Source organism: Amycolatopsis sp. NPDC049252 (assembly GCF_043197175.1).
Classification (GTDB): Bacteria; Actinomycetota; Actinomycetes; order Mycobacteriales; family Pseudonocardiaceae; genus Amycolatopsis.
In genome coordinates this window covers 56495-97087 of the sequence record NZ_JBICSQ010000006.1, presented here as the reverse complement: position 1 = coordinate 97087, position 40593 = coordinate 56495, and the positions used below count along the sequence as shown (strand labels likewise).

At 71.3% G+C, this 40593-nt stretch carries 34 protein-coding genes (1 of these 34 running past the window's edge); 9 read left to right on the top strand and 25 right to left on the bottom strand.

Features of this window, described 5'->3' with window-relative positions; genetic code table 11:
- The first annotated feature begins 135 nt into the window (after nucleotides 1-135).
- From ACGFMK_RS11500 to ACGFMK_RS11490, 3 genes are all read left to right on the top strand, one after another.
- Entirely contained in the window at nucleotides 136-717 is a 582-nt protein-coding gene (locus tag ACGFMK_RS11500) for a hypothetical protein (protein ID WP_392760760.1), read from the top strand.
- A 105-nt stretch (nucleotides 718-822) separates the two neighbouring features.
- A complete protein-coding gene (locus ACGFMK_RS11495; RefSeq protein ID WP_392760757.1) occupies nucleotides 823-2079 on the top strand; it encodes a glycosyltransferase in 1257 nt (418 codons plus the stop codon).
- On the top strand, nucleotides 2079-3920 hold the full coding sequence (locus ACGFMK_RS11490; protein WP_392760754.1) for an ArnT family glycosyltransferase: 1842 nt from the start codon (nucleotides 2079-2081) through the stop codon (nucleotides 3918-3920). Before ACGFMK_RS11495 ends, ACGFMK_RS11490 begins: the two co-directional genes overlap by 1 nt.
- Nucleotides 3921-3972: 52 nt before the next feature.
- Here the strand turns inward: ACGFMK_RS11490 and ACGFMK_RS11485 are convergent, their stop codons facing one another.
- On the bottom strand, nucleotides 3973-4407 hold the full coding sequence (locus ACGFMK_RS11485) for a nuclear transport factor 2 family protein (RefSeq protein ID WP_392760750.1): 435 nt from the start codon (nucleotides 4405-4407) through the stop codon (nucleotides 3973-3975).
- A gap of 238 nt (nucleotides 4408-4645) precedes the next feature.
- Between ACGFMK_RS11485 and ACGFMK_RS11480 the strand changes: the two genes are divergently transcribed.
- Nucleotides 4646-5353, top strand: a complete 708-nt coding sequence (locus ACGFMK_RS11480) for a PP2C family protein-serine/threonine phosphatase (RefSeq protein ID WP_392760748.1) — start codon at nucleotides 4646-4648, stop codon at nucleotides 5351-5353.
- Between the two features lie 37 nt (nucleotides 5354-5390).
- Here ACGFMK_RS11480 and ACGFMK_RS11475 read toward each other — a convergent pair whose 3' ends face one another.
- The 8 genes from ACGFMK_RS11475 to ACGFMK_RS11440 form a co-directional block, all read right to left on the bottom strand.
- A complete protein-coding gene (locus ACGFMK_RS11475; protein WP_392760745.1) occupies nucleotides 5391-5876 on the bottom strand; it encodes a DUF2127 domain-containing protein in 486 nt (161 codons plus the stop codon).
- Between the two features lie 9 nt (nucleotides 5877-5885).
- On the bottom strand, nucleotides 5886-6476 hold the full coding sequence (locus tag ACGFMK_RS11470; RefSeq protein ID WP_392760743.1) for a TetR/AcrR family transcriptional regulator: 591 nt from the start codon (nucleotides 6474-6476) through the stop codon (nucleotides 5886-5888).
- Between the two features lie 30 nt (nucleotides 6477-6506).
- Entirely contained in the window at nucleotides 6507-8843 is a 2337-nt protein-coding gene (locus ACGFMK_RS11465; protein ID WP_392760741.1) for a GH92 family glycosyl hydrolase, read from the bottom strand.
- A gap of 105 nt (nucleotides 8844-8948) precedes the next feature.
- A complete protein-coding gene (locus ACGFMK_RS11460; RefSeq protein ID WP_392760739.1) occupies nucleotides 8949-9413 on the bottom strand; it encodes a hypothetical protein in 465 nt (154 codons plus the stop codon).
- A 43-nt stretch (nucleotides 9414-9456) separates the two neighbouring features.
- Nucleotides 9457-10953, bottom strand: a complete 1497-nt coding sequence (locus ACGFMK_RS11455) for an amidohydrolase (protein ID WP_392760737.1) — start codon at nucleotides 10951-10953, stop codon at nucleotides 9457-9459.
- A gap of 233 nt (nucleotides 10954-11186) precedes the next feature.
- Entirely contained in the window at nucleotides 11187-12761 is a 1575-nt protein-coding gene (locus ACGFMK_RS11450) for an ABC transporter permease (RefSeq protein WP_392760734.1), read from the bottom strand.
- Nucleotides 12758-13672, bottom strand: a complete 915-nt coding sequence (locus tag ACGFMK_RS11445; RefSeq protein ID WP_392760731.1) for an ATP-binding cassette domain-containing protein — start codon at nucleotides 13670-13672, stop codon at nucleotides 12758-12760. Before ACGFMK_RS11445 ends, ACGFMK_RS11450 begins: the two co-directional genes overlap by 4 nt.
- Complete coding sequence (locus tag ACGFMK_RS11440; protein WP_392760728.1) at nucleotides 13669-14295, bottom strand: TetR family transcriptional regulator; 627 nt, start codon at nucleotides 14293-14295, stop codon at nucleotides 13669-13671. The genes ACGFMK_RS11445 and ACGFMK_RS11440 overlap by 4 nt, the downstream gene beginning before the upstream one ends.
- A gap of 412 nt (nucleotides 14296-14707) precedes the next feature.
- On the opposite strand from ACGFMK_RS11440, the gene ACGFMK_RS11435 reads away from it, so the two are divergent.
- Together ACGFMK_RS11435 and ACGFMK_RS11430 are read left to right on the top strand one after the other, a co-directional pair.
- On the top strand, nucleotides 14708-17944 hold the full coding sequence (locus ACGFMK_RS11435) for a S8 family serine peptidase (RefSeq protein ID WP_392760725.1): 3237 nt from the start codon (nucleotides 14708-14710) through the stop codon (nucleotides 17942-17944).
- A gap of 172 nt (nucleotides 17945-18116) precedes the next feature.
- On the top strand, nucleotides 18117-19514 hold the full coding sequence (locus tag ACGFMK_RS11430) for a discoidin domain-containing protein (RefSeq protein ID WP_392760723.1): 1398 nt from the start codon (nucleotides 18117-18119) through the stop codon (nucleotides 19512-19514).
- On the opposite strand, the gene ACGFMK_RS11425 is transcribed toward ACGFMK_RS11430, so the two are convergent.
- Nucleotides 19502-20665, bottom strand: coding sequence for an ROK family protein (locus ACGFMK_RS11425; protein WP_392760720.1), 1164 nt, complete (start codon nucleotides 20663-20665; stop codon nucleotides 19502-19504). The two genes, ACGFMK_RS11430 and ACGFMK_RS11425, sit on opposite strands and share 13 nt — an antisense overlap.
- A 98-nt stretch (nucleotides 20666-20763) precedes the next feature.
- Here ACGFMK_RS11425 and xylA point away from each other — a divergent pair, with 98 nt between their 5' ends.
- On the top strand, nucleotides 20764-21912 hold the full coding sequence (gene xylA, locus ACGFMK_RS11420) for a xylose isomerase (RefSeq protein WP_392760717.1): 1149 nt from the start codon (nucleotides 20764-20766) through the stop codon (nucleotides 21910-21912).
- Nucleotides 21913-21970: 58 nt separating this feature from the next.
- On the opposite strand, the gene ACGFMK_RS11415 is transcribed toward xylA, so the two are convergent.
- The 11 genes from ACGFMK_RS11415 to ACGFMK_RS11365 form a co-directional block, all read right to left on the bottom strand.
- Complete coding sequence (locus ACGFMK_RS11415) at nucleotides 21971-25852, bottom strand: carbohydrate-binding protein (RefSeq protein WP_392760714.1); 3882 nt, start codon at nucleotides 25850-25852, stop codon at nucleotides 21971-21973.
- A gap of 106 nt (nucleotides 25853-25958) precedes the next feature.
- On the bottom strand, nucleotides 25959-26963 hold the full coding sequence (locus ACGFMK_RS11410; protein WP_392760711.1) for a sugar phosphate isomerase/epimerase family protein: 1005 nt from the start codon (nucleotides 26961-26963) through the stop codon (nucleotides 25959-25961).
- Between the two features lie 21 nt (nucleotides 26964-26984).
- Complete coding sequence (locus ACGFMK_RS11405; protein ID WP_392760708.1) at nucleotides 26985-28355, bottom strand: alkaline phosphatase family protein; 1371 nt, start codon at nucleotides 28353-28355, stop codon at nucleotides 26985-26987.
- A complete protein-coding gene (eboE, locus tag ACGFMK_RS11400; RefSeq protein ID WP_392760705.1) occupies nucleotides 28352-29479 on the bottom strand; it encodes a metabolite traffic protein EboE in 1128 nt (375 codons plus the stop codon). The genes ACGFMK_RS11405 and eboE overlap by 4 nt, the downstream gene beginning before the upstream one ends.
- Nucleotides 29476-30327 carry a TatD family hydrolase gene (locus ACGFMK_RS11395; protein WP_392760699.1) on the bottom strand — a complete coding sequence of 284 codons (852 nt, stop codon included), beginning with the start codon at nucleotides 30325-30327 and terminating at the stop codon, nucleotides 29476-29478. Before ACGFMK_RS11395 ends, eboE begins: the two co-directional genes overlap by 4 nt.
- Complete coding sequence (locus tag ACGFMK_RS11390) at nucleotides 30327-30872, bottom strand: EboA domain-containing protein (protein WP_392760697.1); 546 nt, start codon at nucleotides 30870-30872, stop codon at nucleotides 30327-30329. Before ACGFMK_RS11390 ends, ACGFMK_RS11395 begins: the two co-directional genes overlap by 1 nt.
- Complete coding sequence (locus ACGFMK_RS11385) at nucleotides 30869-31690, bottom strand: sugar phosphate isomerase/epimerase family protein (protein ID WP_392760694.1); 822 nt, start codon at nucleotides 31688-31690, stop codon at nucleotides 30869-30871. Before ACGFMK_RS11385 ends, ACGFMK_RS11390 begins: the two co-directional genes overlap by 4 nt.
- On the bottom strand, nucleotides 31687-32514 hold the full coding sequence (locus tag ACGFMK_RS11380) for an SCO3242 family prenyltransferase (RefSeq protein ID WP_392761071.1): 828 nt from the start codon (nucleotides 32512-32514) through the stop codon (nucleotides 31687-31689). The genes ACGFMK_RS11385 and ACGFMK_RS11380 overlap by 4 nt, the downstream gene beginning before the upstream one ends.
- Nucleotides 32511-33620: an inositol-3-phosphate synthase gene (locus ACGFMK_RS11375; RefSeq protein ID WP_392760691.1), complete on the bottom strand. Its 1110-nt coding sequence runs from the start codon at nucleotides 33618-33620 to the stop codon at nucleotides 32511-32513. The genes ACGFMK_RS11380 and ACGFMK_RS11375 overlap by 4 nt, the downstream gene beginning before the upstream one ends.
- Nucleotides 33621-33682: 62 nt before the next feature.
- On the bottom strand, nucleotides 33683-34954 hold the full coding sequence (locus ACGFMK_RS11370) for an ROK family protein (RefSeq protein ID WP_392760689.1): 1272 nt from the start codon (nucleotides 34952-34954) through the stop codon (nucleotides 33683-33685).
- A gap of 339 nt (nucleotides 34955-35293) precedes the next feature.
- Nucleotides 35294-35755, bottom strand: coding sequence for a MarR family winged helix-turn-helix transcriptional regulator (locus ACGFMK_RS11365; protein WP_392760686.1), 462 nt, complete (start codon nucleotides 35753-35755; stop codon nucleotides 35294-35296).
- 136 nt (nucleotides 35756-35891) lie between these two features.
- Between ACGFMK_RS11365 and ACGFMK_RS11360 the strand changes: the two genes are divergently transcribed.
- Nucleotides 35892-37076, top strand: a complete 1185-nt coding sequence (locus ACGFMK_RS11360; RefSeq protein ID WP_392760683.1) for an MFS transporter — start codon at nucleotides 35892-35894, stop codon at nucleotides 37074-37076.
- Between the two features lie 23 nt (nucleotides 37077-37099).
- A complete protein-coding gene (locus tag ACGFMK_RS11355; RefSeq protein WP_392760681.1) occupies nucleotides 37100-37933 on the top strand; it encodes an aldo/keto reductase in 834 nt (277 codons plus the stop codon).
- A 49-nt stretch (nucleotides 37934-37982) separates the two neighbouring features.
- Here the strand turns inward: ACGFMK_RS11355 and ACGFMK_RS11350 are convergent, their stop codons facing one another.
- From ACGFMK_RS11350 to ACGFMK_RS11335, 4 genes are all read right to left on the bottom strand, one after another.
- Nucleotides 37983-38822 carry an SAM-dependent methyltransferase gene (locus ACGFMK_RS11350; RefSeq protein ID WP_392760678.1) on the bottom strand — a complete coding sequence of 280 codons (840 nt, stop codon included), beginning with the start codon at nucleotides 38820-38822 and terminating at the stop codon, nucleotides 37983-37985.
- 137 nt (nucleotides 38823-38959) lie between these two features.
- A complete protein-coding gene (locus tag ACGFMK_RS11345; protein ID WP_392761069.1) occupies nucleotides 38960-40072 on the bottom strand; it encodes a hypothetical protein in 1113 nt (370 codons plus the stop codon).
- 57 nt (nucleotides 40073-40129) lie between these two features.
- Nucleotides 40130-40492: a DUF4180 domain-containing protein gene (locus ACGFMK_RS11340; RefSeq protein ID WP_392760675.1), complete on the bottom strand. Its 363-nt coding sequence runs from the start codon at nucleotides 40490-40492 to the stop codon at nucleotides 40130-40132.
- A 14-nt stretch (nucleotides 40493-40506) separates the two neighbouring features.
- Nucleotides 40507-40593, bottom strand: the end of a protein-coding gene (locus ACGFMK_RS11335) for a helix-turn-helix domain-containing protein (protein WP_392760672.1). The gene runs 333 nt beyond the window's last position; 87 of the gene's 420 nt are visible here — the last part of the coding sequence; its start codon lies off the right edge, out of view; it ends in the stop codon at nucleotides 40507-40509.

Genomic DNA, 40593 nt, shown 5'->3' with positions numbered 1-40593 from the left:
CTGTTTTGTGTTCGTGTGGTGTGTTTTTGTTTTTGTTTTTTTTTTTGTTTTTTTTTGTGTTTGTTGTTCGGTGGGGGGGGGGGGGGGCGGGGGGCGGGGGGCCGCCCCCCCCCACGGCTGGAGAGGAGCACGGACATGACCCGCAAGCACACTCCCGAGCACGTCACCGAGCTGGCCCGGCAGCTCACCCCGGTGAAGCGCGCCAACCCGATCCTGTGGGCGTACCACTGGCGCTACGAGATCGCGGCGGTCACCCTGCTGCCGTACGCGCTCGTGGTGCTCTTCCAGTGGCTCGGCCCGCTCTGGTCCACGGTGGCGCTGGCCGGCGCGTTCAACTGGATCTTCTACTGGCGCGCCGGCCGCCGCTACCTGCGCGGCCGGCTGCGCGCGATCGTGGTGCAGCACCGCCTGCGGGCCACGTTCACCAGGGCCCGCGTCTGCACCCTGGACGGCCGCCGCCCGGCGATCCTCTGGACTCGCGAGCGGGACGGCGAAATCCTCGTCACCGTGTTCTGCCCGGCCGGCCTGGAGTTCCGGCAGATCCACCAGGCTCGCAAGCTGATCGCTTCGGCGTGCTTCGCCACGGAGGTCTTCGTCGAGCGCCATCCGCGGTTCGCGAGCCTGGCGACGGTGGCGGTGTGCACCGCACCGCCGCGGTGGGTACCGGCGCAACGGAGCAACCCGCAGGAGATCGTCCCACTGCGGGTGCACAGCTGATCCGGCCGTGTCCGGCGCCCACCTGGTGGGCGCCGGACACGGCGCACAGCAACCGCACAGGGCGATCACACGGTCACCAAAGCGGAACAGGCGACCGTGGTCGTCATGACAGCCACCGCCTCCGCTTCGCGGCCCGGGACCGTCCCGGTCGATCTGGCCGGCCCGCAGCCGGTTCTCGACGTCGTCATCCCGGTCTACAACGAAGAGACCGACCTCGAACCGTGCATCCGCCGGCTGCACGCGCACCTGGCCGAACACGTCTCCTACCCGTACCGGATCACCGTCGCCGACAACGCGAGCACCGACACGACCCTGCAGGTCGCGGAGCGGCTGGCCCGGGAGTTCCCCGAGGTCGAGGTCTGCCACCTCGACGAGAAGGGCCGCGGCCGCGCGCTCAACACCGTCTGGCGGGCCTCCGACGCCGCCGTCCTCGCCTACATGGACGTCGATCTCTCCACCGACCTGGCCGCGCTGGCGCCGCTCGTCGCGCCGCTGCTGTCCGGGCACTCCGACCTCGCCATCGGCAGCAGGCTCGCCCGGGGAGCGCGCGTGGTGCGGGGGCCGAAGCGCGAGTTCATTTCCCGCTGTTACAACCTGATCCTCCGCTCGACGCTCGCGGCGAAGTTCAGCGACGCCCAGTGCGGTTTCAAGGCCATCCGCGCGGACGTCGCCCGCGAGCTGCTCCCCCACGTCGAGGACACCGGCTGGTTCTTCGACACCGAGCTGCTCGTCCTCGCGCAACGCGCCGGGCTGCGGATCCACGAGGTGCCCGTCGACTGGGTCGACGATCCCGACTCGTCCGTCAACATCGTGAAGACGGCCACCGCGGACCTGAAGGGCATCGCCCGCGTCACCAAGGCGACGTTCACCGGCGAGATCCCGATCAGCCGGCTGCGCGAGCAGCTCGGCCGGCAGCCGATCGGCGTCGAGGCGCCCGGGGTGCCGCCGCGGCTGGTCACCCAGCTCGTGCGGTTCGCCGCGATCGGCGTCAGCAGCACACTCGCGTACCTGGTGCTGTTCCTGCTGCTGCGCACGGCCGTCGGCGCGCAGCCCGCGAACTTCACCGCACTGCTGGTGACGGCGATCGCGAACACCGCGCTCAACCGCCGTCTCACGTTCGGCATCCGGGGCCGCTCCGGCGCCGGGCGTCACCAGTTCGAAGGGCTGATCGTCTTCGGTCTCGGCCTGGCGCTGACCAGCGGCGCGCTCGCCCTGCTCAACGGATCCACCACCCCCGGCCTGGTCCTGGAGATCAGCGTGCTCGTGCTGGCGAACCTCGCCGCCACGGTCCTCCGGTTCCTGCTCCTGCGCGGCTGGGTGTTCAACCCGCGCCGCCAGGCCGCCACCCAGAAGGAGTACTGATGACCGCCGTCCTGTCCGGCCCCGTGACGCAGGAACCGCGCCACCGCAAGGATTCCGCGGCGCACGCGCCCCCGCGCTGGGTCCGCCCGTCGGTGTTCGGGCTGCTGGCCGCGACCGCCGTGCTGTACTTCTGGAACCTGACCGCGTCCGGCTTCGGCAACTCGTTCTACGCCGCCGCCGTGCAGTCCGGCACGCAGAGCTGGAAGGCCTGGCTGTTCGGCTCGCTCGACTCCGGCAACGTCCTGACCGTCGACAAGCCGCCCGCGGCCCTGTGGGTCGGGACGGCGTTCGCGCGGATCTTCGGTTTCTCCAGCTTCACCGTGCTGGCGCCGCAGGCCTTGATGGGCGTCGCGTCCGTCGGCATCCTTTACCTGGCGGTGAAACGGACGTCCGGGCCGGTCGCCGGGCTCATGGCGGGTGCGCTGCTCGCGGTGACGCCGGTGGCGGCGCTGATGTTCCGCTTCAACAACCCGGACGCGCTGCTCGTGCTGCTGATGGTCGCCGGGGCCTACTTCGTCGTGCGGGCCACGGAAAAGGCGAGCCCCGGCTGGCTCGCGCTGGCCGGTGTGGCGATCGGGTTCGGCTTCCTGACGAAGATGATGCAGGCGTTCCTGGTACTGCCCGCGTTCGGCCTGGTGTACCTGATCGCGGCGCCGACGTCGCTGGGCAAGCGGCTGCTGCACCTCGGCGGCGCGGTCGTCGCGCTGGTCGTCTCGGCGGGCTGGTTCATCGCGCTGGTCGACCTGTGGCCGGCGGCGTCCCGGCCGTACATCGGCGGGTCCGAAGGGGACAGTCTGCTCGAACTCGCCTTGGGCTACAACGGTTTGTCGCGCATCTTCGGCGGCGGCGAAGGCGGCGGTCCGGGCGGTGGCGGCGGCATGGGCGGCAACACCGGCTTCGGTGGGACGTCCGGGCTGTTCCGGATGTTCGGCTCGAGCTTCGGCGTGGAGATCTCGTGGCTGCTGCCGGCGGCGTTGATCGGTTTGGTCGCGGGGCTGTGGTTCACCCGGCGGGCGCCGCGCACCGACCGGACGCGCCTGGCGCTGGTGCTGTGGGGCGGCTGGATGGTCGTGACGGCGCTGGTGTTCAGCTACATGAGCGGCATCGTCCACCCGTACTACTCGGTCGCGCTCGCCCCGGCGATCGCCGCGATGGTCGCGATCTCGGGCCGCGCGCTGTGGCAGGGCCGCGCGAACCTGGCGCCGCGGGCGGTGCTGGCCGGGATGGTCGTGGCGACGGCGGTGTGGTCGTTCATCCTGCTCGACCGCACGCCGGACTGGTTCCCGGCGCTGCGCTGGATCATCGCGGTGCTCGGCGTGCTGGTGGGCACGGTGCTGGTGATGGGTGTGCCGCCGGTCCGCCGCGCGGTGGCGGTGCTCGCCGCCGCGGTGGTGCTGACGCTGGGCGTTTCTTCGGCCGCTTACGGCGTCGAGACGGCATCGGTGGCCCACAGCGGTTCGATCCCGACGTCAGGCCCGACGTCGAGCGCGATGGGCGGCTTCGGTGGCGGCGACGAGTCCGCTTCCAGCGCCGTCGGTCAGTTGCTCGCTTCTACCACCACCAAGTGGGCGGCAGCGACAACGGGTTCGCAGAGCGCGGCCTCGCTGGAGCTGGCGAGCGGCAAGGCGGTGATCGGCATCGGCGGCTGGAGCGGCTCGGACCCGGCCCCGACCCTGGACGAGTTCAAGGCGTACGTTGCGGCGGGCGAGGTGAAGTACTTCATCGACGGCGGCCGCGGCGGTGGCCCCGGCGGCGGATCGAGCGAGATCACCGACTGGGTGACGGCGAACTTCACCGCCACGACGGTGGACGGATCCACGGTTTACGACCTGCAGAAGTGAGTGCGGCCTGAGGGTCGTGAGCGGGAAACAGGGTTAGCACACTGTTTCCCACTCACGACCCTTTTGCGCGCAGGTGGTGGCTGATGTCGCCGACCAGGTCGACCGTCACCGCGCGTTCCGTGAAGTGCCACTCGCCCGAGGTGCGGGTGAAGCTGTCCCGGTACCGGCCCGCCGCGATTGTCTGCAGGGGGAAGTCGGGGACCGCCTGCAGCACCGTGAAGTACGCCTGTGAGACCGCCGTCTCCCCCGTTAGCGAGATCGACACGTTCGTTGTCACGTGCTTCGTCCGGGGCGTGCCGTCCGAGTACAGGATCACCGTCGACTGCAGCATGCGCGTGACGCCGGAAGAGCCGCGGGCCACGCCGCCGCTGCCGACGAACGAACCCGAGGCGAACAGCGAGCCGACAGCGGCGAAGTCTCCCGCGTCCACCAGTGACGCATAGGTGTAGATCAAGTTCTCGATGGCACGCCCGTCATCCACCAGCATGATCGTACAGAAAAAGGAGCCTGCTCAAGATCATCGCCGGGTCCGTACTGCCCAGCGGGACAGTCTGCACCACTCGGCCTCGAGCCGGCGGCAACGCCGCCGGCGGCCCCAGGATCCGGAACTCCATTCCCCACCCCGTTCCCATGGCACCGGGACTGACACCGCGGGCACAGGAAAGTCTCAGACGGGCCACAGGATCGGCGCGGACCATGGAGGGCACAGGGATGAGGAGGCCGCGATGATCACCACCCGTCCGGGCTATCCGCGCTGGCACACCGCGAGTGCGCAGGGCCCCCGTTCGCACAACGCCGACGCCGTCGGCGCCTACGCCGCGGCCGGCGGGCCGGGCGTCGTCTTCGCCCTCGCCGACGGCGTCGGCGACGATTCCGCCGCCGCGCAGGCCGCCCGGGTCGCCGCCGCGGCCGCCGCCCGCACGCCTGTCCACAAAGGACCCGTCGAGGCCGTGCTCGCCGCGCAGCGGGCCGTCCGCGAACGCAGCTACGGCGACGCCGTGCTCGTGGTCGCCATGCCGTTCGACGGCGGCTACCGCATCGCCTGGGTCGGCGACGCCCGCGCGTACGCCTGGGACGGCGCCACGCTGCGCCGCCTGACCACCGACCACACCCTCGCCGAATACTTCCGCGCCCACCACCAGCCGGTGACGCCGCGGATGGAACACGTCGTCACCACGAGCGTCCGCACCACGAAACCGCACGAGATCGGCACGGCCGAAATGCCGTCCGGCGGACTGCTGCTGACCAGTGACGGCGTGCACAAGCCGCTGAGCGCGAACACGATCCGCGCGATACTCACCAATCCCGGCCAAGGCCCCGCTGACCTGGTCGAAGCCGCGATCGCCCGTGGCGGATCGGACAACGCGACCGCCCTTTACGCCGAAGCCGTGGAGGCGGACAGCAAGACGGTGCGATTTCCCGTCGCCGCGTGAAGCCGGCCCGGATTGACGGTCGGTGGCGAAATGCGCGTCATGAGGCTCGTTCGCGCTTCAGCTGCCGGTATTCGCGCAGCACGAGGACGATGATGATCACGTCGAGGGCGGCGAAGAACGGTAGCGCGATCGAGTGGGTGTGGATCGCGCGCCAGACCTCGTAGACGACGAACGCGGCGAGGATCACCGCGGCGATCGGGTAGGCGCGGACGATCTTGCGTGCCAGCGCCCACACCAGCCCCAGCTTGATCAGGCCGTGGGCCAGCAGGTAGGCGACGGCGAACGTCTTCGTGTCGCCGTGCAGGAAGTTCTCGGTCGCCGATTCGAGGTGCCGCGCGAGCGTGCCCGACGGGTCGCCCAGCAGGTCACGGGTGATCACGGCGTGGGTGAACCCGCTGACGGTCGAGGCCGGGATGAACGCGAGGATCAGCGCCCCGACGACCTGCAGGGCCCCGTCGAGCCCCTTGATCGCGATCGCGATCCGGAAGAACCGCTCGGTCGCCGTCGGTTTCGTGTCGGGCATACCCCCACCTCAGCACGAACGGCGGATCAGCGCACGTGCAGGGGGCCGCGCGGACCGGAGAACGTCTTCGGCGAACGCGACCGCCGTCCGGGCGCCTGCCTCACCGAAGGCCGGGCCGTTCGCGTACAGGCCGTCGAGGATCAGCAGGAGACGGTCGGCCAGCTCGTCCGGGTCCGCCGCACCGGTCGCCGCCGCCAATCCACGCACCTGCGTACGAACCCGGACGAAGTGGGCTTCGGCGACGCGGTGGACCGGATGCCCGGAGTCCGCGTATTCGGCGAGGGTCGTCCGCAGTGGACCCCCGCGGGCCCCCGGCGCGACGGCCCGCGCCCCGACCGCGCGGACCAGTTCGACCAGCTGGTCCGCCGGGTCCGAAGCGGACACCTGCGCCGCGTCGAAGAGCCGCTGCCAGTCGTCACCGCAGCGCCTCAGGTACGCCACGACCAGGTCGTCCTTGCTCGCGAACCGGCGGTAGAGCGTGTTCTTGCCGCACCCGCAGTCGTCGATGATCTGCTGCATCCCGACCGCGCGCACGCCGTACCGGTCGAACAGCCGGCTGGCGGTGTCGAGAATGCGGTCCCTGGCGGCGGGCGTCGGCATGGGCCGAGCGTATCCGCCGCCAGGGACCGATCACAGCGCAGGCGGAGCCGACTTCGTGCCCCACGCGGTCGGGGTCTCGCTCAGGGAGAAGCGGATCTTGCCCGCACGCAACAGGTCCTCGTGCGAGATCCAGCTGCGGTCGTAGCCGCGCTGTCCGATCCGGACGTCCTGCGGGTACTGCAGCTTCGACGCGCTCGCGCCGGGCGCCTCGATTTCGAGCTTGCGGCCGTGGTCCGGGTGGATCTCGACCTTCTCGAACATCGGGGCGCTGAGCAGGTACGTCCCGGAGCCGGGCTGGGCCTCGAAGATCCCCGTCATGCCGAAGACGAGCCACGAGGAGATGGTGCCGAGGTCGTCATTTCCCGGCATGCCGTAGGGCGTGTCGGTGAAGAGCGTCCGAGCCGCGCGCAGGACGGCCGACGTCTTCCAGGGCGCGCCCGTCCAGCTGTACATCCACGGCGCGTGCAAGTCGGGCTCGTTGTTCGGGTTGAAGGCGAAGTTGTTGTGGTAGTCGTACGCGCCGTGGACCCAGGAGTCCTTGGCCGCCTTCGCCGGGTCGGTGAGCAGCAACGGCATGTCGAAGAACGTGTCGAGCCGCTTCTGGGCCTGGTCCGCCCCGCCCATCAGGCCGAACAGCTTCGCCGGGTCCTGCTGGGCGAGCCACTGGTACTGCCACGGCGTGCCCTCGTGGAACCCGGTCGACTGGGCCGGGTCGGGATCGCCGACGCCGGTGCCGTCCGCCGCCTTCGTGCGCGGGAAGCCGGTGAAGCCGTGGGATTCGACGCCGGTGTCCCACAGCTTCGAGAAGTTGCCGCAGCGGGCCTGGAGCGTCTTCGCCTTGTCGCGGTAACCCAGGCCAGACGCCATTGTGGACAGTGCGCAGTCGGCGAGGGCGTATTCGAGCGTCGCGGAGCCGGCCTGGCGGGTGTCACCGAAGGTGTAGCCGGGGACGTCCTGGTAGCCGATCCAGCCGTTCTTGACGTAGGTCGGGTTGCCATCGCGGCCGCGGAAGATCGACTGGTCCGCCGGGACCTCGTTGGCGTTGCGCCACAACGCGTCGAACAGCTGGCGGGCGGTCCGGTCGTCGAGGAGGCCGCGCCGGTAGTTGTCGACCACCCACGGTGTCACGGGGTCGCCGCTCATCACGTTCGTCTCGCCGCCGGCCAGCGCCCAGCGGGGCACCCAGCCGCCGTCCTGGTAGATCTTGAGGACGGACTTGGTCATGTCCGCGGCCTTGTCCGGGTGCAGCAGCGCGACGAGCTGGTTCTGCGAGCGATAGGTGTCCCACAGCGAGAACATCTGGTAGTAGGTGTCCCGGCTGCGGTGCACGGCGTCGTCGAAACCGCGGTAGGAACCGTCCACATCGGACCCGACGGACGGGTGCAGCAGCGAGCGGTAGAGCGCGCTGTAGTAGGTGCGCTGGTCGGCGGTGGTCCCGCCGGCGACGCGCATCCGGTTCAGCTCGTCTTCCCAGGTGTCGTGCGCGGTCTTGCGCGCTTTGTCGAACGAGCGGGGCTGCTCGGTCTTCCGGTTCAGCCGGGCGCCGTCGACCGAGGTGTAGGACAGGCCGACGGACGCGCCGACCTGGTTCTTGTCGGTGCCGAAACTCAGCCACGCACCGGCGCGCTGGCTGCCGAGGCTCGCGTCACGCTGGTTCGGCGTGAGCTTGTTGTCCGTCCAGGTGCCGAAGCTGGTGAACTTGCGGTCGAACTTCGCGCTGAAGAAGACCTTGTAGCGCTCCTTCTGCGTCTCCCAGCAGAAGTTACCGCCCTGCAGCCAGCCCTCGACGGTGTCGTCGCCGACGACGTGGACGTCCCCGGCGTAGGTGTAGCCGTTGCTCTCGCCGACCTCGATGAGGACGTTCTCGCTCGTTGCCCCGGCCGGGTAGGTGTAGCGGTGCTGGCCGGTCCGCTGCGTTGCGGAGAGCTCGGCGTTGATGCCGTTGTCGAGCTTGACGCCGTAGTAGCCCGGTTGGCGGGTTTCGTTGGCGTGGCTGAACTTCGCGCCGTACTGCGCGGGGTCGCTGCTGGTGACGGCGCCGGTGGTCGGCATGAACCGGAAGTTGCCCATGGTCTGGCAGCCGACCCCGGAGAGGTGCGTGTGGCTGAAGCCGAGGGTGGTGTCCTGCGCGTAGTCGTAGGACGCGTACTTCTTGAGCTGGGTGTCCGGGCTGAGCTGCACCATGCCGAACGGCGTGGTGGCGCCCGGGAAGGTGGTGCCGTCCCCGTTGTTGCCGATCGACGTGTCGACGAGCGTGGTCGGGTCGTCGGCGAAGCTGGGCTGGTGCGCCGCCTGCGCGGGGGCCGCGAGGGCGACGGCGGTCACCCCGGCGAGCGTGACGGCCAGGACGCGCTTGCGCGCTCTCATCCGGTTCCTCCTGTGACAACGTTGTCAGACTGTGGGTGAATCCTGGACGTTGTCCACCGGACAGGTCAAGACCCACGGACGAGGATTGGCCGGATATGTGCGGGCTCACCCCCTCAGCGCGAGGATCTGCCGGGTGTGGACCGGGACGTGGTCCTCGGCGAGGCCGTCGATGAGCGCCGCCAGCGGAACCGGCTGGTCCAGCACGAGCGCGTCGCCCGACATGAGGAACGCCGGCACCAGCACCGAAGCCGCCTGCTCGTCGAGGGAATCGGCGATGTCGCAAAGGATCCCGGCCTGCTTCCGGACACCCTCGGCGAGGTGGGCCCGGCCGGTGTGCCCGGCGATGATCCGGCCGAGGTTCGCGGGGTCGAGCGCGACGCGGTTGTCGAACGCGGGACGCGATCCCGAGACCACGCCCAGGGCGACCGCGGAGACGGCGGCGTCCACGCTGAGGACGTGGGCCAGGACCTGGTCGGCGTTCCACCCGCCGTCGGCGGCGGCACCGAGGTCCGGAGTCGCCGCCGCTTCGAACAACTTCTCGTAGGCACTGCGCAGCGCGGTCGTGTCCATGGTCAGGCACCTTTCGAAGTGGTTGATGCGCAACTCGATAGTTTCACAAAAACCACCCGCGACCCAACCCAAACGGTTCACCTGAGAACAGGGGGGTCACCCGGCCGGGCCGGATGGTCGCCGTCACCGGGAGGTGCCGGAGGTCCGACGGGGCCAGGGAAGCCGGGTCCGCCGCCGTCACCATCAGGTCCGCGACGTCTCCCACCGCGACACCCCGGCGACCGCCCGAGGCCGCCGCCAGGGCGTCGGCGAACGGGATCGACTGCTCCGGGTGCCAGGGCGGGCGGTCGTCGTCGGTGCGGGAGACCGCCGAGGCGATCCCGTCCCACGGGTCCAGCGGCGCGACCGGGGCGTCCGAGCCCAGTTCCAGGCGGGCGCCCGCGTCCAGCAGCGACCGGTACGGGAACGCGCGCGACGTCCGGTCGGGCCAGTGGCGGTCCGCGACGTCGCGGTCGTCCGGCTGATGGGCGGGCTGCACCGCGGCGACGACGCCGAGGGCGGCGAACCGCGCGACGTCCGCGGGTGTGAGCAGCTGGGCGTGCTCGATGCGGCCCGCGCAGCCGGCCTCCTCGAACGCGTCCAGAGCGATCGTGTTGGCCTGGTCGCCGATCGCGTGGACGGCCGGGACCAGCCCGTGCGACGACGCCCGGCGCAGCAGTGCGACCAGCTCGTCCGGCGGGAGTTCCAGCAGCCCCCGCGAATCCCCGTCCGGGTACGGGTCGTGGCAGTACGCCGTGCGCGTGTTCAGGGAGCCGTCGACGAAGAGCTTGAACGGGCCCACCGTCAGCAGCCCGCCGGAGTCCGGGAGGACGTCACCGGTGCGGTGGCCGCGTTCGACGGCCTGGTCCAGCAGGTGCCGCGCGATGACGCACGAGATCCGGGCCGCCGGCGCCCCGCGGGAAAGCCGTCGCGTCCAGTCCGTGACGGTGTCGGCGTACTCGTAGTCGACGATCCGGGTCACCCCGCGCACCGCCGCCGCGCGCACCGCTTCGGCGACCCACTGGTCCTGGACGTCGACGGCGGCGCTCGGCAGCTGGGCCGTCGCGCTCATGCAGTCGTTCTCCAGCAGCACGCCCGTCGGGTGCTCCCGCCCGATCAGCCTCAGCGCCGCCGGGCTCAGCCACAGCGTGTGCAGATCCGCGCTGAACAACGCCACCGCGCGCCCGGGCAGCGCGCGCTGCAGCAGCTCCTTGTGCGGCTTGTCCGGCCAGAGCGCGTCACGGAAACCCGCGCCCACGACCAGTTCCTCCGGCTGCGACGGCGTCGCCAGCAGGTGCGCCAGCAGCAGCTCGACCGCCTCCCCCGCCGACCGCGCGGCCTGCAGCGGGATCCGGCGCCGGAACGTCGCCCACTGCACGAGGTGGACGTGCGCGTCGACCAGGCCGGGCAGCAGCGTGCCGCCGTGGCCGTCGACGATCCGCGCCGCGAACCCGGCCGACCCGGGTGCCGTGATCGAGGTGACACGGCCGTCGGTCACGCGCACGTCCGCGAGCTCGCCGCCGAGCCCCGGGCGCACGCGGCGCAGCAGAAGATCGTCCATGGCCCTACTTTGCCAGGCGGGTCACGGTCGGGTGAAGCACAGCGTGAGATGGGAAATATCTGGGTATCACCTACCGTTGAAAGCACTGGCAGCCGTCGCCCGCCGAAGGGTCAGGGCCGGTCCATGGGCGCCGCCTTCACAAGCCGCGCAGGGTTCGACTCCCTCGGTTGCCGCCGAAGTCCGTGAATGGCCCATTGAGGGACTCTGAGTCCCTCAATGGGCCATTCACGGCTTTAGCCCACTGGTATGTCACGGCGCCGCAGCGCGGCCAGGCCGCCGATGCCGGCTACTGCGGCGATCAGGATCAGCCAGAACAGCGGGGTCGCCGAGAACTTGCCGCCCGGGAGGCGTGGCAGGTGGGCGAACGGCGAGATTCCCAGCACCACGTCGTTCCACTGCAGGGCCGTGCCGACCAGGGACAGCAGCAGGAACGCGCCGAGCAGGCCCCAAGCCGCCGCCGCGAAGCGGGGCAGGAAGCCGATCAGGGCCGCCGCCAGGCCCGCCAGGACCCACACCGCGGGCAGCTGGGCCAGCGCCGCGGGGACCAGGCGTGCGCCGTCGCCGTAGGCCACGCCGGTCGCCAGTCCCGTCACCGCCAGCACGAACGCCGAACCCAGCAGCGCGAACACCAGGTGCGCCGCCGCCCAGCCGATCCGGCCGACCGCCGTGGCCAGCACCGGTTCCGCCCGTCCGGCCGCCTCTTCGGCGCGCAGCTTCAGCGTCGCCTGCACCGCGTAACCCGCCGCCGCGAGGCCGAACAACGTCATCGTCCCGGCCAGGTACGCGTCCATCACCGCACCTCCGCCGCCGAGCCGTGCGAAGACGTCGGCGACGGCCTTGTTGTCCCGCACCATGTCCGCGACGTTCTGCGCGACCCCGCCCATCAGCAGCCCGACCAGCGCCAGGCACCCGGTCCAGACCAGCAGCGTCCCCCGCTGCAGCCGCCAGGCCAGCGCCAGCGGCGAGCGCAGGGACGCCTTCGCCGCCGGACGCCCGGGACGCGCGGGCAGCAGCGCCGCGCCGAGGTCGCGCCGGGCCGACAGGAACACCGCGCCCCCGACCAGCACGCCGGTGAAAGCGACCCCCAGGAGCAGCACCCACCACTGCTCCCCCGCGAACGGCCGCAGCCGGTGCGCCCAGCCGATCGGCGACAGCCACGCGAGCCAGCCCGCCGACCCGCCGGTCGTCGCGCTGCTGTCGCCGGCCGCGCGCAGCAGGAACGCCAGCACCAGCACGCCGATCCCGACGCCCCGCGCGCCGCTCGCGCCCCAGGTGAGCTGCGCGGCGACCGCGCCGACACCGGCGAAGACCCAGCCGGTCAGGGTGAACCCGAGGCCCAGCGCGAGCGCCCCGGCCACCGGAACCCCTTGCGCCGCCACGCCGAGGGCCACCAGCAGCCCGTAGCCCAGGCAGGCACCGCACGCGGCGAGCACCGCCGCGACGAGCCCGGCGTGCCGTCCGACGACGGTCGCGCCGGTCAGCTCCCGCCGGCCCGCCTCCTCCTCGGTCCGGGTGTGCCGGACGACGGTGAGCAGCGCGATCAGCCCGACGACGACCGGGACGAACCCGCACTGCCAGGCCAGCAGCTCGCCGACGGACGAGCCGTGCAGCGGGCCGTTGCGGACCACGAACGTCGCGCTGGTGGCGCTGATGTCGTAGAAGTGCTGCCGCGCCGCCGCGTCCGGGTAAGCCGCCTTGATCGACGACAGGTAGCCCATCGGCGCGACCGTCAGGCAGACGATCCACAGCGGCATGAGCAGCCGGTCGCGGCGCAGCACCAGCCGCAGCAGCGACCCGGTGCCGGTCATCGCGCCGCACCGATCGGCTCGTCGTGCTGGTAGTGGCGCAGGAACAGTTCCTCGAGCGTCGGCGGCCGGCTCACCAGGTTGCGCAGCCCCGCGTCGGCCAGGTGCCGCATCACACCGTCCAAAGCGGACTGGTCGACCGAGAGGTGGACGTGCGAGCCGTACGTGCTCAGGTCGTGGATCCCGGGCAGGGACGCCAGATCCGCCGGAACCCGTTCGAGCGAGGCGTCGATGGTGACGCGGCCCAGGTGCCGCAGTTCGTCGAGCGTGCCGGACTCGACCGTCCGGCCGGCGCGGATGATCGTGACGCGGTCGCACAGCGCCTCGACCTCGGAAAGGATGTGCGAGGACAGCAGCACGGTCCGGTCGCCGCGTTCGCGTTCCTCCTCGATCACCTGGCGGAAGACCTCTTCCATCAGCGGGTCGAGCCCGGACGTCGGCTCGTCGAGCACCAGCAGCTCCACGTCGGACGCCAGCGCGGCGACCAGCGCGACCTTCTGCCGGTTGCCCTTCGAGTACGTCCGGCCCTTCTTGCGCGGGTCGAGGTCGAACCGCTCGACCAGGGCGTCCCGGCGCCCGGCGTCGAGCCCGCCGCGCAGCCGGCCGAGCAGGTCGATCACCTCGCCGCCGGTGAGGTTGGGCCAGAGCGTGACGTCGCCGGGCACGTACGCGAGGCGCTTGTGCAGCTCGGTCGCGTCGGTCCAGGGGTTCCCGCCGAGCAGGGTGGCGCGGCCGCCGTCGGCCCGCATCAGCCCCAGCAGGACGCGGATCGTGGTGGTCTTGCCGGCGCCGTTGGGTCCGAGGAACCCGTGCACCTCGCCGGTGTGGACGGTCAGGTCGAGCCCGTCGAGGGCCCGTGTCCGGCCGAACGCCTTGGTGAGGCCGTCGGCGGTGATCGCTTCGGCCATCGTCATTCCTTTCTTGGGTAGTTGGCCAGCGCTGCGCGGGCCTTCTCGAGAACTTCGGGGGTGGCGAGCGGGCTGGTGAAGATGTGCCCGGCGGCGGCCATCATGCGGAGCATCGCCTCGTGGGTGCCCGGCTCCTCGCCGAGCGCCCGCGCGATGTGGTCCTGCAGGATCATCAGCCCGCCGGTCATGCCGGCGAGCGCGGCGGCGGCGGCCCGCGGGTCGGGCAGGTCCAGCCCGGTGTCGCGGAAGTACTGCTCGGTGCCGTCGACGATCTCCCGGAACTGCTCGGCGGCGGCGTCGGAGCCGTCGATCATGCCGCGGCCCAGGTACCGCCGGAACAGCAGCTGGCGGGCGTCGAAGGTGGGGATGAACCCGGGGTTCGCGTGCCCCTTCTCCAGCATCTCCTCCTTGAACCGCAGCAGCTCGTCGAAGACGTGGGCGTCGCACGCCTTGCGCAGGCCGTCCTTGGAGCCGAAGTGGTGCCTGATCAGGCCGCCGGAGACGCCGGCGGCCTGCGCGATGTCCAGGATCGACGTCTTCTCCATGCCCTTTTCGGTGAACAGGCGGATGGCGGCGTCGCGGATCCGGGCCCGCGCGGTGAGGTCTTCGGGCGGTGGGTGATCGGTCATGGTGCAGCTCCCGGATGCGCAGGGCCGTGGTCGAGCAGGCAGATCGTTATGTACGCACGCGGCTCGCCACCCGGCCGTCGGGTGCCACGTCGACGGGTGTGGCGCGACAGGGGCCGGCCGTCGCCGGCGTCGTCTTCGGTGTCGGATGATTCCGTCAACCGGACGAGATCTCCCTGCTCAACGGCTACCCCCTTGGCGAAGTACTATACGTGAATGTAGCTCGCTATACGCGCATATAGCAAGAGTGGACGAGTGACCTCTGAGCGGCACATCCCGTTGCCGCCCAACCGGTGATCGCGTTAGGCCATTCGGCCCGCAACCAATTGCGGGTGATGGGCTAAGTGTCTTATTGCTGCGGATCATCCCGCGATGTGTACTGCTGGCAAGCATCACTTCACGAAGGGCTCACGCAGTGACACAGCTCAGATCCAGCTGGAGACGGCGGGCCGGGATCACCGTCCTCGCCACCGCTCTCGGCGCCTCCGTCCTCGGCATCGCCGTTCCGGTGGCGTCCGCCCAGCAGGCCCCGCTCACCGCCGGGACCGCCGACGACAGCAAGGCCCTCGACGCGCACGACCGCACGCTCGTCGCCGAGGCCGAGAAGGCCGGCAAGCCCGACGTGACCCTGCTGGTCGCGGCCGAGAAGGGCCAGACCGGCGCCGCCGTGAACGAGCTCAAGGCGCTCGGCGGGGTCGTCCAGTCGACCGACACCAAGCTCGACTACGTCAAGGTGAGCATCCCGACGGGGAACGCCGGCAAGGCCGCGAAGCTCAAGTCGGTCAGCGCCGTCGACGTCGACGGGCTCATCGTGCGCGACGACCCGAAGCCCGACGGCGCGACCACCCCGCTGCCGCAGCCCGCGCCGGGCAAGAACACCCCGCGGGTGAACCCGTACCTCCCGACGGGTGACACCTACGCCGCGCAGTTCGGCCAGGTCCTGCCCAACTGGGACGGCAAGGACACCACGGTCGCGGTGCTGGACTCCGGTGTCGACCTCGACACCCCCGCGCTGGCGAAGACCAGCCACGGCGAGCGCAAGATCGTCGACTGGTACAACGCCAACGCCACCAACTCCGGTGACGGCACCTGGGTCAAGCAGTCCACCCAGACCTACACCGGCACCTTCACCGCGAACGGCAAGACCTGGACGGCGCCGGCCACCGGCGGCCCGTACACGTTCGGCGCGTTCAGCGAGACCGCGGGCGACCTCGGTGCCGCCGACAGCGAGACCGGCGGTGACATCAACCGCGACGGCGACCGCGCCGACTCCTGGGGCGTGCTGCTCGACCCGGCGACCAAGCAGGTCCGCGTCGACCTCAACGGCAACGGTGACTTCACCGACGACAAGCCGATGACCGACTACAAGACCAACTACGACGTCGGCTTCTTCGGCACCGACAACCCGGCGACCGACATCGCCGAGCGGATGGCCTTCGTCGTCCAGACCGACAAGCCGGGCTTCGTCGGCATCGGCATCGCCGGCGCCGAGCACGGCTCGCACGTCGCGGGCATCGCCACCGGCAACGACCTGTTCGGCGGCAAGATGGACGGCGCCGCCCCGGGCGCGAAGGTCCTGGCCGTCAAGGTCTGCCTCACCGGCGCGGCCTGCACCTCGAGCGGCCTGATCGACGGTGTCGTCTACGCGGCCAGCCACGGCGCGGACGTCATCAACATCTCGATCGGCGGCCTGCCCTCGCTCAACGACGGCAACAACGCCCGCGCGGAGCTCTACAACCGCACGATCGCCGAGTACAACGTCCAGATCTTCATCTCGGCCGGCAACAGCGGCGCCGGGGCGAACACCGTCGGCGACCCGTCGGTGGCCACGGACGCGATCTCGGTGGGCTCCTACATCACCAAGGAGACCTGGCTCGCGGACTACGGTTCGAAGACCCAGGCGCCCGAGTCGATGCACCCGTTCTCCTCGCGCGGCCCGCGTGAGGACGGTGGCTTCAAGCCGGACATCGTCGCGCCCGGCGCGGCGATCTCGACCACCCCGCGCTGGGAGGCGCCGGGCCCGGTCGCCGGCACGTACAGCCTGCCGGCCGGCTACGCGATGCTGCAGGGCACGTCGATGGCCTCGCCCCAGGCGACCGGTGCGGCCGCGCTGCTGGTGAGCGCGTACAAGGCGACGCACAACGGCCAGCGGCCGCCGGTCGCGCAGCTGCGTTCGGCGATCAAGTCGACCGCGCGGTTCGTGCCGGGCATCGGCGCCTACGCCCAGGGCGCGGGCCTGTTCAACGTCCCGGCCGCGTTCGTCGCGCTGTCGCTCAACCCGAAGCCGGACGCCGTCTCGACGTCGGTCGAGGTCCACACGGTGCAGTCGAACCTGCTGGCGACGCCGAACACCGGCGTCGGCATCCACGACCGCGAGGGCGTGACCACCGGCAAGGCCTACACCCGGACGTACACGATCACGCGGACGTCGGGCTCGGCCAACCCCGTGCTCTACTTCGCGCGGTGGGTCGGCGACGACGGCACGTTCTCCTCGGCCGGCACCGTCGCGGTGCCGCTGAACAAGCCGGTGACCTTCCCGGTCAAGGTGAACCCGAAGAACGCCGGCGTGCACTCGGCGCTGCTGTACCTGGACAACCCGCTGACCGTCGGCATCGACGTGCAGACCCTGAACACGGTCTTCGCGCCGCAGGAGTTCACCGCCGCCCAGGGGTACCAGGTCGACGTGTCCGGCAAGATCGCCCGCAACCAGGCGACCAGCTACTTCGTGAAGGTGCCCCAGGGCGCCAGCGCGCTGAAGGTGGACCTGGACGCCGGCGGCGGCGCCCCGGGCAAGGGCCAGGTGCGGTTCCTGCGCTACGACCCGACCGGCGTCCCGGCCGAGGCGAGCACGTCCACGACGTACTGCTACCTGCCCGACGCGGGTGCGGGCTGCCCCGGCGGCACGCCGACCAGCCGGACGTTCGCCAACCCGCAGCCGGGGGTCTGGGAGATCGTCGTCGAGGCGCGCCGGACGTCGGATGTGGACAACGCGGCGTACAAGCTGAGCGCTTCGGTGCTGGGCACGACGATCACGCCGAACCCGGACACGATCGCGTCCGCCACGCTGAACACGCCGATCGCGCGGTCCTACACCGTGACGAACACGCTCGGCGCGTTCACCGGGCACCTGCTCGGCGCCACGCTGGGCAGCGCGAAGGTGTCGCGGCCGACGATCGCCGGAGGCGCACAGCAGCAGTACCAGATCGCGGTGACGCCGGGCTCGACGTCGCTGACGGCCACGATCGGGAACACCTCCGACGTGGGCGCCGACCTGGACCTGGTGCTGTACAACTGCACCACCGGCACCTGCGTGCAGGCGGCGGTGAGCGCCGACGGTGACTCGGAGGAGTCGGTGACGGTCGCCAACCCGGCGGCGGGCACCTGGGTCGCCCTGGTCGACGGGTACGCGGTGCCGTCCGGCACCACGCAGTACGACTACGTCGACGTGTTCACCAACCCGGCGTTCGGTTCGATCGCCCTGACCGACCCGGTCGCGGCGCACGCCTCGGGCAGCTCGTGGACGGTGCCGGCGACGGTCACCGCCACCGCCGCCCCGGCGGCCGGGCGTGTCCTGCGCGGTCAGCTGACCGTGCAGACCGACACCGGTGTCACGGTCGGCAGCTCGCTGGTGCAGATCACCGCCGTGAGCTAGTTCCGTCCCGCTGAACGGAAACCGCCCCGGGTTCGCCCGGGGCGGTTTTCGCGTTCCGGGCGGCTTTCCTGGTGGCTTTCCGACGCAAGTTTGCGTATGTCGGTGGAACCGTTGCGGGATTTCGCGTGGCGTCCGTATGGTCTGGAACACCCCGAATCCCGAGAGGGTCCCCATGCGACGGATTTCGACGTTCTTCGCCGCGCTCCTGCTCCTGGCCGCCACGGTGCCGGGGATCGCGCACGCCGCGGCGCTTTCGAGCCGGACCCACCTGTTCTACTACCCCTGGTACGGCAACAGCGGTGGCACGTATCGCCACTGGGACCAGGGCGGCCACACGCCGCCCGCCGACATCGGCGCGAACTTCTACCCGTCGCTCGGCCCGTACGACTCCGGCGACTTCCCGGGTGCGGTCGAGCAGCACATGCGGTGGATCGAGCAGTCCGGCGCCGGGGTGATCGTCTACAGCTGGTGGGGTCAGGGGTCCTATGAGGACGGTCTGGCCGCCGGCGTGCTCGAAGCCGCGGCACGCCACGGGATCAAGGTCGCCTGGCACCTCGAGCCGTACAGCGGGCGGACGGCTTCGTCCACCGTGGCCGACATCGGGTACCTGACCAGCCGTTACGGTGCGAGCCCCGCCTTCTACCGCGAGGGCGGCCGCGGCGCGTTCTACGTCTTCGAAAGCCTGCGCACCACGGACTGGACGGCGCTGGACCAGGTGCGCTCGTCGGCGATCGTGCTGGCGCAGACCACGGACACGAGCAAGGTCGCGCACTTCGGCGGGATGTACACCTACGACGCGATCGCCGGGGCGACGGCGCCCGGGTGGCGCGACGCGAGCGCCTACTGCGACGCGAACGGCCTGGTGTGGGCGCCTTCGGTCGGTCCCGGCTACAACGACGACCGCGCGGTGCCGGGCAACACGACCCCGACTCTCGGCCGCGACGACGGTGCCACCTACGACCGCGAATGGCAGAACGCGCTTTCCTCGAACGCCGACTGGGTTTCGGTGACGTCGTTCAACGAATGGCACGAGGGCTCGATCATCGAACCGGCCCGCTCGTCACCGCCGTCGTCGGCGTACGAGACTTTTGCCGGTGCCTACGGGACTTCCGGTGCGGCGTCGGAAACCGCTTACCTGGACCGGACGCGCTACTGGGCCGCGCAGCTCGGCGGTCCCCCACCGGCTTCGGTCAACCTCGCTCAGGGCAAGGCCGTCTCCGCGAGCGGCTCGCAGGGCGGGTTCCCGCCGGGCAACGCGGTGGACGGAAACGCTTCGAGTTATTGGGAAAGCACGAACAACGCGTTCCCGCAGACGCTGACCGTGGACCTGGGATCGGCCGTGACCGTCGGCCGGGTGGTGCTGAAACTGCCGCCGTCGTGGGGTTCCCGGACCCAGGCGATCTCGGTGAACGGCGGCGCCGCCGCCGGGTACGTGTTCGATCCGGCCGGCGGGAACTCCGTGACGATCACGGTTCCGCCGACGTCCCAGCGGTACCTGAAGCTCACCTTCACCGGCAACACGGGCTGGCCGGCGGGGCAAGCGTCCGAAGTGGAGGCCTACGCCTCCTGAGCCCGCACCAGGAACGGCGCCGGATCGGCCAGCACGCGGTGCACGACCCGGCCCGCCGCACCCAGCGTCGCGGCGTCACCGCCCAGCCGTGACGCCGTGAGCACCGGCGGCGCGGCGCGGAGGCCGCCGAGGCGGGCGGCCAGGACGCCGGCCACCGGCTCGGCCAGCCACGGGTACAGCGGGGTGAACACGCCGCCGAGCACGATGCGGTCGAGGTCGAGCAGGTTCACCGCCGACGTCAGCGCGACGCCGAGGGCGCGGCCGGCCGCGGCGCAGGCGTCCAGGGCGACCTGGTCGCCGCGGTCGAGGCCGGCCAGCAGCTCGGCCACCGTCGACGTCCTTCCGGCCGCCAGCAACGCTTCCTGGCCGGCGTAGGTCTCCAGGCAGCCGCTCCCGCCGCAGCGGCACGCGGGACCGTCCGGCGCCACGACGACGTGGCCCAGCTCGCCGGCCAGCCCTCGCGGCCCGGCGAACAGCTCGCCGTTGACGACCAGGCCCGCGCCGATGCCGACTTCGCCGGAGACGTACAGGAAGTCACGCTCGCCGCCGCCGTACCAGAGCTCGCCGAGCGCGGCGAGGTTCGCTTCGTTGTCCAGCTCGACCGGGACGGGCAGGCGCAGCAGGTCGGCCGCGCGGACGTCCTGCCAGCCGAGGTTGGGGGCGCTGAACAGGACGCCGTCGCCGACCGGGCCGGACACCGCGAGCACCGCGCCGGCGAGGTCGAGCCCGAGCCGGCGCCCTTCGGTGATCGCCTCCTCGGCCAGGGCCTGCAGCTCGGCCAGGACCTTCTTCGGCCGGGAACCGCGGTTGTCGCGGTCGCGGCGTGCGGCGAACCGGACCGCGCCGGTGAGATCGAGCACCCGCACGGCGAGGTAGTCGACGTTGATCTCGAGGCCGAGGGAGGCGATCCGGGCGCCGCTGAGCACGACGTCCACCCCCGGCCGGCCCCGCTCACCCGCGCGGGCAGGCCCGGTTTCGGCGAGCAGCCCGGCGTCGACCAGGTCGCCGACGAGCTTGCTCACCGTGGACTTGGTCAACCCGGTGAGCTCGGCCAGCGCGGCCCTGGTCAGCGGGCCGTTGCGGCTGACCTCGCCCAGCACGACCTCGAGGTTGCGGGCGCGCATCTCCTCGTGCCGCACGGCCTGGGTCATCGTGTCCCTCCTGCCGAGCACTCTATCCGGGCCCTTGACGCCCGGGACCCCGCGGCGCACTATTTAGTCTACAACGTGAACTAAATGAAGGGACAGTCATGGACGACTACGCCCCCCAGGCGGCCGACAAGTTCACCTTCGGCCTCTGGACCGTGGGCTGGCCGGCGAACGACCCGTTCGGGGTCGCCACCCGGCCGGCGCTGGACCCGGTGGAGAGCGTGCACCGGCTGGCGGAGCTGGGTGCCTACGGGGTGACGTTCCACGACGACGACCTGCTGGCCACCGAACCCGACCGCGACAAGGCGATCGAGCGGTTCCGCAAGGCGCTCGCCGAGACCGGGCTCAAGGTGCCGATGGCGACGACGAACCTGTTCACCCACCCGGTGTTCAAGGACGGCGGCCTGACCAGCAACGACCGTGACGTCCGCCGGTACGCCCTGCGCAAGGTGCGGCGCAACATCGACCTGGCGGCCGAGCTCGGCGCGGAGACCTACGTCGTCTGGGGTGGCCGCGAGGGCGCCGAGTCCGACGGCGCGAAGGACGTCCGCGCGGCGCTGGACCGGTACAAGGAGGGCCTCGACGCACTCGCCGAGTACGTCGTCGAGAAGGGCTATGCGCTGCGCTTCGCGCTGGAGCCGAAGCCGAACGAGCCGCGCGGCGACATCCTGCTGCCGACGATCGGGCACGCGCTGGGCTTCATCTCGCAGCTCGCGCGTCCGGAGCTGTTCGGGCTCAACCCGGAGGTCGGGCACGAGCAGATGGCCGGGCTGAACTTCGTGCACGGCATCTCGCAGGCGCTGTGGCAGGGCAAGCTGTTCCACATCGACCTCAACGGCCAGCACGGCCCGAAGTTCGACCAGGACCTGATCTTCGGGCACGGCGACGTGAAGAGCGCGTTCTTCCTGGTCGACCTGCTGGAGAACGGCGGCTACGAGGGCCCGCGCCACTTCGACTACAAGCCGCTGCGCACCGAGGACCCCGCGGACGTCTGGGTCTCGGCGGCCGCGAACATGCGGACGTACCTGATCCTGAAGGAGAAGTCCCGCAAGTTCCGCGCCGACCCGGAGGTCGTGGAGGCCCTGGCGGCGTCCCGCGTCCCGGAGCTGTCGACCCCGACGCTGTCCCCGGGCGAGAGGCTGGACGACCTGCGGAAGGACGACTTCGACCTCGACGCGGCCGCGGCGCGGGGTTACCACTTCACGCACCTCAACCAGCTCGCCCTGGAGCACCTCCTCGGCGTCCGCTGAAAGCCGTGAATGGCACATTGAGGGACTCTGAGTCCCTCAATGTGCCATTCACGGACTGCTACGACACGGTCAGGGTGTCGATGTCGAACAGGGAACCCGCGCCGCCCCGGAAGACCAGGTGGAGCGGGCCCGAACCCGACGACACCGTGGTGGAGACGGTCTGGAACGTCTCCCAGCCGCCGGTCGACGGCACCGCGACCGTGCCCAGCAGGGTGCCGGTCGCCGAGTCCGCGCGGATCTCGATCGTGCCGCCCGCTCCCGCGGACGAGACGACCGCGCTGAACCGCGTGATCCCGGCCGTGCTCACCGACGCGTACCCGGCCCAGTCGCCGTTCTCGATGTAGCCCAGCGTCTGGCCGCCGCTCGCCGGGGCGTGGGACGCGATCTGCACGCCCGAACCCGACGTGAACGACTCACCTTCCACTGTGGACCCCGAGGACGCGCTGCCGCAGTCCGCGGCGACCACTCCGGCGGCGTACCGGATCCCGCCGACCAGCTCGGCGCGGAACGCACTGTCCGAATAGGACTCGATCGTGTGGCCGAGACCGGTGTAGAACGCCCGGCCGCTGCCCTGCGGGTGGCACCACGTGATCGGGTGGTCGGCGCCCATCTCGCCGCCGGTGTAGCTGGACTCGTCGAGCGTCTGCAGGACGTGCACCTGGCCGCGCGGGTTGGTGCGGTAGTTGTACAGCTCGTCCGTGCGGTTCCAGACGGCCGGCAGGTGCGCGGTCGCCGGGTTCGTCCGGTCCTCGGTGACGAAGTTCGCCGCCTGGATCGCCGGGTGGCTCTTGAACCACGCGCCGACGAGCTGCCCGTACCACGGCCAGTCGTACTCGGTGTCGGCGGCGGCGTGGATGCCGAGGTAGCCGCCGCCACCGTTCACATAGGACTCGAACGCCGCCTGCTGCGTCGCGTCCAGGACGTCACCGGTGGTCGACAGGAACACGACCGCCTGGTACGCGGCCAGTGAGGAAGCCGTGAACACCGACGCGTCTTCGGTCGCCGTGACGCCGAAGCCGTTGGCCGTGCCCAGTTCCTTGATCGCCTGGATCCCCGCCGGGATCGAGTCGTGCCGGAACCCGGCCGTCTTGGAGAACACCAGCACGTTGTACGCGGGATCCACCTGGGTCGGCATGGTGCTCAGGCTAAACGAATCCACGTCGAACAGGGACCCCTCGCCGCCGCGGAACACCAGGAACAACGGCCCGGAGCCGCCGGTCACCGACGCCGTGACGTTCTGGAAGACTTCCCAGTCGCCGGTCGACGGCACCGAAACCGTGCCCAGCAGCGTCCCCGTCGCCGAGCCGGACCGGATCTCGATCGTGCCGCCGGCACCGGCCGACGAAACCCGCGCGGTGAACGTCCGCGCGCCCGACGTGCTCACCGAGGCGTACCCGGCCCAGTCGCCGTTCTCGATGTAGCCCAAGGTGTTGCCGCCGCTCGCCGCCGCGTGCGGGGCGATCTGGACCCCGGACCCGGATGTGAACGACTCGCCTTCGACCGCTCCCGGCTGGGCGGCGGTGGTGAAGGTGAACGAGTCCAGGTCGAACAGGTTGCCCTGCCCGGTGACGCCCTTGAACACCAGGTACAGCGTCGTCGATCCCGAAGGCCGGTTCGTGAGGTTCGCCGTCACGCTCTGGAACGTGTCCCAGTCACCGGTGTTGGCGACCGCGGCCGACCCGAGCAGGGTGCCGGTCGGCGAGCCCGCGCGCACTTCCAGCGTGCCACCGGGACCGCCTGAGGACACCCGCGCGCTGATCGACGTCGCGTTGCCCAGCGCGTACGGCGTGAACGAGATCCAGTCACCGTCGTCGGTGTACCCGACCGTCCGGCCGCCCTCCGCCGAACCGTGGTCGGCGAGCTGGATCCCGGACTGCGCCGAGAAGTGCTCACCCTGGCGATGCCGCGGCTGCAGCTTGTGCACGCTGTGCGAGACCAGGCCGCCGTTGTCGGTGTACTGCGCGTCGAAGACGCCGAAGATGTTCGCCGCGGCGTCGTGCTCACCGTCCACCGGCACGGCGATCGAGCCGCTGCACCCGGTCTGCTGGGTGATCTGGTGCTGGTGGCTGTCGTGGCCCAGGAAGTACGTGACCTTGACCTTCGAGCAGTCCAGCGCCCCGTCCTCCGGGTCGCTGCCGGTCACCTGGAACGGCACGGTGTCGCCGAAGGAGAACAGCTGGCCGTCGGCCGGCGTGGTCAGGTTCACCGTCGGCGCGGTGTTCCCGACCGTGACGACCAGGCTCGCGGTGCCGGTCAGGCCGGCCGGATCGGTCACCGTGAGACTCGGTGAATACGTCCCGTTGGTCGTGTAGGTGTGCGCCGGGTTCGCGGCGGTCGACGTCTGGCCGTCGCCGAAGGTCCAGCGGTAGGTCAGGGCGCCGCCTTCGGGGTCGCTGCTGCCCGCGGACGAGAAGGTCACGGTCAGCGGGTTCGCCCCGGACGTCTTGTCGGCCGCGGCCTTCGCGACCGGGTTGCGGTTCGTGCCCGCGAGGTACTCGATCCGGTAGAGCGCCTGGTTGTCGCTGCCCGTGCCGTAGTCGAGGACGTAGAGCGCGCCGTCCGGGCCGAACGCCATGTCCATGACCTGCGTGCCGGTCCACGGGAAGTCGTCGATCGTGCCGCGGCTGCCGTCGGCGTTGACGGTGACCGCCTTGATCCACTTGCGCCCGTACTCGCCGGCGAAGAACTTGCCGTCGAGCGACTGCGGGAACTTGACCGTGGACGTCGAAGCGGCGTCGTAGCGGTAGACCGGCCCGCCCATCGGCGACTCCGAGCCGCTGCCGAACTCCGGCGGCGAGCCTTCGTCACCCGCGTACTTGATCCACGCGGCCTTCGGCACCGGCAGCTTGGCGAGCCCGGTGTTGCGGAACGACGAGTTCGTCGGGCCGCCGGCGCAGTCGTACTTCGCCCCGGACGGGCCGCTCGGGAACGTGTAGTGGTTGTACGTCTCGGTCGTCGTGTTCGAGCCGGTGCAGTACGGCCAGCCGAAGTTGCCCGCGCCGGTGATCCGGTCGAACTCGACCTGGCCCTGCGGCCCGCGGTTGGCGTCGGTGACACCGGCGTCCGGGCCGTAGTCACCGAGGTAGACGACGCCGGTCGCCTTGTCGACACTCATCCGGAACGGGTTGCGGAAGCCCATGCCGTAGATCTCCGGCCGGGTGTTCGCGGTGCCCGGTGCGAACAGGTTGCCCGACGGGATCGTGTACGTCCCGTCCGCCTGCGGGTGGATCCGCAGCAGCTTGCCACGCAGGTCGTTCGTGTTGCCGGCCGAGCGCTGCGCGTCGAACTGCGGGTTGCGCGTGGTCCGCTCGTCGATCGGCGAGTAGCTGTCGGAAGAGAACGGGTTCGTGTCGTCGCCGGTGGTCAGGTAGAGGTTGCCGGCGGCGTCGAAGTCGATGTCACCGCCGACGTGGCAGCACTGGCCGCGATCGTTCGGCACGGCCATGACGACCTTTTCGCTGGCCAGGTCGAGGGTGTTGTCCGTCTTGAGGACGAACCTCGACAGGTGCAGCTCGCCCTTGAACGGCGCGAAGTCGGCGGCGGTGCCGTCGGTCGGCGCGTCACCGTCCGGTGTGGACAGTCTCGGCGAGAAGTAGAGCCAGACGTAGCGGTTGGTGGCGAAGCCGGGGTCGGCGGCGACGCCCTGGAGACCTTCCTCGTCGTGGGTGTACACGTTCAGCTTGGCCGCGACGGAGGTCGCGCCGGCCGCGGTGGTGACGCGGACGGTGCCGTCGCGGGAGGTGTGCACGACCGAGCGGTCCGGGAGCACGGCGAGCGACATCGCCTCGCCCAGCTCGGCCGCGCCGGTGGCGAGGGCGACCTGCTGGTAGTCGGCCGGCGGGATGTCCGCTCTGGCGGGAGCGTCGACGGTGAGCAGGAGGCCGGTGCTCAGCACCACGGTGCCGAGCAGCCTCGCCCACTTCGGTGGGGACAAGGACATTTCGGGTGGTCCTTCCTGAATTTGAGCGTGCTTCGCCCCGGTTCGGCGCGAAGCCGCTTTCGATCACCTTCCGACGGGGCTGGCGGTCACCCGTTGAACAGAAGCGTTACTTCTTCGAGGAGAAGGCGGCGTCGAACGCCGCCGTGGGTGGCGTGAAGTTGAGCTTGCGGACGAACTCCAGGGCCTCGGGCGCGCCGGTCAGCCGGTCCATGCCGGCGTCCTCCCACTCGATCGAGATGGGGCCGTCGTAACCGATGGCGTTGAGCATGCGGAAGACGTCCTCCCACGGGACGTCGCCGTGGCCGGTGGAGACGAAGTCCCAGCCGCGGCGCGGATCGGCCCACGGGAGGTGCGAGCCGAGCCGGCCGTTGCGGCCGTTGAGCTGTTTGCGGGCCTCCTTGCAGTCGACGTGGTAGATGCGGTCCTTGAAGTCCCACAGGAACCCGGCCGGGTCGAGGTCCTGCCAGACGAAGTGGGACGGGTCGAAGTTCAGCCCGAACGCCTCGCGGTGGCCGATCGCCTCGAGTGCCGCGACCGTGCTCCAGTAGTCGTAGGCGATCTCGCTCGGGTGCACTTCGTGGGCGAACCGCACGCCGACCTCGTCGAAGACGTCCAGGATCGGGTTCCAGCGCTCGGCGAAGTCGGCGTACCCGCGCTCGATCATCGACGGCGGCACCGGCGGGAACATCGCCACCGTGTGCCAGATCGAGGAGCCGGTGAACCCGACCACAGTGGACACCCCGAGCTTCGCCGCGGCGCGGGCGGTGGTCTTCATCTCCTCCGCCGCCCGCTGCCGGACGCCCTCGGCCTCGCCGTCGCCCCAGATCCGGGCGGGCAGGATCGCCTCGTGCCGCTCGTCGATCGGGTGGTCGCAGACGGCCTGGCCGAGCAGGTGGTTCGAGATCGCCCACACCTTGAGGTCGTACTTGGCCAGTGTGTCCAGTTTGGACTGGACGTAGCCCTCTTCGGCGATGGCCCGGTCCACCTCGAAGTGGTCGCCCCAGCAGGCGATCTCGAGCCCCTCGTAGCCCCAGCCGCTCGCCAGCTCGCACACCTCCTCGAACGGAAGATCGGCCCACTGCCCGGTGAACAGCGTCAACGGTCGTGCCATGTTCTGACCTCCTGGTGAGTCCTATCCGGTACGGACAGCCGCCGCGAGCAGCAGCCCCTTGACTTCGGTGGCGTGGACCTTTTCGCGCGCGAGCGCGGGGTCCGAGCACAGCAGCACCGGCCCGTCCTCGGGCGAGTCGGGCAGCCGGCCGTGGCTCCCGCGAACCGGCGCGGGGTCGAGCGGGACGACCTGCATCGAGTAGCGCAGGCCGAGCTTCTTGCGGGCCAGCGCGGCCGCGGCCTTCAGCTTGACCGCCGGGTCGTGGGGGTCGAAGAACAGCTCGGCCGGGTCGTAACCGGGCTTGCGGTGGATCTCGACGGTCTTCGCGAAGTCCGGCGCGCGGTCGTCGCTCAGCCAGTAGTAGTACGTGAACCAGGCGTCCGGCTCGGCGATCGCGACCAGTTCCCCGGCCCGCTCGTGGTTGATCCCGGTGCTCGCCTGCGCCTCGCGATCGAGGACGACGTCCACTCCGGACAGTCCGGCGACGACGTCCCGCACCCGCGGGAGGTCCGCCGGGTCGGCGACGTAGACGTGCGCGGCCTGGTGGTCGGCCACCGCGAACGCCCGCGACGTCCACGGGTCGAGGTACTCCATGCCCGCCTGGACGTACACGGTGAGCAAGCCTTCGCGGCGCAGCACCCGGTTGATGTCGACCGGGCGGCTCGCGTTCGTGATGCCGTACTCCGACAGCGCGACGACGGTGTGCCCGCCCGCGGCCGCGAAGTCCAGCAAGGGCTTCAGCGCCGTGTCGATCTCGCGGGCGGCGGCCGCGGCCTGCGGCGCGTCCGGGCCGAAGCGCTGGAGGTCGTAGTCCAGGTGCGGGATGTAGGCGAGCGTGGTGTCGGGCTTGTCCTCGGTCATGATCTTCTGCGCCGCGGCGATGATCCACTGCGACGACGTGATCGCCGCCGTCGGGCCCCAGTAGGTGAACAGCGGGAACTCGCCGAGGGCGCCGACCAGCCGGTCGTGCAGCCGCGGCGGGTGGGTGTAGGCGTCCGGGGACTTCTTCCCGTCGGCGTGGTAGATCGGCCGCGGCGTGACGGTGAGGTCGACGTCCATGCCCATCGCGTACCACCAGCACACGTTGGCGACCTTGTGCCCGGCCTGCGCGCGGCGGGCCGCGTCCCAGAACTTATCGCCCTGGACCAGTTTGTTGTGCTGGCGCCAGAGGAAGATCTCCCCGAGGTCGCGGAAGTACCAGCCGTTGCCGACGATGCCGTGCCCGGCCGGCTGCAGGCCGGTGAGGAACGTGGACTGCACCGAGCAGGTCACCGCCGGGAACACGGTGTCGAGCTGCGCGGTGAAGCCGGGTTCGGCCATCTTGCGCAGGTTCGGCATGTGCGGGAGCAGCCGTGGCGTCAGGCCGACGACGTCGAGCACCAGCAGGCTCATCGGATTACCTCTTCCAAGCCGAGGTCGAGCAAGGAACGCCGGGTCCAGTCCAGCTCGGCCGCGATGCCCGCGACCAGCCCGGCGTCGTCGGCCGGTGCGTCCGGGAGCACCTGCCAGGTGTAGGTCTCGACCTCGATGTGGTCGGTGCGCGCGGCCGGGCCGCCGAACAGCTCGGCCAGCGTCGCCGCCAGCACGGGCCGGGTGGACGTCAGCGGCGGCGCCGGGTCGGCGTGCAGCGGCACGTGGAAGTGCACCCGCCACGGCGCCTCCCCCGGAAGCTCCCCGGCCAGCGCGAGATCGAGGTCGTCGGCTCCCGGTGGGGCGCCTTCGTTGCTCTGGTGCAGAAACCTCGGCTCCACAAAGGACTCCAAGGCACGACGGGTCGCCGGATCAGCCGGGTTCGCGGCTTCGAGAGCGGCCGACGCCTGGAGCTTGACGACGTCCAGCCCGGCTGCGAAGAGCCGGCCGAGCGCGGCCGCCGGGTCCTCGAACCCGACCGCGAGGTGACAGGTGTCGAGGCAGACGCCGAGCCACTCCTTGTCCACTTCGGACAGCAGCGACGCCGCCTGCGCGGTGGTCTCGATGACGCAGCCGGGCTCGGGCTCGAACGCCACCCGCACCGGGCGGTCCTGCTTCGCCAGCCCCTTGGCCAGGAGTTCGAGCTGCCCGCCGTCGTCCCGCCATGCGGTGCGCCAGCCGAGCGGCAACGTCGACACGCTGCCGCGCACGGCGTCCTCCGGGAGCAGCTCGGCCAGCAGCCGGGCCAGGTCGAGCGTGTACTGCGTCCGCTCGGGGGCCGACCAGTCCGGCCGGTACACCTTGTGCTTGACGACCGGGTCGTGGAAACCCTGGTACGGGAACCCGTTGAGCGTGACGACCTCGAGGCCGCGCGCGGCCAGTTCGGCCTTCAAGGAGGACACCGCGCCCGGGTCGGTGACCAGCTCGGTCGCCACCGGCCGGGCCAGCCACAGGCCGAGCCCGAGCCGGTCCACCCCCAGGCGTTCCCGCACGGGCTCGCCGAAGCGGGCCAGCTGGGTGAGCACGCCGTCGAGGTCCTCGGCCTGGTGCACGTTGGTGCAGTAGGCGAGGTGGACGAGGGTGCCGTCGGGATGCCGGAACCTCACTTGCGCGCACCCCGCAGGATCGAGTTGCCCGCGAACTCGGCGGCCGGCGTCCCGCCTTCGAGGTCGAGCCGCCCGCTCTGGCCGTAGAACTCGACCGGGTTGCGCCACAGCACGAGGTCGACGTCGTCCTCGGTGAACCCGGCGGCCAGCATCGCGTCGCCGGTCTTGCGGGTCTTGAGCGGGTCGCTCCTGCCCCAGTCGGCCGCGGAGTTCACCAGCACCTTTTCGGTCCCGTACTCGCGCAGGATCGCGACCATCCGCGCTTCGTCCATCTTGGTGTCCGGGTAGATCGAAAACCCGAGCCAGCAGCCGGAGTCCTTGACCATCGCGACAGTCAGCTCGTTGAGGTGGTCGAGCACGACCCGCCCCGGCGCGATGCCCGACTCGCGGACCACGGCGATGCTGCGCTCGGTCCCGGCCGCCTTGTCCCGGTGCGGGGTGTGCACCAGCGCGGGCAGGTCGTGGTCGATCGCCAGGGCCAGCTGCGCGGCGAACGCCTTGTCCTCCTCGGCGGTCATCGAGTCGTAGCCGATCTCGCCCACCGCGACCACGCCGTCCTTCTCCAGGTAGCGCGGCAGCAGATCGAGCACCGGCGCGCAGCGGGGGTCGTTGGCCTCCTTGGGGTTCAGCGCGATCGTGCAGTGGTGCGCGATGCCGTACTGGCTCGCGCGGAACGGCTCCCAGCCGACCAGCGCGTCGAAGTAGTCGGTGAAACTGCCGACGTTCGTGCGGGGCTGGCCCAGCCAGAACGCCGGCTCGACGAGCGCGCGGACGCCGGCGGCGTGCATCGCCGCGTAGTCGCCGGTGGTCCGGGAGCTCATGTGGATGTGCGGGTCGAAGATGCGCATCAGGCGTCCTGTCCGTCGAGCAGCGGGAGGAGGTCGGCGGGCACGTCGCGGCCGGCGGCGGTGCGCTCGGCGGCGAACGACCGCAGCATGCGCAGCAGCTCGTCGTCGGTCCGTCGGTCGAGTCCGGCGATGCCGGCCAGCGGGATGCCCATGAAGACGCACTTGAGCACGCCGTGACGGTAGGCGGAGTCGTCCAGGTGCTGGGCGCCGTACTCCCCCATCGCGGCGGTGACGAGCCGGGGGTCGTTGGTGCGCAGGGCGTCCGCGACGAGCTCCAGCCCGGCGTCCCCGATGTCCACTACGGACAGTCCACGGAGGACCGCCCGCTTCTCGGCGGCGTCGCCGTAGCGGTAGAGGTCCGGCATCTCGGCGGCCGCGCCGGGCGCGGCTTCGAGCAACCGGACCCGCGCCACGTCGTCGGCCGTCCACCCCGGGACGTCCGAGGGTCCCCTCCCGACCCGGCGGCCGACACCGGGGAACAGCGTGCGCAAGGCCGACGCGTCGGTGGCGACCTTGCCGAGAGCTTCGTCCAGCCAGGCGTTCACGCCGCCACCGCCTTCCGCAGGAACTCCAGGGACTCGCGGGCGATCCGCGGGGCCGCGTGGCTGTCACGCGGCAGTTCGACGGCGACCAGGCCGGGGTACGGCGACAGCGCGTCCAGCACCGGCGGGAAGTCGATCTCCCCCTGACCGAACTCGAGGTGCTCGTGCGTGCCCCGGCGCATGTCGTCGATCTGGACGTTCACCAGCCGCGGCAGAGCGCGGCGGACGCAGTCGGGGACGGACGCCGTCTCGTTGCACCGGCAGTGCCCGACGTCCAGGGTCAGCCCGAACCGCGCCGGATCACCGAGCCTGCTCGCGAGGTCGAAGTACCCGTCGAGGTCTTCGACGAGCATCCCCGGCTCCGGTTCGAAGCCGAGCTTGACGTCGTGGTCGTCGGCCGCCTTGAGGACGTCCGAGCAGCCCGCGACCAGGAGGTCCCAGGCGTCCGAAGTGGACAGACCGGCGGGTTTGTTCCCGCTCCAGAACGAGACGGCCTCGGCCCCGAGGTCCGCGGCGATCTCGACGGCCCGGGTCAGGAACTCCACGCGCCGGGCCCGGTCCGGGTCGAGGAACGTCGGCGCGTGCTTGCGCCACGGGTCCAGCAGGAACCGCGCGCCGGTCTCGACGACGACGGCCAGCCCGAGCCGGTCCAGCTCGGCGGCCAGCGAGGCGACGCGGTGGGCGAGGTCCGGCCCGAACGGGTCGAGGTGCTGGTGGTCGAGCGTCAGCGCGACCCCGTCGTACCCGAGGTCGGCCAGCACACGCAGCGCGTCACCGAGGCGGTGGTTGGCGAACCCGTTGGTGCCGTACCCGAACCTCATGTCGGCGACACCTTCCGGCTCAGGGCCCGCGCGATCGGGAACGCGGCGGCCACGGCCAGCGCCGAACGCCACGCCCCGGTCCGCGCGATCAGCCCGGCCTGCAGCGGGATCATCCCGTGGATCCCGGCGCCGACCGCGCGCCGGATCGTCGGCGCCTTCGGGTCGCGGACGGCGTCGTACTGCGCCCGCCCGGTCGTCACCGCGTAGGTCCCGAGCAGCGCCGAGGCCAGCGGGCCGACCCGCCCGGCGGCGACGCGCACCCCGGCCGTCGCGGCCAGCGTCGCGGCCGGGAGCGCGGGCGTGGCACCGTCCACTTCGGACCGAGACAGCGTTGTCACGGCGTAGGTGTGGGCCCCGACGGTCAGCGCCGCGGGCAACGCCGCCCGAGCGCCACCCGCGCCGAGCAGGACGTCGAGCGTGCGAGCGGCGGCCATCGCGGCCGGCCCGAACACGGTCTCCTTGAGCACGAAGTCGTACGCCCAGACGGTCGCGGCCAGCGGCACCGCCACGCGCAGCGCCCTCCTCCCGCCGGTGGCCGCGGCGATGCCGAGCCCGCCCGCGGTCAGCCCGGTGGCGACGCCCAAGGCCGTGCCCGGCGAGATGCGGCCCGACGGGATCGGCCGTTCGGGCCGCTCCATCGCGTCGAGGTGGCGGTCGGCGTAGTCGTTGAGCGCCATGCCCGCCCAGTAGAGGCAGACGGACGCGCCGGTCAGTGCCAGGGTCCGGCGGCCGAACGGCCAGCCCGACGCGGCGGCCCCGGCGACGGCGTCCCCGGGCACGGTCAGCGCTGCGGGCGCGCGGACGAGCTCGGCGAGCGCCTTCACCGGTGCGCCCACTCGCGCAGGGCCGCGTACTGCGACGCGAGGTCGTGCGGGCCGTCACCGGCCGGATCCTTGAAGAAGAACCCGAACTCGGCCACCGGTCCGGCGACGCCGTCGCGGCACGCCTTGGCGGTGAGCCGGGCGAGGTCGAGCACCAGCGGCGCGGCGAGCGCGGAGTCGCAGCCCTGCCAGGTGAGCTGGAGCGTCATGCGGGCGCCGAGAAACCCTTCGAACAGCACGTGGTCCCACGCGGTCTTCCAGTCGCCGAGCGCGGGCACGTAGTCGATGTGCACCTCGCCGTCGACGTCGCGGCCGAGGTTCCGCGAGAGCACCTGCTGCTTCGACGCGTTCTTGCTCGACGCCGCGCCGGGGTCGGCGAGCGTGGCGCCGTCGCCACCACCGAGCAGGTTCGTGCCCGACCACGACAGCACGTTCAGCGCGCGCTGGGCGAACATCGGCGCGAGGACCGACCGCAGCAGCGTCTCGCCGGTCTTGCCGTCGCGGCCCGCGTACGGCTGCCCGGTCGCGCGGGCGAGTTCGTCGAGCGCGGGCAGCCGGGCGCCGGTGGACGGCGTGAAGTCGACAAAGCCACAACCCGCGCGGAACGCGGCGTAGGCGTACAACGCGCTGGGCGGCAGCACCTCCAGCGCGTCCTCCAGGGCAGCCAGTGATTCGTGCGCCGGGTGCGGCGCGCAGGGCGGCTCGGTGGAGGAGACGTTGAGCACGACGACGTGGTCCAGCCCCGCCCGGAACTCCGTCAGGTCGGCGACGATCCGGTCGGCCACGGCGGATCCGTTGCCGGACGGCGCCGGGCGTAGCCGGGCTTCGGCCGCCTCCAGGTCGGCCGCGACCGGCCCGGGCAGCGTCGCGGGCAGCACGCCCGCCGCCACCAGGTGCTCGGCCCGCTTGACCAGCGGCGTGTCGACGACGTCGTGGCCCCCGAAGACCAGGTCTCCCAGGCCGGGCAGCTCGGCCCCGGCGAAGTCCGGCAGCTCGGTCACGCACCCCGTGCGCGCGGTGAGCCCCGCGCGCATCGCGGCGGCCCCGGCGATGGCCGTGGTGGCCACCGATCCGCGGGCCCCGATCAGCCAGACACCGATCTTCCCCATGGTTTTCCCTCCCTGTTGGGTGACTCAGCCCGTGCGCGCCGCAGGTTCGTCGCTTCCCGGTCTCATCCGCTGTCCCTTTCCGCGCCGGCCGGCACCAGGGCCGGGTCGTCGAACACGGCCTGCAGCGCGACGTGCGCGCCGCCGCGCGAAGCCGCCGAGAAGCCGAGCCACGACAGCTCGACGCGGCAGCCGCCGATGCCCGGCGCGATCACCCGGGTTTCGAGCTCGGTCATCATCGGGCCCAGCAGGTACGGCCCCAGCTGGGCGAAGTACCCGCCCAGCAGCACGACCCGCGGGTTGAAGACGTTGATCAGCACGGCCGCGCCGACACCCAGGCCGGTACCGACCTGCGCGAGCGCGTCGAGCGTGCGCTTGTCCTTGAGCTGGGCGCGGCGGCGGATCATGTCGAGGCGCTGTTCGAGGTCGAGCGACGGGTCGTGCACCGGGTCGCTCGGCGACGCGGCGAGCCGCAGCATCCCGGCGAGCCCGACGAGCGTCTCCCAGCAGCCGCGGCGCCCGCAGCCGCAGATCCGGCCGGCCGGGTCGAGCTGGATGTGCCCGATCTCGCCGGAAAACCCTTCGGCGCCCCCGAGCAGCCTGCCCCCGGAGATCACGCCGCCGCCGACGCCGATCTCGCCGGTCAGGTAGACGAGGTCCGCGGTCCCGGCGACGCTGCCCATCGCGTATTCGCCGAGCGCGCCGAGGTTCGCGTCGTTCGCCGTGCGGATCGGGAACACCGGCGGGCCGAGCCGTCGTGTGAGCCGTTCGGTGATCCCGCGGACGACCGGCACGTCGGTCCAGTGCAGGTTCGGCGCGAAGGCGACGGTCCCGCTCGTGACGTCGACGAGAGCCGGGATCCCGACGGTGACCCCGGCCGGCACGACCCCGAGGCGGCGGCATTCCCGCAACGCCCGCGCGGTCAGCTCGGCTCCGGCGTCCAGCACCTTCGCGACGGGAAGCGCTTGCACGTCGAGCGCGACGCGTTGCTCGAACAACACGGTGCCGGTGAGATCGAGCGCGAGGGCGTTGAGGTAGTCGACGTTGATCTCGACGCCGATCCCGCCGACCCCGCGGCCGTCGAGCTCGACGATCGTGCCGGGACGGCCGACCGAGCCGGCCCGCTCGCGTTCGCCTTCGCGGGCCAGCCCGCGGTCGACCAGCTCGGAGATCAGGCTCGACACGGTCGCCTTGTTCAGGCCGGTGTCCGCGGCGATGCCCGCCCGCGACCGGGGTCCCCCGTCACGCAGGTGCCGCAGCACCAACGCGAGGTTCGTCCGGCGGACCGCGGCCTGGTCGGCCGGGCGCACCGGTTTGAGGGAAAAGGAGGAGTCCACGCCGACACCGCCCAGTTCGTCTGGTGGGACAACAAATTAGGTCCGCCGGAACGAACAGGTCAACGAGGTAACCAAGCGTCGTCGCGGGACGAAACCGGCAAACAACGAGCTGACCAGCGAAACTATCGGACTCGGGCAGCAAAAGGGTCCCACGGATGGAGCAGGGGTTAAGGTGCGCGGCCGCCGTAATCCCCCCGCCGAACGAGAGCCTCGCGCGATGCCCCGCTGACTGGGACGCCGAACCCGGAACCCGCGGCGCCGCAAGCACTTTCGCCCGCACGTCAGACAGTTGTCGGGCGCCCCGACGAAACTTTCCGCAAGTCCGTGAAGGCCACGGCGTCAGGAGGTGCGGGCTCCGGGGAACGTGAGGGTGCCCAGGGCGCCGACCAGTGGCGCCAGTTCAGGGAGGGATCCGGCTTCGGTCAGGGCCTCGGCCAGTGCGGTGTCGTGGGTCGGGCGGGCCGACGTCAGCAGGGCCTGGCCCGCCGGCGTCACCTCCGTGTAGATGCCGCGGCGGTCGTCCGCGCAGAGGTAGCGGGCCAGCAGGCCGCGGCCCTCCAGCCGGGTGACCAGCCGCGTCGTCGCCGACTGGCTGAGCACCACCGCGTTGGCGAGCTGGTTCATCCGGAGGTGGAAGCCGTCCTGGCGGGCCAGCGCGTCGAGCACGCTGTACTCGCTGACCGAAAGCTCGTGGTCGCGTTCGAGCGCGCGCTGCAGCTTGTCCTCGATCCGCGCGTGCAGCGCGGCCAGCGTGCGCCAGCCCTGCGCACGCGTCTCGACGGCGTCGTCGTCCAGTGACACGGTTCACCCCTCCTCGGCTTGCACGCACACCCTGGCACGCCGCACTATCAAGCCTGTGCAATATACGGCGTGTGCAACTATCTCGGACGCCGGTAGTTGCTCACGCCCACAAGCCTACTCCGGAAGAAGGAAGTCCATGCCCGCCGCTCTGCTCGCACTGGCGATCAGCGCTTTCGGGATCGGCACCACCGAGTTCGTGATCATGGGCCTGCTGCCCGAGGTCGCGGGCGACTTCGGTGTCTCGATCCCGTCCGCAGGCCTGCTCATCTCGGGTTACGCGCTCGGCGTCGTCGTCGGCGCGCCCGTGCTCACCGCGCTCGCCTCGCGGGTGCCGCGCAAGACCGTGCTCGTCTCGCTGATGGGCCTGTTCATCGCGGGCAACGTGCTCTCGGCGCTGGCCCCGAGCTACGGCCTGCTGATGACCGGCCGGGTCGTCGCCGCCCTCTCGCACGGCGCGTTCTTCGGCGTCGGCTCGGTCGTCGCGGCGTCGCTCGTCGCCCCGGCGAAGCAGGCCAGTGCCATCGCGATGATGTTCACCGGGCTGACCGTGGCGAACGTCCTCGGCGTGCCGGCCGGCACCGCGCTCGGCCAGGCCTTCGGCTGGCGCTCGACGTTCTGGGTGGTCAGCGCCCTGGGCGTGGCCGGCGCGATCGGCATCCTCGCGCTCGTGCCGCACCAGAAGCCGGAGCCGGGCGCGGGCCTGCGCGGCGAACTGGCCGTGTTCCGCCGCCCGCAGGTGTGGCTCGCGCTCGCGATGACGGCGCTCGGGTTCGCCGGGGTCTTCGCGTCGTTCACCTACATCGCGCCGATGATGACCGAGGTCGCCGGCTTCTCCAGCGGCGCCGTGACCTGGCTGCTCGTGCTCTTCGGCGCCGGGCTGTTCGCCGGCAACCTGCTCGGCGGCAAGGCCGCGGACCGCAGGCTGATGCCCAGCCTGTACGTCATCCTCGCGGCGCTCGCCCTGGTGCTCGTCGTGTTCGTCTTCACCGCGCACGCGAAGGTGCCGGCCGCGATCACCATCGTGCTGTTCGGCGCGGCCGGTTTCGCGACCGTCCCGCCGCTGCAGGCCCGGGTGATGGCCAAGGCCGAGGGCGCTCCGGCGCTGGCCTCGGCGGCGAACATCGCCGCGTTCAACCTCGGCAACGCCGGCGGCGCGTGGCTCGGCGGCCAGGCCATCGGCGCCGGCCTCGGTTACACCGCCCCCAACTGGATCGGCGCCGTGCTCGCCGCGGCCGGCCTGGCCGTGGCGCTCGTCTCCGGTCTGCTCGACCGCAGGTCCCCGGCGAGTTTCGCCGCCGGGGATCGGGTACTCGCCCGATGAACCACCCACCGAAAGGACCCTTTGTGACCAGCGTGCCCGAGATCGAACTCAACAACGGCGTGCGGATGCCGCAACTCGGCTTCGGCGTCTTCCAGGTCCCGGACGCCGAGACCAAGGCCGCGGTGAAGGCCGCTCTCGAAGCGGGCTACCGCAGCATCGACACCGCCGCCGTCTACGGCAACGAGGCCGGCGTCGGCCAGGCGCTCGCCGAGTCCGGCATCACCCGCGACGAACTGTTCGTCACCACCAAGCTCTGGAACTCCGCGCAGGGTTACGACGCGACGCTCAAGGCGTTCGACGAAAGCCTGGCGAAGCTGGGCCTGGAGCAGCTGGACCTGTACCTGATCCACTGGCCCACGCCCGAGCGCGACAAGTACCTCGACACCTGGAAGGCGTTCGAGAAGCTCTACGCGGACGGCCGCGTCCGCGCGATCGGCGTGTCCAACTTCCAGCCCGCGCACCTCGAGCGCCTGCTCGACGCCGCCGAGGTCCCCCCGGCGCTCAACCAGGTCGAGCTGCACCCGTACCTGCAGCAGCACGAGGTCCGCGAGTTCGACGCGAAGCACGGCATCGCGACCGAGGCGTGGAGCCCGCTGGCCAAGGGCGGCTCGCTGCTGGGCGACCCGATCGTCGCGGAGCTCGCGGTGAAGCACGGCCGCACGCCCGCGCAGATCGTGCTGCGCTGGCACCTGCAGCTGGGCAACGTGGTGATCCCGAAGTCCGTGACGCCGTCGCGGATCCAGGAGAACTTTGACCTGTTCGGGTTCACCCTCACGGAGGAGGAACTGGAGTCGCTGACGCCGCTGAACCGCGGCGAGCGCACCGGCCCGGACCCGGACACGTTCAACGCCGCCTGATCGTTTGGGCACCGAGCCCGGCACTTTCCCGTGAACGTGCCGGGCTCGGTCACACCTTGCGGGCGACCCCGCCCAGCGTCAGGAAGTTCAGCTCGCTCAGCGAGTGGATCCGCGGCCCGTCCGGCCACCATTCGTGCAGGTAGACCAGTCCCGGCCGGAGCAGTTCGAGGCCCTCGAAGAACGCGGTGATCTGCTCTCGCGACCGGTGGACGCTGCCCAGCCCGGTGCCCTGGAAGCTGGTCTCCAGCAACCGCGCCAGCTCCTGGCGCGGGGAGTCCTCTTCGGGATCGAAGTTGTGCGTGAGCAGCAGGTACGACCCGGGAGCGAGCGCGGCGACGTACTCCGAGACGATCTTCTTCGCCCGGTCGTAGTCGTCGATGTGGTGGACGATCGAGGTCAGGATCAGCGCCACCGGCTCCGCGAAGTCCAGGTGTTCGCGCACGACCGGGTCGGCGAGGGTCTCCGCCGGTTTCGTGAGGTCCGCGCCGGTGACGTGGGTGAGGTAGTTCTCCTCCAGCAGCGCCCGCCCGTGCACCTGCACGACCGGGTCGTTGTCGACGTACACCACCTGCGCGTCGGGGTTGTACCTCTGCGCCACCTGGTGGGTGTTCTCCGCGGTCGGCATGCCCGAGCCCAGGTCCAGGAACTGGCCGATGCCACGCTTTCCGGCGAGGAACCGCACCGCGCGGACCAGCCAGTCGCGGTGTTCCTTCGCCATCGTGCGCGCACCGGGCGCGATCGCCAGCAGCCGCCGCATCGCTTCGCGGTCGACCTCGTAGTGATCGTGCCCGCCGAGCAGCGCGTCGGACAGCCGGGCCAGACTCGCCTTGCTGAAATCGAGGGAAGCAGCGCCACCCTCGGCCCCGGACCGCAGGTCCCCAGGCGTCATCGACTCTCCCTCGTCGCGCGGCGGACGAGCCCCTGCCCCGGGCCCCGTCCACCGTGTCCGGCAACGGACAGTGCTCAGACTACGACATGGCGTTCATCAAGTGAACCGCGCGCAAGGGCCTTGCCTGCCTGCGGTAATCAGCCGAACAGGAGTTCGTGCCAGCTCCCTCCGCCGTCCGTGGTCCGGTACAGAGCGGAGCCGCCGGCCGCGTCGGGCTGGCCGTCGACGACCACGCCGGTGCCGCGGCCCGGGAAGTCCAGATCGGTCAGGCTCAGCCCGCGCTCGGAAAGGACGGTCGTCGTCCACGTGCGACCGCCGTCGGCCGTGCTGTGCAGGAACCCGGCCCCGCCGCCCTCGGCCGCGATCGTCGCGGACGCCGGCGACGCCGCCCCGAAGCCCTGCGTGATGCCGACGACGGGCGCCGCGTCGGTCCCGCTGAAGGTGCCGCCGAGCCGCGGCGCGTGCCGCACGCTCCGCTCGGTCGAACCCGGCTGCGGCGAACCGGGGCTGCTGCTGCACAACGCCACGACCTGCCGGTCCCGGACGCCGGCGAGCGACGCGACCGTCCCCGTCGGGCACGGCGGCGCGGCCGGGGTGAAGCTCACCCCGTCGCGCGAGGTCCAGTACTTCTCGTCGCCGTAGTTCGCGCCGAGCGCGACCTGCAGGCCGCCACCGACGGCGAGGTCGCCGTAGGTGATGTCACCGGTGACCGCGAAGCCCGGCACCGGGACCAGCACCGGGGAACCGGCGGCCGCCGAGTACAGCCGCGTCGAGCCGCGACCTTCGCCGTACGTGCTGAGCATCGCGAACACACGGCCGCCGGTCTCGGTGATCTTCGAGACGTAGAACGGTTCCCGCGCGCCGACCAGCCCGACCGGGTGCCAGGTCGCGCCGCCGTCACGCGTCGTCCGCACGTGCACGCCGTCGCTGACGTACGCGACGCGCTCGGAGACGAACGTCAGCGCGACGTGGTTGTGGTTGTCCGGCAGCGCCGTCGACGGCGCGCCCAGCCGCCGCCAGTGGTGCCCGCCGTCGGTGGTGGCCAGCAGTGCCGGGCACCACGACTTCGCGCAGGGTGAGTAGCCGAGGACGTACCCGGTGTCCGGGCCGGTCCAGCTCGTCGACGCGGGCTGGAAGCCTTTCGGGACAACGGTTTCCGAGGTTCCCGCCGCGGCGGGCGAGGCGGGGACGGCCAGGGCGGTGAGGACGGACAGCGTCAGTGCCGCACGCCGGAGGATGCTCATGATCAGCTGGACGTGCCGTGGGCGCCCGGGTTGCCCGCCCCGGCCGGGGTTCAGCCGCCCGGCTCAGCCCCGCGCGGCCAGCCGGGTGTCCAGTTCGCCGAGATCGGTCACGAACCAGACGTCCTGGCCGCGGTTCGACTCCCGCACGACGTCGCGGAACGCGGTGCTCGCCGCTACGTACCCGCTGACGTCGCCGAGCAGGACCAGCCGGAAGCCGTACTGGACGACCTTCGAGAAGAAGTGCCCGATCAGCTTGGTGTGCATGTCGAAGAACCGCCCGGGGAACCGCTCCACCGGCACGACGAGCACACTCGCGCCGGAGCCGAACGTCGCCCCGATCAGGTCGACGGCGTCCTGCTCGGTGACCAGCTCGGGCCCGTCGGCGGGCACGAGCCACACGGTGACGTCGTGGCGTACGTCGATCATGATCGTTCTCCCGTTCAGCCCAGGCCTTCGACGAACCCCGCGACCATCCGCAGCAGGTCCGCGCCCGCGGCGAGGTCGCCCAGCACGATGACCTTCAGGAC

What these genes read in the sequence shown, in the direction of transcription:
- ACGFMK_RS11500 (WP_392760760.1), top strand. Translation starts at nt 136, where the DNA reads ATGACCCGCAAGCACACTCCCGAGCACGTCACCGAGCTGGCCCGGCAG.
- ACGFMK_RS11495 (WP_392760757.1), top strand. Translation starts at nt 823, where the DNA reads ATGACAGCCACCGCCTCCGCTTCGCGGCCCGGGACCGTCCCGGTCGAT.
- ACGFMK_RS11490 (WP_392760754.1), top strand. Translation starts at nt 2,079, where the DNA reads ATGACCGCCGTCCTGTCCGGCCCCGTGACGCAGGAACCGCGCCACCGC.
- ACGFMK_RS11485 (WP_392760750.1), bottom strand. Translation starts at nt 4,407, where the DNA reads ATGCTGGTGGATGACGGGCGTGCCATCGAGAACTTGATCTACACCTAT.
- ACGFMK_RS11480 (WP_392760748.1), top strand. Translation starts at nt 4,646, where the DNA reads ATGATCACCACCCGTCCGGGCTATCCGCGCTGGCACACCGCGAGTGCG.
- ACGFMK_RS11475 (WP_392760745.1), bottom strand. Translation starts at nt 5,876, where the DNA reads ATGCCCGACACGAAACCGACGGCGACCGAGCGGTTCTTCCGGATCGCG.
- ACGFMK_RS11470 (WP_392760743.1), bottom strand. Translation starts at nt 6,476, where the DNA reads ATGCCGACGCCCGCCGCCAGGGACCGCATTCTCGACACCGCCAGCCGG.
- ACGFMK_RS11465 (WP_392760741.1), bottom strand. Translation starts at nt 8,843, where the DNA reads ATGAGAGCGCGCAAGCGCGTCCTGGCCGTCACGCTCGCCGGGGTGACC.
- ACGFMK_RS11460 (WP_392760739.1), bottom strand. Translation starts at nt 9,413, where the DNA reads ATGGACACGACCGCGCTGCGCAGTGCCTACGAGAAGTTGTTCGAAGCG.
- ACGFMK_RS11455 (WP_392760737.1), bottom strand. Translation starts at nt 10,953, where the DNA reads ATGGACGATCTTCTGCTGCGCCGCGTGCGCCCGGGGCTCGGCGGCGAG.
- ACGFMK_RS11450 (WP_392760734.1), bottom strand. Translation starts at nt 12,761, where the DNA reads ATGACCGGCACCGGGTCGCTGCTGCGGCTGGTGCTGCGCCGCGACCGG.
- ACGFMK_RS11445 (WP_392760731.1), bottom strand. Translation starts at nt 13,672, where the DNA reads ATGACGATGGCCGAAGCGATCACCGCCGACGGCCTCACCAAGGCGTTC.
- ACGFMK_RS11440 (WP_392760728.1), bottom strand. Translation starts at nt 14,295, where the DNA reads ATGACCGATCACCCACCGCCCGAAGACCTCACCGCGCGGGCCCGGATC.
- ACGFMK_RS11430 (WP_392760723.1), top strand. Translation starts at nt 18,117, where the DNA reads ATGCGACGGATTTCGACGTTCTTCGCCGCGCTCCTGCTCCTGGCCGCC.
- ACGFMK_RS11425 (WP_392760720.1), bottom strand. Translation starts at nt 20,665, where the DNA reads ATGACCCAGGCCGTGCGGCACGAGGAGATGCGCGCCCGCAACCTCGAG.
- xylA (WP_392760717.1), top strand. Translation starts at nt 20,764, where the DNA reads ATGGACGACTACGCCCCCCAGGCGGCCGACAAGTTCACCTTCGGCCTC.
- ACGFMK_RS11415 (WP_392760714.1), bottom strand. Translation starts at nt 25,852, where the DNA reads ATGTCCTTGTCCCCACCGAAGTGGGCGAGGCTGCTCGGCACCGTGGTG.
- ACGFMK_RS11410 (WP_392760711.1), bottom strand. Translation starts at nt 26,963, where the DNA reads ATGGCACGACCGTTGACGCTGTTCACCGGGCAGTGGGCCGATCTTCCG.
- ACGFMK_RS11405 (WP_392760708.1), bottom strand. Translation starts at nt 28,355, where the DNA reads ATGAGCCTGCTGGTGCTCGACGTCGTCGGCCTGACGCCACGGCTGCTC.
- ACGFMK_RS11395 (WP_392760699.1), bottom strand. Translation starts at nt 30,327, where the DNA reads ATGCGCATCTTCGACCCGCACATCCACATGAGCTCCCGGACCACCGGC.
- ACGFMK_RS11385 (WP_392760694.1), bottom strand. Translation starts at nt 31,690, where the DNA reads ATGAGGTTCGGGTACGGCACCAACGGGTTCGCCAACCACCGCCTCGGT.
- ACGFMK_RS11375 (WP_392760691.1), bottom strand. Translation starts at nt 33,620, where the DNA reads ATGGGGAAGATCGGTGTCTGGCTGATCGGGGCCCGCGGATCGGTGGCC.
- ACGFMK_RS11360 (WP_392760683.1), top strand. Translation starts at nt 35,892, where the DNA reads ATGCCCGCCGCTCTGCTCGCACTGGCGATCAGCGCTTTCGGGATCGGC.
- ACGFMK_RS11350 (WP_392760678.1), bottom strand. Translation starts at nt 38,822, where the DNA reads ATGACGCCTGGGGACCTGCGGTCCGGGGCCGAGGGTGGCGCTGCTTCC.
- ACGFMK_RS11340 (WP_392760675.1), bottom strand. Translation starts at nt 40,492, where the DNA reads ATGATCGACGTACGCCACGACGTCACCGTGTGGCTCGTGCCCGCCGAC.